The organism is Paenibacillus sp. J22R67, from assembly GCF_059692175.1.
Map to the genome: position 1 here is coordinate 1 of NZ_JCAUAX010000011.1, position 55482 is coordinate 55482.

55 protein-coding genes, 16 tRNA genes, 1 rRNA gene and 2 riboswitches (1 of these 74 only partly in view) are annotated in these 55482 nt (G+C 47.0%); of the genes, 59 read left to right on the forward strand and 13 right to left on the reverse strand.

All coding sequences use genetic code 11. From position 1 onward, the window contains the following. The 17 genes from AC58VC_RS30160 to AC58VC_RS30240 all read left to right on the forward strand — a co-directional run. Window positions 1-159, forward strand: a 23S ribosomal RNA gene (locus AC58VC_RS30160); the annotation flags it as partial. A gap of 78 nt (window positions 160-237) precedes the next feature. Continuing rightward, window positions 238-313, forward strand: a tRNA-Asn gene (locus AC58VC_RS30165). A 3-nt stretch (window positions 314-316) separates the two neighbouring features. Then, window positions 317-408: transfer RNA gene (locus AC58VC_RS30170), tRNA-Ser, on the forward strand. A gap of 15 nt (window positions 409-423) precedes the next feature. Then, a tRNA-Glu gene (locus tag AC58VC_RS30175) sits at window positions 424-498 on the forward strand. Between the two features lie 15 nt (window positions 499-513). Continuing rightward, window positions 514-589: transfer RNA gene (locus tag AC58VC_RS30180), tRNA-Val, on the forward strand. A gap of 53 nt (window positions 590-642) precedes the next feature. Next, window positions 643-719: transfer RNA gene (locus AC58VC_RS30185), tRNA-Met, on the forward strand. Between the two features lie 11 nt (window positions 720-730). Continuing rightward, window positions 731-807, forward strand: a tRNA-Asp gene (locus AC58VC_RS30190). A gap of 20 nt (window positions 808-827) precedes the next feature. Next, window positions 828-903, forward strand: a tRNA-Phe gene (locus AC58VC_RS30195). 17 nt (window positions 904-920) lie between these two features. Continuing rightward, window positions 921-996 (forward strand) — tRNA-Thr (locus tag AC58VC_RS30200). An 11-nt stretch (window positions 997-1007) separates the two neighbouring features. After that, window positions 1008-1089, forward strand: a tRNA-Tyr gene (locus AC58VC_RS30205). A 12-nt stretch (window positions 1090-1101) separates the two neighbouring features. Continuing rightward, a tRNA-Trp gene (locus AC58VC_RS30210) sits at window positions 1102-1175 on the forward strand. A gap of 25 nt (window positions 1176-1200) precedes the next feature. Further along, a tRNA-His gene (locus tag AC58VC_RS30215) sits at window positions 1201-1273 on the forward strand. A gap of 22 nt (window positions 1274-1295) precedes the next feature. After that, a tRNA-Gln gene (locus AC58VC_RS30220) sits at window positions 1296-1367 on the forward strand. Between the two features lie 8 nt (window positions 1368-1375). Next, window positions 1376-1450, forward strand: a tRNA-Gly gene (locus tag AC58VC_RS30225). A 10-nt stretch (window positions 1451-1460) separates the two neighbouring features. Continuing rightward, window positions 1461-1534: transfer RNA gene (locus tag AC58VC_RS30230), tRNA-Cys, on the forward strand. An 11-nt stretch (window positions 1535-1545) separates the two neighbouring features. Further along, window positions 1546-1634 (forward strand) — tRNA-Leu (locus AC58VC_RS30235). A gap of 20 nt (window positions 1635-1654) precedes the next feature. Continuing rightward, a tRNA-Leu gene (locus tag AC58VC_RS30240) sits at window positions 1655-1733 on the forward strand. A gap of 144 nt (window positions 1734-1877) precedes the next feature. On the opposite strand, the gene AC58VC_RS30245 is transcribed toward AC58VC_RS30240, so the two are convergent. Further along, window positions 1878-2027 carry a YjcZ family sporulation protein gene (locus AC58VC_RS30245; RefSeq protein WP_497374342.1) on the reverse strand — a complete coding sequence of 50 codons (150 nt, stop codon included), beginning with the start codon at window positions 2025-2027 and terminating at the stop codon, window positions 1878-1880. Between the two features lie 200 nt (window positions 2028-2227). Between AC58VC_RS30245 and AC58VC_RS30250 the strand changes: the two genes are divergently transcribed. Together AC58VC_RS30250 and AC58VC_RS30255 are read left to right on the forward strand one after the other, a co-directional pair. After that, window positions 2228-2935 carry a class I SAM-dependent methyltransferase gene (locus tag AC58VC_RS30250; RefSeq protein ID WP_497374344.1) on the forward strand — a complete coding sequence of 236 codons (708 nt, stop codon included), beginning with the start codon at window positions 2228-2230 and terminating at the stop codon, window positions 2933-2935. A 74-nt stretch (window positions 2936-3009) separates the two neighbouring features. After that, on the forward strand, window positions 3010-4224 hold the full coding sequence (locus AC58VC_RS30255) for an ROK family protein (RefSeq protein ID WP_497374715.1): 1215 nt from the start codon (window positions 3010-3012) through the stop codon (window positions 4222-4224). Here the strand turns inward: AC58VC_RS30255 and AC58VC_RS30260 are convergent. Continuing rightward, window positions 4214-5008, reverse strand: coding sequence for an alpha/beta fold hydrolase (locus AC58VC_RS30260; protein ID WP_497374346.1), 795 nt, complete (start codon window positions 5006-5008; stop codon window positions 4214-4216). The two genes, AC58VC_RS30255 and AC58VC_RS30260, sit on opposite strands and share 11 nt — an antisense overlap. Window positions 5009-5239: 231 nt before the next feature. On the opposite strand from AC58VC_RS30260, the gene AC58VC_RS30265 reads away from it, so the two are divergent. From AC58VC_RS30265 to AC58VC_RS30320, 12 genes are all read left to right on the forward strand, one after another. Continuing rightward, window positions 5240-5623: a hypothetical protein gene (locus tag AC58VC_RS30265; RefSeq protein WP_497374348.1), complete on the forward strand. Its 384-nt coding sequence runs from the start codon at window positions 5240-5242 to the stop codon at window positions 5621-5623. A 108-nt stretch (window positions 5624-5731) separates the two neighbouring features. Next, on the forward strand, window positions 5732-6970 hold the full coding sequence (locus tag AC58VC_RS30270) for an MDR family MFS transporter (RefSeq protein WP_497374350.1): 1239 nt from the start codon (window positions 5732-5734) through the stop codon (window positions 6968-6970). A gap of 223 nt (window positions 6971-7193) precedes the next feature. Next, window positions 7194-7655 (forward strand): DUF2269 family protein, encoded by a 462-nt coding sequence (locus tag AC58VC_RS30275; protein WP_497374352.1) that lies wholly within the window; start codon window positions 7194-7196, stop codon window positions 7653-7655. Between the two features lie 92 nt (window positions 7656-7747). Continuing rightward, window positions 7748-8470: a response regulator transcription factor gene (locus AC58VC_RS30280; protein ID WP_497374354.1), complete on the forward strand. Its 723-nt coding sequence runs from the start codon at window positions 7748-7750 to the stop codon at window positions 8468-8470. A gap of 14 nt (window positions 8471-8484) precedes the next feature. Next, window positions 8485-9516 (forward strand): HAMP domain-containing sensor histidine kinase, encoded by a 1032-nt coding sequence (locus tag AC58VC_RS30285; RefSeq protein WP_497374356.1) that lies wholly within the window; start codon window positions 8485-8487, stop codon window positions 9514-9516. Between the two features lie 122 nt (window positions 9517-9638). Next, on the forward strand, window positions 9639-9887 hold the full coding sequence (locus tag AC58VC_RS30290) for a stalk domain-containing protein (protein WP_497374358.1): 249 nt from the start codon (window positions 9639-9641) through the stop codon (window positions 9885-9887). Beyond that, window positions 9887-10009 (forward strand): hypothetical protein, encoded by a 123-nt coding sequence (locus AC58VC_RS30295; RefSeq protein WP_497374360.1) that lies wholly within the window; start codon window positions 9887-9889, stop codon window positions 10007-10009. The genes AC58VC_RS30290 and AC58VC_RS30295 overlap by 1 nt, the downstream gene beginning before the upstream one ends. 211 nt (window positions 10010-10220) lie before the next feature. Then, window positions 10221-11546: a molybdopterin-dependent oxidoreductase gene (locus AC58VC_RS30300; RefSeq protein ID WP_497374362.1), complete on the forward strand. Its 1326-nt coding sequence runs from the start codon at window positions 10221-10223 to the stop codon at window positions 11544-11546. Between the two features lie 86 nt (window positions 11547-11632). Next, window positions 11633-12283, forward strand: coding sequence for an MOSC domain-containing protein (locus AC58VC_RS30305; RefSeq protein ID WP_497374717.1), 651 nt, complete (start codon window positions 11633-11635; stop codon window positions 12281-12283). Continuing rightward, window positions 12280-12894, forward strand: coding sequence for a molybdenum cofactor guanylyltransferase (mobA, locus tag AC58VC_RS30310; protein ID WP_497374364.1), 615 nt, complete (start codon window positions 12280-12282; stop codon window positions 12892-12894). Before AC58VC_RS30305 ends, mobA begins: the two co-directional genes overlap by 4 nt. A gap of 88 nt (window positions 12895-12982) precedes the next feature. Beyond that, window positions 12983-13987 carry a GTP 3',8-cyclase MoaA gene (gene moaA, locus AC58VC_RS30315; protein ID WP_497374366.1) on the forward strand — a complete coding sequence of 335 codons (1005 nt, stop codon included), beginning with the start codon at window positions 12983-12985 and terminating at the stop codon, window positions 13985-13987. Between the two features lie 22 nt (window positions 13988-14009). Then, entirely contained in the window at window positions 14010-15278 is a 1269-nt protein-coding gene (locus AC58VC_RS30320) for a molybdopterin molybdotransferase MoeA (RefSeq protein ID WP_497374368.1), read from the forward strand. A 93-nt stretch (window positions 15279-15371) separates the two neighbouring features. Here the strand turns inward: AC58VC_RS30320 and AC58VC_RS30325 are convergent, their stop codons facing one another. Further along, on the reverse strand, window positions 15372-15476 hold the full coding sequence (locus tag AC58VC_RS30325) for a YjcZ family sporulation protein (protein ID WP_497374370.1): 105 nt from the start codon (window positions 15474-15476) through the stop codon (window positions 15372-15374). Window positions 15477-15654: 178 nt separating this feature from the next. Here AC58VC_RS30325 and AC58VC_RS30330 point away from each other — a divergent pair, with 178 nt between their 5' ends. Beyond that, window positions 15655-16845 (forward strand): GNAT family N-acetyltransferase, encoded by a 1191-nt coding sequence (locus AC58VC_RS30330; RefSeq protein ID WP_497374372.1) that lies wholly within the window; start codon window positions 15655-15657, stop codon window positions 16843-16845. A 576-nt stretch (window positions 16846-17421) separates the two neighbouring features. Here AC58VC_RS30330 and AC58VC_RS30335 read toward each other — a convergent pair. Next, a complete protein-coding gene (locus AC58VC_RS30335; RefSeq protein WP_497374719.1) occupies window positions 17422-18219 on the reverse strand; it encodes a stalk domain-containing protein in 798 nt (265 codons plus the stop codon). A gap of 12 nt (window positions 18220-18231) precedes the next feature. Continuing rightward, window positions 18232-18384, reverse strand: a riboswitch (cyclic di-AMP (ydaO/yuaA leader). A gap of 168 nt (window positions 18385-18552) precedes the next feature. Between AC58VC_RS30335 and AC58VC_RS30340 the strand changes: the two genes are divergently transcribed. From AC58VC_RS30340 to lepB, 6 genes are all read left to right on the forward strand, one after another. Beyond that, window positions 18553-18852 carry a LiaF transmembrane domain-containing protein gene (locus AC58VC_RS30340; protein WP_497374374.1) on the forward strand — a complete coding sequence of 100 codons (300 nt, stop codon included), beginning with the start codon at window positions 18553-18555 and terminating at the stop codon, window positions 18850-18852. A 29-nt stretch (window positions 18853-18881) separates the two neighbouring features. Next, the gene (locus AC58VC_RS30345; protein WP_497374376.1) at window positions 18882-19496 is read left to right on the forward strand and encodes a PspA/IM30 family protein; all 615 of its coding nucleotides are present in this window, start codon (window positions 18882-18884) and stop codon (window positions 19494-19496) included. 175 nt (window positions 19497-19671) lie between these two features. Beyond that, on the forward strand, window positions 19672-20334 hold the full coding sequence (liaF, locus tag AC58VC_RS30350; RefSeq protein WP_497374378.1) for a cell wall-active antibiotics response protein LiaF: 663 nt from the start codon (window positions 19672-19674) through the stop codon (window positions 20332-20334). Between the two features lie 25 nt (window positions 20335-20359). After that, a complete protein-coding gene (locus AC58VC_RS30355; RefSeq protein WP_497374380.1) occupies window positions 20360-21421 on the forward strand; it encodes a sensor histidine kinase in 1062 nt (353 codons plus the stop codon). Between the two features lie 69 nt (window positions 21422-21490). Further along, entirely contained in the window at window positions 21491-22138 is a 648-nt protein-coding gene (locus tag AC58VC_RS30360) for a response regulator transcription factor (protein ID WP_145666509.1), read from the forward strand. Between the two features lie 26 nt (window positions 22139-22164). Beyond that, on the forward strand, window positions 22165-22713 hold the full coding sequence (gene lepB / locus AC58VC_RS30365) for a signal peptidase I (protein ID WP_497374382.1): 549 nt from the start codon (window positions 22165-22167) through the stop codon (window positions 22711-22713). 66 nt (window positions 22714-22779) lie between these two features. Here the strand turns inward: lepB and AC58VC_RS30370 are convergent, their stop codons facing one another. Beyond that, window positions 22780-23466, reverse strand: coding sequence for a hypothetical protein (locus AC58VC_RS30370; RefSeq protein ID WP_497374384.1), 687 nt, complete (start codon window positions 23464-23466; stop codon window positions 22780-22782). Between the two features lie 153 nt (window positions 23467-23619). On the opposite strand from AC58VC_RS30370, the gene AC58VC_RS30375 reads away from it, so the two are divergent. Next, entirely contained in the window at window positions 23620-24066 is a 447-nt protein-coding gene (locus AC58VC_RS30375; RefSeq protein WP_497374386.1) for a GNAT family N-acetyltransferase, read from the forward strand. Between the two features lie 41 nt (window positions 24067-24107). On the opposite strand, the gene AC58VC_RS30380 is transcribed toward AC58VC_RS30375, so the two are convergent. Continuing rightward, window positions 24108-24470 (reverse strand): hypothetical protein, encoded by a 363-nt coding sequence (locus AC58VC_RS30380; RefSeq protein ID WP_497374388.1) that lies wholly within the window; start codon window positions 24468-24470, stop codon window positions 24108-24110. Window positions 24471-24660: 190 nt separating this feature from the next. On the opposite strand from AC58VC_RS30380, the gene zwf reads away from it, so the two are divergent. The 5 genes from zwf to AC58VC_RS30405 all read left to right on the forward strand — a co-directional run bounded on the left by zwf (window position 24661) and on the right by AC58VC_RS30405 (window position 31091). Then, window positions 24661-26196 (forward strand): glucose-6-phosphate dehydrogenase, encoded by a 1536-nt coding sequence (gene zwf, locus AC58VC_RS30385; protein WP_497374390.1) that lies wholly within the window; start codon window positions 24661-24663, stop codon window positions 26194-26196. A 103-nt stretch (window positions 26197-26299) separates the two neighbouring features. Then, the gene (locus tag AC58VC_RS30390) at window positions 26300-27370 is read left to right on the forward strand and encodes a metallophosphoesterase family protein (protein WP_497374392.1); all 1071 of its coding nucleotides are present in this window, start codon (window positions 26300-26302) and stop codon (window positions 27368-27370) included. A 68-nt stretch (window positions 27371-27438) separates the two neighbouring features. Beyond that, window positions 27439-29022 carry a peptide chain release factor 3 gene (locus AC58VC_RS30395; protein ID WP_497374394.1) on the forward strand — a complete coding sequence of 528 codons (1584 nt, stop codon included), beginning with the start codon at window positions 27439-27441 and terminating at the stop codon, window positions 29020-29022. A 151-nt stretch (window positions 29023-29173) separates the two neighbouring features. Beyond that, window positions 29174-30334, forward strand: coding sequence for a glycosyltransferase family 4 protein (locus AC58VC_RS30400; protein WP_497374396.1), 1161 nt, complete (start codon window positions 29174-29176; stop codon window positions 30332-30334). Next, window positions 30300-31091, forward strand: coding sequence for a YheC/YheD family protein (locus AC58VC_RS30405; protein ID WP_497374398.1), 792 nt, complete (start codon window positions 30300-30302; stop codon window positions 31089-31091). Before AC58VC_RS30400 ends, AC58VC_RS30405 begins: the two co-directional genes overlap by 35 nt. On the opposite strand, the gene AC58VC_RS30410 is transcribed toward AC58VC_RS30405, so the two are convergent. Then, window positions 31086-32366, reverse strand: coding sequence for a putative bifunctional diguanylate cyclase/phosphodiesterase (locus AC58VC_RS30410; RefSeq protein WP_497374400.1), 1281 nt, complete (start codon window positions 32364-32366; stop codon window positions 31086-31088). The two genes, AC58VC_RS30405 and AC58VC_RS30410, sit on opposite strands and share 6 nt — an antisense overlap. Before the next feature lie 334 nt (window positions 32367-32700). Here AC58VC_RS30410 and AC58VC_RS30415 point away from each other — a divergent pair, with 334 nt between their 5' ends. The 4 genes from AC58VC_RS30415 (at window position 32701) to AC58VC_RS30430 (ending at window position 36750) form a co-directional block, all read left to right on the forward strand. After that, window positions 32701-33732, forward strand: a complete 1032-nt coding sequence (locus AC58VC_RS30415; protein ID WP_497374402.1) for a LacI family DNA-binding transcriptional regulator — start codon at window positions 32701-32703, stop codon at window positions 33730-33732. A gap of 78 nt (window positions 33733-33810) precedes the next feature. Next, window positions 33811-34971, forward strand: coding sequence for a Gfo/Idh/MocA family protein (locus AC58VC_RS30420; RefSeq protein ID WP_497374404.1), 1161 nt, complete (start codon window positions 33811-33813; stop codon window positions 34969-34971). Between the two features lie 33 nt (window positions 34972-35004). After that, window positions 35005-35634 (forward strand): ThuA domain-containing protein, encoded by a 630-nt coding sequence (locus AC58VC_RS30425; RefSeq protein WP_497374406.1) that lies wholly within the window; start codon window positions 35005-35007, stop codon window positions 35632-35634. Between the two features lie 21 nt (window positions 35635-35655). Beyond that, window positions 35656-36750 carry a Gfo/Idh/MocA family protein gene (locus AC58VC_RS30430; RefSeq protein WP_497374408.1) on the forward strand — a complete coding sequence of 365 codons (1095 nt, stop codon included), beginning with the start codon at window positions 35656-35658 and terminating at the stop codon, window positions 36748-36750. Window positions 36751-37140: 390 nt separating this feature from the next. On the opposite strand, the gene sspI is transcribed toward AC58VC_RS30430, so the two are convergent. Continuing rightward, window positions 37141-37344: a small acid-soluble spore protein SspI gene (gene sspI / locus AC58VC_RS30435; RefSeq protein WP_127453137.1), complete on the reverse strand. Its 204-nt coding sequence runs from the start codon at window positions 37342-37344 to the stop codon at window positions 37141-37143. Window positions 37345-37506: 162 nt separating this feature from the next. Here sspI and AC58VC_RS30440 point away from each other — a divergent pair, with 162 nt between their 5' ends. After that, window positions 37507-38166 (forward strand): potassium channel family protein, encoded by a 660-nt coding sequence (locus AC58VC_RS30440; RefSeq protein WP_497374410.1) that lies wholly within the window; start codon window positions 37507-37509, stop codon window positions 38164-38166. 9 nt (window positions 38167-38175) lie between these two features. Further along, window positions 38176-38973: a TrmH family RNA methyltransferase gene (locus AC58VC_RS30445; RefSeq protein WP_497374412.1), complete on the forward strand. Its 798-nt coding sequence runs from the start codon at window positions 38176-38178 to the stop codon at window positions 38971-38973. Between the two features lie 324 nt (window positions 38974-39297). On the opposite strand, the gene AC58VC_RS30450 is transcribed toward AC58VC_RS30445, so the two are convergent. Then, a complete protein-coding gene (locus tag AC58VC_RS30450) occupies window positions 39298-40572 on the reverse strand; it encodes an MFS transporter (protein WP_497374414.1) in 1275 nt (424 codons plus the stop codon). Continuing rightward, window positions 40572-42689: a tetratricopeptide repeat protein gene (locus AC58VC_RS30455; protein WP_497374416.1), complete on the reverse strand. Its 2118-nt coding sequence runs from the start codon at window positions 42687-42689 to the stop codon at window positions 40572-40574. The genes AC58VC_RS30450 and AC58VC_RS30455 overlap by 1 nt, the downstream gene beginning before the upstream one ends. Window positions 42690-43254: 565 nt before the next feature. On the opposite strand from AC58VC_RS30455, the gene AC58VC_RS30460 reads away from it, so the two are divergent. The 7 genes from AC58VC_RS30460 to AC58VC_RS30490 all read left to right on the forward strand — a co-directional run bounded on the left by AC58VC_RS30460 (window position 43255) and on the right by AC58VC_RS30490 (window position 51999). Beyond that, window positions 43255-43611, forward strand: coding sequence for a cupin domain-containing protein (locus tag AC58VC_RS30460; protein WP_497374418.1), 357 nt, complete (start codon window positions 43255-43257; stop codon window positions 43609-43611). Further along, window positions 43608-45716, forward strand: a complete 2109-nt coding sequence (locus AC58VC_RS30465) for an alpha/beta hydrolase family protein (RefSeq protein ID WP_497374424.1) — start codon at window positions 43608-43610, stop codon at window positions 45714-45716. The genes AC58VC_RS30460 and AC58VC_RS30465 overlap by 4 nt, the downstream gene beginning before the upstream one ends. A 67-nt stretch (window positions 45717-45783) precedes the next feature. Next, window positions 45784-45960 carry a 50S ribosomal protein L32 gene (gene rpmF / locus AC58VC_RS30470; protein ID WP_028553571.1) on the forward strand — a complete coding sequence of 59 codons (177 nt, stop codon included), beginning with the start codon at window positions 45784-45786 and terminating at the stop codon, window positions 45958-45960. Window positions 45961-46080: 120 nt separating this feature from the next. After that, the gene (locus tag AC58VC_RS30475; RefSeq protein ID WP_497374427.1) at window positions 46081-48345 is read left to right on the forward strand and encodes a helix-turn-helix domain-containing protein; all 2265 of its coding nucleotides are present in this window, start codon (window positions 46081-46083) and stop codon (window positions 48343-48345) included. A 299-nt stretch (window positions 48346-48644) separates the two neighbouring features. Further along, the gene (locus AC58VC_RS30480) at window positions 48645-49502 is read left to right on the forward strand and encodes an ABC transporter permease (RefSeq protein WP_497374721.1); all 858 of its coding nucleotides are present in this window, start codon (window positions 48645-48647) and stop codon (window positions 49500-49502) included. A gap of 17 nt (window positions 49503-49519) precedes the next feature. Continuing rightward, on the forward strand, window positions 49520-50398 hold the full coding sequence (locus AC58VC_RS30485; protein WP_161408599.1) for a carbohydrate ABC transporter permease: 879 nt from the start codon (window positions 49520-49522) through the stop codon (window positions 50396-50398). 71 nt (window positions 50399-50469) lie between these two features. Continuing rightward, window positions 50470-51999 (forward strand): extracellular solute-binding protein, encoded by a 1530-nt coding sequence (locus AC58VC_RS30490; RefSeq protein WP_497374429.1) that lies wholly within the window; start codon window positions 50470-50472, stop codon window positions 51997-51999. A 75-nt stretch (window positions 52000-52074) separates the two neighbouring features. Here the strand turns inward: AC58VC_RS30490 and AC58VC_RS30495 are convergent, their stop codons facing one another. After that, a complete protein-coding gene (locus AC58VC_RS30495; protein ID WP_161408601.1) occupies window positions 52075-52251 on the reverse strand; it encodes a hypothetical protein in 177 nt (58 codons plus the stop codon). A 197-nt stretch (window positions 52252-52448) separates the two neighbouring features. On the opposite strand from AC58VC_RS30495, the gene AC58VC_RS30500 reads away from it, so the two are divergent. Then, complete coding sequence (locus AC58VC_RS30500; RefSeq protein ID WP_497374431.1) at window positions 52449-53279, forward strand: ATP-dependent DNA ligase; 831 nt, start codon at window positions 52449-52451, stop codon at window positions 53277-53279. A 77-nt stretch (window positions 53280-53356) separates the two neighbouring features. Here AC58VC_RS30500 and AC58VC_RS30505 read toward each other — a convergent pair whose 3' ends face one another. Further along, the gene (locus AC58VC_RS30505) at window positions 53357-53590 is read right to left on the reverse strand and encodes an alpha/beta-type small acid-soluble spore protein (protein ID WP_497374433.1); all 234 of its coding nucleotides are present in this window, start codon (window positions 53588-53590) and stop codon (window positions 53357-53359) included. Window positions 53591-53769: 179 nt separating this feature from the next. Continuing rightward, a riboswitch (cyclic di-AMP (ydaO/yuaA leader) is annotated at window positions 53770-53905 on the forward strand. Window positions 53906-53910: 5 nt separating this feature from the next. Between AC58VC_RS30505 and AC58VC_RS30510 the strand changes: the two genes are divergently transcribed. After that, entirely contained in the window at window positions 53911-54579 is a 669-nt protein-coding gene (locus AC58VC_RS30510; protein ID WP_497374435.1) for a CAP domain-containing protein, read from the forward strand. 58 nt (window positions 54580-54637) lie between these two features. Here AC58VC_RS30510 and AC58VC_RS30515 read toward each other — a convergent pair whose 3' ends face one another. After that, window positions 54638-55482: the 3' portion of a GerAB/ArcD/ProY family transporter gene (locus tag AC58VC_RS30515; protein WP_497374437.1), read on the reverse strand. 232 nt of this gene lie beyond the right edge of the window; the window shows 845 of its 1077 coding nt (coding positions 233-1077); its start codon lies beyond the right edge, outside the window — the gene reads right to left on this strand; its stop codon occupies window positions 54638-54640.

A 55482-nucleotide genomic window follows, 5' to 3' on the forward strand; every position in this document is an offset into this window, starting at 1 on the left:
AGGGGATAAGCGCTGAAAGCATCTAAGCGCGAAGCCCCCCTCAAGATGAGATTTCCCAGTATGTAAGACCCCTTGTAGACGACGAGGTTGATAGGTTCGAGGTGGAAGTGCAGCAATGCATGCAGCTGACGAATACTAATCGGTCGAGGGCTTAACCAATAAACCTATAGTTGTTACTTTACGCAAGTTTCGTATCTAGTTTTCAAGGAATAATCCTTGAATAAGTACTATTTCTATTCCCTGATAGCTCAGTTGGTAGAGCACTCGACTGTTAATCGAGTTGTCACAGGTTCGAGTCCTGTTCGGGGAGCCATATGGAGAGGTGTCCGAGCTGGCCGAAGGAGCACGATTGGAAATCGTGTAGGCGTCACAAGCGTCTCGAGGGTTCGAATCCCTCTCTCTCCGCCACTATCTTTCTAGTAAGGCCCGTTGGTCAAGTGGTTAAGACACCTCCCTTTCACGGAGGTAACAGGGGTTCGAGTCCCCTACGGGTCACCATTAAGTACTTCCCATGGAGGCTTAGCTCAGCTGGGAGAGCATCTGCCTTACAAGCAGAGGGTCGGCGGTTCGATCCCGTCAGCCTCCACCATGAATTCTATTGCAAGGCTTGATTTATTAGAATTCCTGAAATATACTTAATGACGCGGGGTGGAGCAGCCCGGTAGCTCGTCGGGCTCATAACCCGAAGGCCGCAGGTTCAAATCCTGCCCCCGCAACCAATAATGAATGTGGAGCCGTGGTGTAGAGGCCTAACATGCCTGCCTGTCACGCAGGAGACCGCGGGTTCGAATCCCGTCGGCTCCGCCATTATTACCAACATCATGTAAGGCTCGGTAGCTCAGTCGGTAGAGCAGAGGACTGAAAATCCTCGTGTCGGCGGTTCGATTCCGTCCCGAGCCACCATATTTACAACAACATATGCCGTTGTAGCTCAACTGGTAGAGCAACTGACTTGTAATCAGTAGGTTGGGGGTTCAAGTCCTCTCGACGGCACCAGCTTTTATCATGGAGGCTTAGTGAAGTGGCTAAACACGGCAGACTGTAAATCTGCTCTCTCCGAGTTCGGTGGTTCGAATCCATCAGCCTCCATTTACTTTTTCTAGGGGCATAGTTTAAGGGTAGAACAAAGGTCTCCAAAACCTTTGGTGTGGGTTCAATTCCTGCTGCCCCTGCCAAAAAAGTAAGCAACTTAATATTGTGGCGGTCGTGGCGAAGGGGTTAACGCACTGGTTTGTGGATCCAGCATTCGCGGGTTCAAGTCCCGTCGTCCGCCCATTATTACCAAAGCAAGATAATGGGGATTAGCCAAGCGGTAAGGCAACGGACTTTGACTCCGTCATGCCAAGGTTCAAATCCTTGATCCCCAGTTTTATATGCGGAAGTGGCTCAGCGGTAGAGCATCGCCTTGCCAAGGCGAGGGTCGCGGGTTCGATCCCCGTCTTCCGCTCCATTATTACTAAGGCGCCATAGCCAAGTGGTAAGGCAGAGCTCTGCAAAAGCTTTACCCCCAGTTCGAGTCTGGGTGGCGCCTCCACAAATTTATTAGCCGGAGTGGCGGAATCGGCAGACGCACAGGACTTAAAATCCTGCGGTAGGTGACTACCGTACCAGTTCAAGTCTGGTCTTCGGCACCATTGTTTTTACAAGTTCATAGGCCGGCATGGCGGAATGGCAGACGCGCTCGACTCAAAATCGAGTCCGAAAGGGTGGAGGTTCGAGTCCTCTTGCCGGTATACAAAATTAAAACCAATGAAATCATTTGATTTCATTGGTTTTTTTCATTTTAACCATGTAGAAAATAAACAAGCAGAAGGAGCCAAGTTCAATGAACAGGAGTTCCTTCTTTTTTTGTAGTGTTAACGTTCAGGCTTCATAGATTACCAAGCGTAAGTCATTGTTACGATTACGAGTAAAATGAACAATACGAGAATAGCAGCGGCAGAAGTTCCATAACCAACACCCGCACCAGCAGCAACACCCATGGATGTCACCCCCAATCGTAAGTAATGCTCTCGGCAGCCTTCCATGAGAGACTATACATCCTATGGTGATATACCATTGTTTGACTGGGTGATCTGCCCAAGAGAAGCTGAAAAACATGCTTTAGGCGAGAGCCTTTTTTTAGAAAATCGATCCAGAGTTTGAACAAGAGACAGCAGCCCTCCATATGGTAAAAAAGAGATTGAAATGCCATTATGGAGGTGTGAGTGCTATCGAGTACCTAGATATGTTAGCAAAGCTTGGTGTGGGCAATGCGCACCCTGGCGGGTTCGGCGAGACCATAGAGCAATTGAAGAAATACCCGATAGAGAAAGGGAAACGAGTTCTGGAAGTTGGATGCGGGACAGGGAGAACAGCTTGCTTCCTTGCTGAGCAGGGATGTGAAGTGACAGCGATTGATATCCGCCCTGAAATGGTAGCAAAAGCGATGATTCGAGCCGAAAAGCAAAGGGTGCAGGTGAATTTTAGAGAGGGCGACGTGTGCCAGTTACCTTTTGAAAATGAAACTTTTGATGTCGTGATGGTGGAGTCCGTTACGAATTTTGCAGACGCACAGAAGGCGGTATCGGAGTATTACCGGGTGTTGAAGTCCGGCGGGAAGCTCTATGACCGAGAAGTTATTCGTGTTAAAAATATGTCCACTGGCGTCCACAGAGCGCTGTGCAGCTTCTATGGAGTTAGTAAAATTTATAGTATGGAGGAATGGCGAGACCTGCTGGAAGGAAGCAAATTTGAAGTGGATTTCTCCGGCATCCACCCCTTTCCGTTAACCATGTTCGAAGATCAAGTTCAACATCCGGACCCTGTGCATTTATCTGATAAGCAATCATTCATGGATCCACGCATCTGGCAAATTACAGCCAGATACGATGAGCTGGTGAACAAATACCATAGCTACATGGGATACACGCTGATGATAGGCTCGAAGGAATAGATGAAGCTGTGGCAGGAATTAGGCACCCCGATGGCGAAATAAGTGAGAAAGATTATCATTGGGGGCTGTTTCTTTTGAACGCTGATGCTATAACGGAACGCATTCCGAACCGAAAAGCCAAAGAGATTTATGAGTTGATTTGTCGCCAGAGGGCGATATCCAAGACAGAGCTGCTTGAGCAAAGCGGGATGACTGTCTCGACGTTGACGCGGCTTTTGGAAGAACTGACGGGCCAAGGATTCATTCTTGAATCAGGTTTCGGTGCGTCAACAGGTGGGCGTAGGCCGATTCTATATGAGAAGAATTCGGCTTACGCATATATTTTTGGCTTGGAAATCTCAAGGACGTTGTCCAAGCTGGTTTTGGTTGATTTGGGCATGAACAAATTAGATGCCCGGAGCTGGACGATGACGGCAGAGATGACGCCGGAAGTTCTTATCCGCTTCATTGTCAATGAAGCGCGCAGTATGATGGAGCGGCACGGGATCACGAAGTCGATGCTGCTAGGTATTGGTGTCGGCGCCGTAGGTCCAGTGGACAGGCAGTCGGGAACGATATTGGAGCCGGCTTATTTTCAGGCCAAAGGCTGGAGGAATGTTGAAATCTGCAGGCTGCTGACAGAGGAGCTAGGTATACCCTCCATGCTGGATAACGGGGCGAACACAGCGATACTAGCGGAATCCTGGCATCAGCGCACGCAGAGCTTCAAGCATCTGCTATATATCCATGCCGGGGTTGGTTTACGTTCTTCCATGGTTTCGGAAGGGAAGCTCATCTATGGCGCGGTCGACATGGAAGGCTCCGTCGGGCAAATGATCATTCAGACGGACGGCGTGGCGCACCGTAACGCTTCTGGAAACTACGGCGCCTTGGAGTCATACGCATCCTTGTATGCGATTGAAAAGGCGGCACGCTCTGCCTTGAAACAGGGCCGATCCACGGTACTGTCGCATTTTGTGGAGGACCCTGAGCAGTTGACCTACACGCAGGTACTGGAGGCACTCAAAAAAAATGATCCCCTTGTCGTGGAGATCATTACGGAGGCTGCTACCTATTTTGGAATAGGACTAGCCAATTTATTAAATATTTTGCACCCAGAGAAGGTAATCCTCGGGGGACCGCTCATCGCGGGCGGGGAGTTGTTCTTCCAAACCGCTACGCAGGTAGCGATTCGGAAAACATACTACTACCCCGCGTATCAGGTTGTCTTCAGCAAGGGACAGCTTGGTGAAGAAGCCCTTGCCATGGGAGCAGCCGTGATGGTCATGGACCAGCTCGTTAGGCTGTGACGCCTTTGAGGAATTCAAGGAGCAGCGCATTGAAGGCTTCGGGTTTCTCCATCGGCGCCAAATGCGAAGCTCCCGGGATGGCATGAAAGCTGGCGCCAGGAATCGCGTCAGCCATCTTTTTCATGACATCCGGAGGCGCGATCGGATCTTTCTCGCCGGCGATGACAAGCGTTGGCACAGTGATAGAGCCGAGGAGGTCGACGGAGTCGGCTCGGAACGCCATGGCCAGGCTCGCGTGGACCAGTCCTTCGGCAGGCATGGAAGCCATGACCGCACTTATGCTCTCCACGAGCCCTGGCTGATCATTGGCTGTCAGCTCGGTGAGCAGCTTAGGCAGCATCGCATCTCTTGCTGCGCTGGCCCCTTTGTCATAGAGGGCGACCGCCATATTCATGCGATTCTTACGAGCCTCAAGCCCATCTGCTTCCGGACGGGTATTGGCGAGAAGAAGCGCCGTGAATCGTTTTGGAGCTTTGCGCAGAAGTGCAAAAGCCACATATCCACCCATGGAGAAGCCGCCAAGCGCGGCTTTTTGTATGTCCATTTTGTCCATCATCGTCAAAATGTCGTCCGCGTATTGCTCAATAGAAATGTTAGCAACGGGTACATCTGAATGCCCCATACCTCGTAAATCAGGTGTAATCACACGATAATTTTCCGATAAAGCCTCATCTTGCGCTTGCCACATACGATGATCCAATGGAAATCCATGAAGTAAAATGACAGGTGCTCCTTGCCCTTTTTCCGCTATGTACAACTCTGCTCCGTTGATGTGATGTTTCATTCGTTGTCATCCTCCATGACTAGTTTTTACACGCATAAAGTCCTAAATTTCAGCAAAATATTAGTTCAAAGGTCGTAAAAACAAGAGAAATAGCGAAAAAGTTATGTCTTCATACTTTCATTATGGTTAACTCATACTTCTTTAACATTTGATTGTTATTCTCTCAGTATACCCGTTGTTAACCAATAAAAGCGAATAAGAATCATTCATTCATGAAGTGAGGTTATGGCTATGACTAAAAAACCTTGGTCCACACAAGAATTGGACAAGTTAATTCGACTTTCATCAGAATGCCCACCCGTTGTAATTGCCAAAGAATTATCCCGCCCTGTCACATCTGTACGCAAGAAAATGCGTGAAATCGGTGTAAGCTACGTTACCGGGGAGCAATGGAAAAAAAGTCAGATTCAATATCTGATCTCGGATGAAGGAGCTTCTTACACGAACAAGCATAAATTAACACAGGCTCCAAAAGAAAATGATTTTGAATCTCCCGTGCTCGACGAATTCTGGACAACCCTAGTGAAAATGGCCAGAGTAGCGAAGAAGAGGGGGAAGCGCGTAGATGTCCTTTCGTTTATCGATACTTACCGGAAGATTCGTATCGGCGGTTAAGAAAATAGGAGATACATAAAAGGTGAAATCCGTTATAACGAGATTTTACCTTTTTCTTTTGCCCAGATCCCTCTAAACTGAAGATACCAAAGACATCTAGGAGGTCAAATGCATAGAATTCCCCTTTTTTCGATGATTAGCAAGTATGACACAGCGATATGGGTTCGAGTCGTGGGCACGATTCTGACGTCATTAGCTGGGTTTATGATGAGACCTTATCTAGTTTTTTATTTATACGACAAGTTGGATGGTTCCGTGTTCTTATCCATGTTGATCGTTGGCTTACAGCCGTTGTGTGGGATATTCGTAAACTTATACGCAGGCAGCCTGAGTGACAAGTATGGACGAAAGCCAATGATGCTTGCAGCGCTCATTATTCAAGCCTTTGCTATTGGAGGGTACATATTTGCCAGCCACGTATGGGAGTTTGCGCTTATTTCCATTATTAACGGGATCGGACATGCGATGTATGGACCAGCTGCCAATGCTCAGATTTCGGATGTTGTGCCTGAACATAAGCGAGCTGAAGTGTTTGCTTTACTGCATACTGCTTTAAACATGGGATCGGCATTTGGTCCGCTGCTTGGTTTGCTTCTGTTTACCTTGAATCCGTCAATTATCTTTCTAGCTTGTTCGGTCACGCTGGTTGCCTATGCAGGTTTAGTCATATGGAAGGTTCCAGAGACGATGCCTGTTAAAAGTATAGAGGCGCTGGCTGCCGCAAAAGCGAATAAAGTCAAAATTAAATGGTCGGAGCATAAATCACTGTTGTGGATTACATTTTTGGCGATGCCAGTATCTCTTTTATATGCGCAAGTTGAGTCTACATTTCCACTGCATCTACAGCAGAATTTTGAGAATTACAAGTCGGTATTTGCGACGATTATTACCTTTAATGGGTGCGTAGTCATCGCGCTGCAGCTATGGATTGCAAAGAGAACAGAGCACGTGCCTGCTTACATCGTAGTTGCTGTATCCTACATGCTGTTTGCTGTCGTATCTATCGGTTACGGATTCGTTCCTTATCTTGCGATTCTGCTTTTTGTTGAATTTTTATTTACCATTGGTGAAATGTTGAACGGCCCTCATGTTCAAAAAGTGATCTCTGTAATTGCCCCAGAGGAGCATAGAGGTTTGTACTTCTCAGTGTTCGGAATGAATTGGCAATTATCCCGCGCTATCGGACCTATCCTCGGAGGACTGCTGTTCAGCCATTATGGAGGAAAAGTGATGTTTGCTGTGGTTGGCGTCATCCTCATTGCTGCGGGTATTGCTCAAGCTAGATATATTCGAAGCTTAAATCGCAAAGAGGAAGAGCCGGTTATTGAAGGTGTTTTGCAAGCATAATGCTGGGTGATTATTTGATTATGCTCGCAGTGCAGAAGTAATAGTGTGTGCACCACAAAACCGTAAGAAGGTTGTTCCTTCTTACGGTTTTTGACATTTGCGAAGGACGCCTCAAGTTAATGACTTAGGTCACCAAAACGTTATGACCTTGCTCACCTTACATAGAAAAGAGGAAAGTCTACAATGAATTTAAGATGAGATCTAGCCAAAGGAGTGAGTGAAAATGCTATTGTTTTTGCATGTGTTAGGCGCTGTATTGTTTCTTGGTAACATTGTGACGGGAGCCTTTTGGAAAGTGAGGGCGCATTACGGAAAGCAGGATCTGATGGCCATACATCTTACCGTCAAAAACATTATGCTCGCTGACTATGTGTTCACCATACCTGGCATTCTGCTGCTGCTTATCCCAGGTTATCTGATGGCGGCCAACTTGGGCTACTCCCTTATAGCATGGAACTGGGTGAGTGCAGCCTTGCTGTTATTCTCACTATCTGGCCTGTTGTGGCTGTTCATTCTCATTCCCCTGCAAAGAAAAATGATTCGCTATAGTGAGGAATCCGTGAAGACAGGTAGGCAAACAGAAGCTTATAAACGTGTTTCGAAAAAGTGGGATATCTTCGGCTCGATCGGTACGATTCTACCTTTGATTTCGTTAATATTGATGGTATGGAAGCCCGGCATCTAAGGATGCTGGGTTTTATTTTATTGTAAGACATCTGTAAGTTTCCTTTTAAAAGAATGAGGTATAATTATACTAGCTTGAGGAGGTATGTTCGTATGGCGACAATCGTTCTTGTTGTAGATGATGAACCGAATATTATAGATGTTTGCACCGTTTATTTGCAGAGGGAAGGATATCAAGTCATTTCAGCAATGAACGGTGAGGAGGCGATCAGGCAATGGCGTCAGCACAATCCGCAGCTGATCGTGCTGGATCTGATGATGCCAGGTAAAAACGGTTGGCAGGTTTGCGAAGAAATTCGCAATGAACGGGACGTTCCCATCATCATGCTGACGGCACTGGGGGACGAAATGGACCGATTAATGGGGCTCACGATGGGGGCTGACGACTATTTGACGAAGCCTTTTTCCCCGCGAGAGCTCGTATTGCGAGTGAAGGGAATTTTGCGTAGGATACAGCGAACGCAGACGGAGGCTACGGTGAATACGGAAGCAGCACGACCTGCTCATATAATGAGATACCCTGGCCTCGAGATTAATGTGCTGCATCGCAGTGTCCGCGTCATCGACAAAGACATCGAGTTGACCGTGAAGGAATTTGAACTGCTACATTTGTTCGCAGCCCATCCGGATCAAGTTTTTTCGCGGAACCAATTGCTGAGCAAAATTTGGGATATCGATTATTACGGGGATACAACGACAGTAACCGTCCACATCCGCCGATTAAGAGAGAAATTGGAGCCTAATCCTTCTGAGCCGCGCTATATCAAAACCGTGTGGGGTATCGGATATAAATTCGAAGGGAGGGAGCCATCCTGAAGCTTCGATTCTATTTGCTTATTGCAAGCGGAGTTAGTACGGGTATCATCTTGCTTTCGCTTCTTATTTGCTATCATTTTATGCTCCTTAATTGGAAGGACGTTGTGATTCTATCGTCCGTTACTCTAGGCGCTGCTGTCGTATCGATGGGCATACATTATTTAATGACGCGTCCGCTGGAAAAAGCCATTCATGCCATTACTCAGGAAACGACTCGCATCTCAGAAGGACATTTTGAGGGGCAAGTGCCCCACATTGGGCCGGCTGAATTTCAAAGACTGGCGGGTCAGTTCAACCGCATGAGCGGAAACCTGAAAGAAAGCTTCGAAAAATTACGATCAGCCGAGACTTCCCGCAAAGAGCTTGTGGCGAATGTGTCGCATGATCTAAGAACGCCAATGGCTTCTATTCAAGCATTCGTCGAAGCCCTAGAAGACGATGTTATTCAGGATAAAGCGACCTTTGAGCGTTATCTCCGAACCATCCGGTTGGAAACGGGAAGATTAGATGCATTGATCCAGGAGCTGTTCAAGTTATCGCAGCTGGATGCAGGAGGAACCGACTTCGTGCCAGAGCCGTATCATGTCGACCAACTTCTAGTGGATGGTCTGCAAAGCTTAGCTTTTCAGCTGGAAGATAAGCAATTGCAAGTCATCGTCAACTTGCCCGAGTGCTTGCCGCCTATGACTATCATGCCGCAGGAAATGAAGCGGGTTCTTGCTAACATTTTGGGGAATGCCATTCGTCACTCCCCTGTCGGCGGGAGCATTACAATTAAAGTAGAACAACTGCCTGCCCCTTATTTAAAACTGCTTATTCAAGATCAAGGTCCGGGTATTGAGGAAAAGGATGCGGACAAAATATTTGATCGCTTTTATCGCTCAGATCCATCACGGACGCGTGTAAGCGGAGGCGCCGGACTTGGCCTCGCGATTGCCAAGTCTATCGTTCAATTGCATGGAGGGACTATCGGCGTTGACAGCCGAGCAGGTTCGAATGAAGGGAATGGCAGCACGTTCTGGTTTACTATTCCTATTCACTCATAGACGTTTTACTAAATTTGTCAGTCTCTTGTAAGCTTTTTGTAATTTCTTCGTTAGGGCTCCTTAAGTTCTGTCCAATATCTTAGGAAGTGAGAGAACTATGAAACTCTGGGAGGAATTTAGAAATGAGAAAATGGATGAAAAAAGCAATGGCAGTAACAATTACAGTCGGAACACTAGCGTTACCGAGCTTAATTAATGCCGAAGAAATGATGATGCCAAAGTACGGCTATCGTGGTGTTGTAACGATTACTAAAGATGGTAACGAGCTCGCACCCCTTCGTCAAATTGCTGAGTCCATTGGTTTTCAGGTAACATGGAACGATATGACTAGAACAGTAACTTTGATGAAATCTATGGACGTAAGAAAATGATGGAAGATAAAAATAGGCAGGATAAAAATATGCAAGATAAAATGATGACGGATAAGAGTATGGATATGGGGGAGACAATTATGCTTCATATAGATAGTAAAACGATTTCTGTAGGCAACTAGGCAATAAGGAAGAAATGCTAATGGTTACTCCAATGATTGTGAACGACATGACGTATGTCTCTAAAGAATTCATTGATACCTATCTGCTTGAGAAAATGATGATGAAGTAAGGGGATGTGATTTTGTAATTTTAGCGATTTTGTAAGCTTTATTTAAGATTTGTACGTTATGATTAGAGATATAAACTATTGGTTGAATAGGATGTGGGCGTATGGAGTCGAAAAGAGGTTGGTTAAAGCAATCCTTTGGCAAGCGTCTTAATGCCATACATAGCTGGAATGCCTGGATTCTCCTACTGCTAACGATCACGGGCATTGTGCTTAGCATAGGGGCGATTCGAGGAGATTTGGGGATTATACGTGTAACGCTGAAACAGCTTCACATTTATTTGGGTGTCGTCTCGATTCTGCTGATGGTGCTTTATGCGCCAATGATTCGCAAGCACTGGCGGCAGATTCGCGCGCGCCGCAATCAACGCGCGAATCTGGTGTTTGTGCTTGCGCTGCTGGTCGGCTGGGCAGCGTCCGGGGTGGTCCTGTGGCAGTTCCGCCATCTGCCACCCGCTTTGAATAATACGGCACTCCTCATCCATGACCTGCTCACCTGGGTCGGAGTGCCGTATGCCGTGTACCATGCCATCTCGCGCAGCAGATGGCTAAAGCGGCAGCAGCGGCTCGAGCAAGCCGCCGCTGCTGCCGCTGCTAAGCCGCCGGCCACGCAGCCGGCGGCAACAACCCCCGTGGCGGCATCTGACGCCACGGCAGAGCGCTCAGCAGCGCAGGCGGTTATCGCCGCGCTGAAGGAGTCGCCGATCACACGAGCCTCGTTCCTGCGGATTGTCGCAGGACTGGTGCTTGTGATCGCGGTTGGTCCCGCCTTTTATCGCTGGATAAAAGGCGCTTTTGACTCCGGCGGCTCTTCGACCGCCGAGTATGCCGCAGGAGACGGCAACAGTATGCTGCCGCCGCCTGCGCCGCTGCCTGACTCCGCCGCCGTGGTCGGCGGAGGAGCGCAAGGGAATTTCCGTATCTATACGGTGACGGAAATTCCGGCTTTCTCCTCGGAGACATGGCAATTCGCCATTTCCGGTCTGGTTGATAAACCAAGCGTATGGAACTGGGATGAGTTCCTGAAGCTGAAGCGAATCGTACAGGTTAGTAATTTCCACTGTGTGACGGGCTGGTCTATTTACAATTGTACGTGGGAAGGGATACCGCTTAAGCAGCTATTAGCTGCAGCAGGTGTGCAGTCCAAGGCGAAATTTGTGAAATTTTATTCCGGAGACAAGGTGTATACCGATGCACTTTCGTTGGAGCAAGCTGGCGGAGATGACATTATGGTAGCTGTGCTGCTGGATGGCAAGCCGATTCCCCAGAAATTGGGGGGACCAGTACGGCTGATTGTTCCGCAGATGTATGCGTATAAATCCGTCAAATGGCTCCAAGGGATAGAGCTCATTGAGAAAGAGCATATGGGGTATTGGGAAGTTAGAGGCTATGATAATGATGCTTGGGTGGATAGATCTAATAACGCGTAAAGTGATTGAAATGGCAAGAAGCTGAACTGACTTTCCGGGTGGTTTTTGGTATAGTTATGTCAAAGAGACCAGTTTGGAAATGAGGAATAACGTTGAGAATCGTATCGGTTAATGTGGGAAAACCACAAATCATTCAATTTCAAGGCAAAGAGCTGGTCACGGGAATCTATAAATCCCCGGTCAGCTCATCTTTGTATGTTTCCACAACGCAATTGGATGGGGACGGGCAAGCCGATTTGACCGTACACGGCGGTGTTGATAAAGCATTGTGTGTTTACTCCGAGGAGCATTACGCCTATTGGGAGGAATTGCTTGGCCGTAAGCTGGAAGCTGGTGCGTTTGGGGAAAATTTAACGGTCCGTGGTTTTCTAGAGACTGACGTCTGCATAGGTGACATTTATGCCATTGATGATGTCATTGTTCAGGTCTCACAGCCGCGCCAGCCTTGTTTTAAAGTGGGTAAACGTCTGGAGTGGGCCAAAACCCCGCTGCAAATGCAGGAAACTGGATTTACCGGCTTCTATTTCAGGGTTTTGCAAGAAGGATACATTTCCAAAGATTCTCAAGTGAAGCTTATCGCAAAAGATAATGAGGGTGTAACCCTGGCTTATGCGAATCAAATTAAGTATCACGATAAAAGGAGTAAAGAAGGGGCTGAACGACTCGTACAGACCTCAGCTTTATCGGATAGCTGGAAGAAATCCTTCATGAAACGACTGGCGGAACTCGGTTCATGATGACAGGTGTTATTTTGGCCGGCGGCCTTAATCGTCGCATGGGGGGAAGACACAAGGCGCTGCTTCCTGTTCAAGATCAGCCACTGCTTCTTCGGCAGCTTACGGAAATGTCCCGTATTTGCAACCAAATTATTGTCGTATCGAATGAACCTGAGGCATTCCAATCTCTTATAGAATCAAATTCCGCTTCCATGAATATACAGTGGGTGTCAGACTTATATGTACAAAAAGGTCCGCTCAGTGGTATTCACGCAGCTGCGCAAGCCGCATCCCATGAATTCATGTGGATTGTCGGTTGTGATATGCCGTTCATTTCTTCCGAAGCCGCAGATGCTATGGGACGGTTGTGCCATGAGGCGAATGTTGATGCGGTTATTCCGGTCATGCATGGCAAGGTTCATCCGCTACATGGGATTTACTCTAGATTAGTTGGCTCTGAGGCTGAGGTATTATTGAAGCAGGAACAATATCGCTTGATGGGTTTGCTGGATCATATCGATTGGTTGCCAGCGGAGAATGCTTTTTTTGAAAAAATAAACCTGTCGGTACAGTTTGTTACGAATGTGAATACGCCGGATGAGTACAAATCTATGTTAGAAAATTTATCATAAATGTTAGTTTGGCAAATAATTAGTCCTGTAGGAACTTAGGATTTTGCTATAAAATGTGTCATAATGGACTAGAGAGAAGGTGAACCTTATGACGAAGCTGCTGATGGATCGTTTTGGACGGATGCACGATTACTTGCGAATTTCAGTTACGGATCGCTGTAATCTTCGTTGTGTCTATTGTATGCCCGAAGAAGGAATGGAATTTGAACCGGATGATAAGCTATTAACGTTCGAGGAAATCACCGAGGTTGTTCGTGTGCTGGCTGGACTAGGTGTCCGTAAGCTGAGATTAACCGGCGGAGAACCTCTTGTGCGTAAAAACCTGGAACAATTGATTGGCATGCTCTCCCAAATACCCGGGATTGAAGATATCGCTTTGACAACTAATGGGATCTATTTTGCTTCGAGAGCTGAAAAGCTTCGTGCAGCTGGATTAACCCGCGTGAATATTAGTCTTGATTCCTTGAAAGCCGACCGGTTCTCGCTCATCACTCGAGGCGGCGATATTAAACGTGTTCTGGCCAGCATTGAAGAAGCTTATCGTGTGGGAATTACCCCGATCAAGTTGAATGTTGTACTTATGAAGGGCATGAATGATGACGAGATTGAAGACTTTTTACAAATGACGATGGATCGTCCGATTCAAGTTCGTTTCATTGAGTATATGCCGATCGGGCATCAAGATGAGGCTTGGAAAAGCCGTTATTTGCCCTTGACGACCGTACTGGACCGCTGTAAGGAAAAGGGCTGGAATGCTGTAGCATCGGATGCCGTGTATGGGAACGGGCCCGCTCAAAACTTTCGGATAGAAGGAGCACTGGGTTCATTCGGTCTCATTCACCCGATTAGCGACCATTTCTGTGAGACTTGCAATCGGCTGCGGATTACGGCAGACGGCAATGTGAAGCCATGCTTATATTGGTCAGATGAATTCAATGTAAGAACCTATATTGGCGACGATGCGGCAATGGAAGACCTGTTCTTCCGCGCTCTGGATATTAAGCCACAAAATCATGAGATGGCGCAGGCGCTCCTGAATGAAAGTCAGTCACATACACCAACACTTCGCCGGATGTCGCAAATTGGCGGTTAGCCTATAGGAGGAACAGACGTTAGTGAATAGCCATGTGAAGCTAAAATTCGGGCGTAAAGTCATTTCGGTGGAAGAAGCCCGAAGCCTGCTTTTCGAGTTTGTCAAACATACCGAAACGGAAATGGTACCGTTATCCGCCGCATTCAACAGGCGGCTAGCCGGGGATATTTATGCCGACCATCCCGTGCCTCATTTCCGCAGATCTGGTGTGGACGGGTATGCAGTTTGCGCTGCGGATATTGAGCAAGCTACGCCTGAGAATCCTTCCATCCTGCATGTCATTGAGCATATTCCAAGCGGAACGATTCCTAAGCTCAAGATGTATTCGGGTGCTGCAGCCCGTATTATGACGGGAGCGCCGGTTCCGGATGGAGCGGATTGCGTAGTCATGCTGGAAATGACGGATGCACTCCCCTCGCTGGATGTAGGGATAAGTTCGACTCAGGTCTGCATCAAGAAAAATGTTCCTGTGGGCAGCAATATAACCCCTATTGCCGGGGAAATAGCCGAAAATGAGTTATTGCTCCCGCTAGGAACACAAATTGGACCTGGTGAAGCAGCGATATTAGCTACTTTCGGCTATTCCTTTGTGGCGGTATTCCGCAAACCGAGGGTAGCGATCTTCTCAACAGGCTCAGAGTTATTGAATGTTGAGGAAGCGCTGCAGCCTGGGCGAATTCGCAACAGCAACAGCTACATGCTTGCAGCCCAAGTGGAAGCAGCAGGCGGAGAAGCGGTTATCATGCAGGCGCTTTCGGACCATGTAGAAGAGGTGGAAGCTGCGCTGCTGGAGACATTTGCTAAAGTTGACCTTGTCATCACTTCCGGCGGCGTCTCTGTTGGCGACTACGATGTTTTGGTGGATGTGTTTGGCCGGTTTACGGGTAAGCTTCTGTTTAATAAAGTGGCGATGCGTCCGGGCACTCCGACGAGCGCAGCGCTATGGGAGAATAGACTGCTGCTCTCGCTATCCGGTAATCCGGGAGCATCATTTGTAGGCTTTGAGCTGTTTGCGAAACCGCTGATTAAAGCGATGTCAGGCTGTCCATCACCTTGCCCCGAGGCCATTACAGCTTATCTGGATGTGGATTACGACAAAGGTTCGGCCTTTCCTCGTTATGTCAGAGGGACAACGCATGTGGACAATGGCTGTTTGCGAGTTAAGCCTTCTGGCATTGATAAATCCAGCATCATGGTTTCCATTAAAGATGCGGATTGTTTGATTCAACTGCCTGCTGGAGGCTCAGGTTTTGCGAGGGACGAACTTGTTCTAACCTATCCGATCAAATAGAAAAAGGGCCTGCCTATCACTCAGCTTCTGTAAAAGAAGTTGGTGCAGGCAGGCCTTTTTACAAGAAGTAATCAGGTTGGAATGAAGGCGAGATTAGATTGCGAAAGTAGCTAAGATAATAACAAGCAGAACATAAAGGACAAGAACAACACCTACGGATCCGTATCCAGTTCCTCCACAACCAGCTGCATATGACATAGTATCCCCTCCGGTTCTTAATTATTTAAGTGGGTTGAATCACTATACATCAACATCATATGACGTAGAGACATTCGTTGATTGGACGTATGCCCTGATTTCGCATTGGAAAGCGCCTAATTAGGCATAGGTATTGTAAATGATTTTCCAGTATACTTGTACATGAGGTGATACATAAATGAATGAAATTCGAACATTAGAACAACAGGAAGTAGCGGAGAGTCTTGCTTTGTCCCAATTTGCTTTTCAATATGAGCTGAGCGAAGAGGAGCAGGATGAGCGGAGCAGTTGGACAGATCCGAAGGAAATTTGGGGCTTTTTTGTTCAGGGTAAATTAGCTGCGAAGCTGCAAATTAATCAATTTCATACGTGGCTGAATGGCCAGCATTTTGCTATGGGTGGAATTGCGGGTGTAGCGACATGGCCGGAGTACAGGCGTAATGGAATGGTCGCGAAACTGCTCCTTCAAGCGCTTAAGGTCATGAAGGAACAAGGGCAGACTGTCTCTTTTCTATCACCGTTTAAGTTTGAATTTTATCGGAAGTATGGCTGGGAAACGTACATTGACTACCTGAAATATGAAATTCCTGCGGATAAGCTTCCTAAATTTCATGCCTCGGAAGGCAGTTCAATCGTTCGTGTGACGAAAGAATGGGAGCTTTTGAATCCAATTTATGAGCAGTACGCTGTTCAATTTAATGGGATGCTGAAGCGGGACGCTAATTGGTGGAACAATAGATTTTTTAGGAACAAAAAAGGTACAGTAGCCCTCTATATAAATCCGCAGGGTGAACGGACGGGGTACGTTTTTTATCAGGTGAAGGAGTTTACAGCGAGCATTCATGAGATGGTGTTTTTGGATGAAGAAGCGAGACGTGGGCTGTGGAAATTCATAGCGGATCATGATTCAATGATCTCGAAGGTGGAGGTTAAAGCACCAATCGATGATCAGCTCCCTTTCTTGGTGCATGACCCTAAGTTCAAGCAGGAGAAAATAACGTATTTTTCATCGCGGATTGTTGATGTTGAAGCTTTTCTGAAGCAATATCGATTTGAAACACGTAAAGAAGTTGAACCAATCAACTTGCGTATTTCTGACCCGCATGCTGACTGGAACGATGGTATTTTCCAATTGCAATTCACAGATAACGGGAAAAAGGTGCAGGTAACCAGGCTAGCTGAGGGTGAGCAACCAGCAGATGAGCTTCTACTGAGCTGTAGTATTCAAACGTTGACTGCCTTATTTATGAGCTATCAAAAGGCGAGCTTTATGGCCCGAATTGAGCGACTTCAAGGTTCGCAGGAACTTGTTGCGCGGTTGGAAGCGGCTATTCCGCAGAGGACAACATATTTGGCGGATTTCTTTTAGAAGATTCGGTCCCGGTGTTCCGGGGCCGTCTTTTGTTTGGGAGTGGACTATAGTTCACTATTTCGATGAAAAGGATGTTTTTCACATGGAAGGGGAACTAGAGGGCCCTATTTCCCCATTTTGCCTCGAATTTCAGCCGAAAACGAGGAAATAGAGGAACACAGTTCCCCTCGCTGGACCAAAAGCCAGCTTTTCAAAACAAATAGCGGACCGTAGTTCCGCTGAAAGACTTTCAGGCTGCCCCCGTACCGCTGTCGCGCTGCATTCACACGTCCCACCCACCTGAAAGGGAACTGTGAGGCCCTATTTGAGGGGAAAACGCCTCTTAGGCTACTTGAGGGGAACGACAGTTCGCTATTTTGCCGATTTCACCTGAAAAATGCATCAATTTGATGGCAAATAAGAGCCTGTAGTTCCGTTCCGAAAGAGAACTGCTCAATTTTCCGCAAATAGGGGACTCCAGTTCCTTTGAGGCGATTCGATCAAATAGATCTGGAGATCCCGGACTTGCATGGCAGTTTATGTGAGGGTTCTCAGTAGTCGTATGTTCATCAAAATTAAAAAAACCCGTGATATTCACGGGTTTAATTTGTACACTTTAACAGTTTGGAAGCCGAACTTGCGTAAGGATTGTTGGGAGCCTGGGACATAAATATCAACGCGTTTACCTTTGATGGAGCCGCCAGTATCCGTTGCATAAGCATACATGCCGCCTTTTGGCAGGCCGTTGAAATCATAACCTTCAATATAGAGCTTAGATCCAAGTGGAATAACAGATGGATCTACAGCGACGGTTCCAATTCCTAATGGATTCCCCATATAATCCAAAGCTCCATAGCCGCCATTTTCAGATGGATCTGCCGAGTAGGCCGTTGACTCAAATAGCTCATAATCAGGTGCGTGATGATTGCCGTCTTTACTTAGAATCGCTAATTTGCTGCTTGCGTCCCACTGAACGGGAATGTCAGAAGCATTGCTTAGAAAACGAAGTGGCACGTATACACGCCCATTTTGGAATTCGGCATGTGTGTCCATCTCGACACGAGTGCTATCGATTTCGGCCTCTTTTTGACCTGACACTAAGGAAATAGAGTGTTTGTCATTGTTAAGTGTGACTTTGATTGCGTCGCCTTCCTTTTGCCATTGTACATCATAACCCAGTTTCTCTGTTACAAAACGGATCGGTACTTGTGTAGCGTGGTTGTCATCCAAATAAGGCTGAGCATCAGGAAATTGAACCAGGTCATCGTTGACTTGAACTTTCACGTCCATATTAGCGGCAGCTGCATAAGCATGTCCCGAAAATGGGGAAAGAAAGCCTCCTGCCAAAACTGTGGCGGACACAGCAAGGCACGTTAACCCTTTTGTAAACATATTCAATTGGTAATCCTCCTTCAAATGAGCCTCCGAGGTTAGTTGACGGGTTCGGGAAGAAGGTTCTCCCTAGTCTACTCTGCATGCAGAGTAAATATTCACCCCATGTAAATCGTCCCCCGTACCGGCACTTTGTCTGTGCACCGGACTCGGCTTCAAATATTCTATCATTGATAGAATAAGAGAGACAACGCCCAAAATATGGTTACAGGTCTTAGTACGTACTGGACTTAGGTCTAGGTACAAAAACAGTCGGGAGTCCGTTTTGACGTGAATCCATTTCGGCTACGATAGTAGCATGAAGATTACGCAAAGGGCGGTGCAAGAATGAGCATGAATCGATCAAAAAGTTGGGCTTTCATTCTAATAGCTGTTGGCTTCCTCATCTGTATGCATCAAGTGGGTATGCATTTTCATGTCATGGGATTGTTGATTCCTGTGGCGATGGTGGGGCTTGGTTATGTGGGGATAAGTAATGGGAAGAAAATTGGATGGGTTATTTTTGGTATTGGTGCTTTGATATTAATTACGAAATTGTCTGGATTTCTCGCGATTGTGTTTGCGGTTTGGTTAATGTATTACGGTTATCGCATGCTGAAAAAACAAAAGGATTCGACGGAGTTCAAATTATAATCAATAGGAACTTAGGGGGTGTGGGGATAATGAGCGTATTTAATCGAATTGGTAAAATGGCGGATATGGCCTTCCAGGAAGCGGCAAGCAAGCTTGATCTGCATGAACGGGGAGGTGGCCATTCCGGCCACTCCGGGCACTCTGGAGGATCGAGCGGCATCGCCGAGCTGGAAGAGCGCTACGAGGAGGCGCTGCAGCGCACGATTGAGCTGCGCAAGCAAAGCGTCGACGCGGAGGAGATGGCGCAGCTGCGCGCCGAGCAGGCCGAGCTAGCCATGCGCGCTGGCGACGAAGAGCTGGCGCGTCTGGCGCTGAAAGAGAAGCTGCGCTTGGAAGCTGCCTGCGCGGAGTACCGCGCGAAGTACGCGAGCAGCCAGGACGTCTGCCTGGCGCTCGCAGACGAGCTAGCGGCGCTGCGTGCCGGACGCGCAGCAGGAGCCGGACAGCCGCGCAGCGGGCTGTCCAAGGAAGAAGCTCGGGAGGCATTGCGCGAGCTGGAAGCGACCGGCCGCGAGCTCGGCCGGGAAGCGCTGCAGGGCTTGCGCGTGGCGGGGCGCGTGTCGCGAGAGACGCTGAAGGAGGCTGGCAGCAACCTCCAGCAGGAGCTGCGCAAGCTTCAGCAGGATTGGCGCGACAAGAAATAAGCCACGCATAATTGTACTGCGCCGCGCACAGCGTGCGGCGCAGCCGAGTTCTGGCCTCCATTCCTTAGGCTAGATCCTTGCTGGGCAAGGATTTGCTTCTTGGAGGCTGTCCATTCTTATGGTATGCTAGGAATCTATATGCACGTATTAATCGGCAGCCAGAGGAGGTGCAGCGATGGGCGAAGAAACCAAAAACAACCGCAACCGGAATACAGCACTAGTGCTGATTGGCGCCGGTCTTTTTTTGCTTCTGGATCATACGATAGGCTTTTTCCCCATTCTTGCGATTATCCTCGTCTTGCTGGGCATTCATCGGGTCCATTCCCGCAAAGAGCGCAAAGGCTTTGTGCTCATCGGCGTGGGAGCTGTGATTCTGTTTGGTGATCATATTACGATTGTTTTCGCTATCGTCTTGATTTCATTAGGATTCTTTTTCATCCGTTCAAAGCAAATGCACAAAGATGACACCTATATTCAGAAGCAAAAGCTGATGGATAGCGTTCGTTTGGGGCGTGAGCCTTGGATCATGCGCAATAGCTCAACGTGGTACATTATTGGGGAGACCTATATTGATCTCTCGCTTGCCATTCTAGAGCAAAAGGAAACAACGCTTATCCTGCAAGGTGTGATAGGCGATGTTGATATAAAGGTACCAGATGATATTGGCGTATCAGTGGGGGCTTCTGTCACCTTTGGCCAAATTCAGGTCGCAAGTGAGCGCGAGTCTGGCGTAATGAACAAATTGCAGTGGCAATCGTCCAATTATGAGAGCTGTGATCACCGCGTGAAACTTGTGCTTTCTTATATCGTAGGAGATATTAAAATCAAAGTGATGTAACAATCTAGAGGAGGTTCAGCGCATATTGGACGGCTATAAACGAAGATTAACGAATATGATATGGCGCAGTATGGCTGAATCGATCATTTTTAGTTTTTTTGTATTTGGCGCTATCATTTATTTTATGAACTCACGGAATTTAATTACCCCATTCACAAGCTGGCAAGAAGGCGTGCAATTCGTTTTCATGGCCATCGTTATTATCGGCGGCATTGGTGCTGGATACGGTTATTGGAACAGTTCACGGATTACACGCCGGCTTGAGCCGCTTATGGAAACAATGATTTTGCTGGAAAAAGGGACCTTCACCCGTGAGGGCTTCCAGAACGGCGAAGACGAAATTGGGCGTCTTGGCGAGCAGCTGGGCCGCATTATGAAGCGTTGGGAAGAGCAGGTTACATCACTGCAGCGATTATCTAACAATAATGCCGAGCTTGCAGAGAAAGCGAAACTGTCGGCTGTGATTGAAGAGCGACAACGGCTAGCACGGGAGCTGCACGACGCAGTAAGTCAGCAATTATTCGCAATCTCCATGACCGCAACAGCAGTTGGCCGGACATTGGACAAGGATTTCGAGAAAGCCAAACGTCAGATTCATCTGATCGAAGAGATGGCTTCTGTGGCGCAATCGGAGATGAGGGCGCTGCTGCTGCATTTGAGGCCTATCCATTTGGAAGGAAAACGATTGTCCGAAGGACTTGTCGAGCTTCTCAAAGAGCTGGCGGCCAAGGTGCCGATGGCGATTACGTGGGATATGGACGAAGAGATTCGTTTAAATAAAGGTATTGAGGATCACTTGTTCCGAATTGTACAGGAAGCACTCTCGAACGCACTCCGTCATTCCAAAGCGAATAAGCTCGAGGTTAAGCTGCTGCACCGTGCTGACGGCGTTCGTCTGGCAATCCGTGATGATGGTGTAGGGTTTGAACTGGATGCGAAGAAGCTTACTTCTTATGGCATCGTGTCTATGAAGGAGCGGGTTAACGAAATTGGCGGTTCCGTTGATATTATTACAGCCCCTGATCGTGGTACGCGTATTGAGATTCGTGTTCCAATCCTAGCTGCTGAAATTGTGGAAAGTGTATAGTGATTTGTTTGGTTTTTAATTGTTAGTTTGGAAATAGAATGACAGTTCTGCTGACGAGAGGAGAAGCAAATGGACGATACATTGATTAAGGTCTTGCTTGTCGATGATCATGAAATGGTGAGGATCGGGCTTGCCGCTGTTCTGGGAACGGAGGATGGCATTGAAGTGGTCGGAGAAGCCAGCAACGGGCACGATGGCATTCGGTTGGCTCAGGAATATCGACCGGATGTCGTGCTGATGGATTTGGTCATGGAAGGCATGGATGGGATCGAAACGACCCGGAAGCTGCTGCAACTGTACCCGGATTGTAAAGTCATTGTGTTGACTAGCTTCTTGGATGATGAGAAAATGTATCCAGTGATTGAAGCTGGGGCCTTCAGTTATTTGCTCAAAACGTCTCGCGCTTCTGAAATTGCCTCAGCGATTCGAGCCGCGGCCAAAGGGCAATCCATTCTAGAGTCTCAGGTTGCCTCTAAGATTATGAACCGTTTCAGACAGCCCAAGGCGGCAGCGGAACCGCATGAAGAGCTGACTGATCGGGAAATGGAAGTCCTGCGGCTGATAGCCAAAGGGAAGTCGAACCAGGAGCTGGCGGATGATTTGTTTATCGGTGTGAAAACAGTGAAATTTCACGTCACGAACGTACTCGCCAAGCTTGGTGTGGAAGATCGGACACAAGCTGCAATCTATGCCTTTAAGCACGGCTTGGCTGAGTAGCAACAAGGGACAAGGGAGCGATAAGGATGAATTTTCTCAAGCAATTGTGGAGCTGGTTTGGTTCCATTGCCATTTCTTTTGTTTTAGTCGTATTTCTTGGTGTTTTTGTATTCCAATCGACGAAAGTAATGGGACATTCTATGGACCCAACGCTGCATGATAGTCAACGTGTATATGTATCAAAGCTATCTCATACGTTCAATTACGAACCCAATTATGAGGACATTGTCATTATTGATTCTAGAGTTGATTTGAAGCGGACGTTCAAGAACGATCTGCTTGACAGCCCTTTGCTTAGCCTATTTACAAAAGGCGATGATAAACACGTGTGGATCAAACGTGTAATTGGGAAACCCGGCGATCGTTTAGAGATGAAAGACGATAAATTGTATCGAAACGGCCAACTGCTCGAAGAGCCGTACTTGAATGAGGCGATGAGAGCAAACGGAAACAAACAGTGGACGGTTCCTGACGATCACGTATTCGTGATGGGGGATAACCGAAATAATAGTATGGACAGCCGAGTCATTGGATTCGTTCCTGTCGATCATGTGTTAGGTAAAAAGCTATTCTAATAGAAGCGACCCTCTGGGTGAGCATGCAGGTGCATGAGCTCATTCCAGAGGGTCGTTTTTATTAAGTCACATCTGTGTATCTAGCAGCAGCCCTCTCATCGGAACGGGCAAGTAAGCTTGGAGCTTTGAGCGGTATTGCCCGTAAGGCTTTAGGTCAGATTGGGACATTTGAAACAGTGCTTCGGATGGTACCTGCTGCAGCTGTCCAAGGCTGTTCGCCAAGGTAGCAGCGAAGCTGGTGAGATTGCCGAGACTTTTACGAAAGGAGCCAGAAAGGCTGTTGACCTGATCTTGAAGCTTATCTTCTTGGAGTTCGAGGCGGCCATCATCGAGCTTGTTGATGCCGATTTCTTTGAGCGAATACGGCTTAGCGGCTTGCTCTAGCCCACCAAGAAGTGAGCGATTCATGTACGCAGGTGACTCCCGCAAGGAGGTCTGAAGTTCATTATATGTATCTACGAATTCACGGATAGGCTCTAGGATGGTTTCACGATTGTTGTCGCCCGGTCTTGCTTTGACCAAGGATTGTGCGGATTGTTTGGCGTTCTGGGCAGTTTGAACGAATCCAGCTACGTTTTTGGCCGCAGATTTTGCGATTGTTTGATACGGGGAGCCATCATACGGTAAATTAAGGGGCACGCCAATCGTCGTAGATTTACCGCCTGCGATGCCGCGGATACCGCTAACTCGATAGTAATCCTTGTGGGTCTGGTAGCTATTTACTGCTGTTATCGGAGGATAGGCATAGATCATTTCAATCACCCCTTTTCACTTAAATCTAGTATAGCATTCGTAGGTATTGGGGTAAATTGGTACTTGCCAGAATGAATATGAGTAAGGAGCTGAGTCACTTCCGCCAGAAACAACATAAGATAGCATTATTGCTTCTTGTGGAGGCGATGCAGTGTGATTCGCAAACGGTTAGCTGCTAATGACGATCGGGCTATTCATCGTTTGGTTGTTGAACAGTTAGCACCTTTTTCCAGACAATACCAATCAGGTATGACGATCAGCTTTTCGGAAATTCGTAAGCGGCTGAACCACAACAAAACGTTTGTGGCAGCGAAAGGTTATAAACAGCCATATGGCTTCATTTCGGTTATCCGCAAATCGAACGTGCTGTTCGTCGATATGCTAGCCGTCGATCCTCGTGAGCAGGGCAAGGGACTAGGAAAAGAGCTTATGAAGATGGCTGAGGAGTACGGGAAAAGTGAGCGCTGTCGCACAGCAGAGCTTTTCGTAGATGATAGCAATCCCAATGCTATTGGCTTTTATTCAAGCAAAGGGTATGAAATTCAAGAGTATCTCCCTGAGCTAAGCTGCTACAGAATGAAAAAGAAGCTGGTTCGGTAAAACAAGGGCTGCTGATGAGCAAGTCATCGGCAGCCTTTTCTTCATTCGCTGAACATAACAGCAACCCGGTCGAGTGGAATATCGATGGCACCTGGACTAGGAGCTGGTCCGCCAAAAAGCGGTGTTCCGAAGAAGTTTAATCGCTCCAGTACCGGCTCTGAGCTGGATGGTTCTGTGTTTTCTTTCTTTGTTTGGACAGGTTTCGCTTTGGAAAAGGCTTTGCCTTTCTTCTTGGGTGTCGCTCCACTAAGCGTCGGTCGAGCTTCTTCATTAAGAATGAGAGTATTTTTCTCTAGACGGCTTAAAACTCCGAAGATTTGGGAACCATCATTAAGATAAAGCAGAACTGACTTTCCGCACAGGGTTTTGCAAGCTTTTTCAGTAATTGGATCAATGGGCTGCATGAGAGTCTTGGCACCTCCGTTTTTGTATGTACTTCAGCCTATTCGGAAGGCCTCGTTTCGGTATAGACGAATGTCTAGTTCGTTATAAGAAATTGTTATAGTGAAAGTTCTCAGAAAAGTTGAATAGCTTGACAATTTTAGGTATGCTAAGCATATTAACTAATCCTAATAGAGAAAGAATGATGCATATATGAGTGGAGCTGTATTTTATATTTTCGGGGCAACTGGCGATTTGGCGAAAAGAAAGCTGTTTCCAGCTTTTTATAGCTTGTATCGTGAAGGGAAATTAGGAGAAAATTTTGCAGTTGTTGGGCTTGCCCGCAGACCGCGGACGAGTGAACAATTCCGTGATGACGTGAAACATTCGATCGAAGAATTTGCCCGTTACAAAATTACGGACGATGAGCAATGGTCTCGCTTCGCAAGTCGCTTCGAGTACATGTCGCTCGATATTAACAATGTGGCCGGCTTCCATGAGTTAAACGTGTTATCCACAAGACTGGATGAACAATATCAAACAGGTGGCAACCGCTTGTTCTACCTGGCTTTGGCACCAGAGCTTTTCGGCAACGTGTCTTACAATTTAAGCGAAGGCGGCTTGCTCAAAACCAAAGGTTGGCACCGTCTTGTCATTGAGAAACCATTCGGCTACGATCTGCCTTCGGCTGAGCGTTTGAACGGTCAACTCCGTCAAGTGTTTGAGGAGAAGGATATTTACCGTATTGACCACTACCTAGGTAAAGAAATGGTGCAAAATATTGAGTTTGTGCGTTTCGCGAACGCCTTCTTCGAGCCGCTATGGAACAATAAATACATAGCAAATATTCAAATTACATTAAGCGAAACGGTCGGTGTAGAAGAGCGTGGCGGATATTATGACCACTCCGGTGCTTTGCGCGATATGGGCCAGAACCATATGCTGCAGATGCTGATGATGATGGCGATGGAGCCGCCAAGCCGCTTGCATCCGGAAGATATTCGCGATGAGAAGGTTAAGGTTCTGCGTTCTTTGCGTCTATTCGAAAATGGCGATGATGTCCGTGCGAATGTCGTTCGTGGACAATATTCGAATGGTTCAAGCAAAGGCAAAACGTTACCAGCTTACCGTGAAGAAGACTCCGTGAACCCGCAATCGACAACGGAAACGTATTTCGCTGCGCGTGTACATGTCGATAATTTCCGCTGGGCTGGTGTGCCGTTCTACATTCGGACGGGGAAAAGGCTGCCGGTCAAAACAACGGAGGTTGTTGTTGAATTCAAGAACATTCCGAACAATGTTTACTTGGCTAAAAAGCATGAGATGGACCCGAATCTGCTTGTATTCCGCGTAAATCCGATGGAAGGCATTTACTTGAAAATGAATGCGAAGCAGCCTGGATCTGAAGGTGTAATCGTTCCGGTTGCTATGGATTTCTGCCAAAGCTGTCAAATCGGCATTAACACGCCGGAAGCCTACGAGCGTTTGCTGTATGATGCAGCTCGTGGAGATTCTACGTACTTCACCCGTTGGGATGAAGTAGCGCTTGCTTGGTCTTATGTGGACCGCATCGCTGCGGCATGGAATGAGAAAACGGATGATCTGAAAGAGTATCCGGCTGGATCTTGGGGACCTGAAGAGGCGACTAAGCTGCTTTCAGACGACGGTTTCAAGTGGTGGCCGATCAATGGTCAAAATGAAGGCGAAGTCGATTGGGAAACCATTCAAAAAACGACGGTTTTAACTTAAGTACGGAGCATAACATCCAATAGGCGACTGACGCCTATTGGATTTTTTGTGGTATAATAGATCTTACGGAGTAAATCCTTACTATTATACTTGGGGTGCGTTTATGTCACGAAGAGCTTTTATAAGATGGCTGCTTGCAATCGGGGCTGCATTGGTTGGATTAAGTGCTTTTTTTAGTCAAATGTTTAAGAAAAAGTTTATGGCGGAAGAACTGCCAGCCGTTTCATCTGCTTCACCCGAGCCCGCTCAAGCTGTGGCGCAGCCTTCGGCCGAACCGTTGCCGACAGGTCCGCTAATGTCCTATTTTATATTAAGCGATCTTCATATCACCGCAGGCGACCCATTAACTGTGAAGAAATTGAGGCAAGCGCTCGATGACATTACACATTTCGACGGTCCAGTTGACGCCATCATGTTAACAGGCGATTTAACCGATACAGGAACGGAACGAGATTATAAGGAGCTGCGTACCATTGTAAGTGAGTATAAACTTCCTCCTGTTCATGCGAACATGGGAAACCACGACTATTACACGATTTGGATCAATAAGGCGAATAACTGGGATCAAGCGGCCGTTCCGAACGGCAAAAGCGATGAAGTCAGCCGGGAGTCATTCAAAAAGTTTTTTGGCTACAAGTCGCTTTATAATGATTTTACGACCAAAGGTCACTCCATTCTGCTGCTTTCACAAGAAGCCTATGTGCAAGAGAAACCGGAAGTCGGTGAAGGCGCGTGGTATTCCGATGAGCAGTTGGCATGGTTCAAGGAGCGAGTTAAAGCCCTGTATCAACCAGGCAGACCGCTGTTCGTTATGACACATCAACCGCTGCCACCGAAGGGTACAGATGGGGGATCTCACCAATTAATCCGCGCTAACCAATTCCGCGAAACGCTGAAGCCCTATAAGAATGTATTTGTCTTCTGTGGACACCGCCATCAAGATTTCCAGAATGGGACTCCGCATTATGTGGAGGAAACATTCCATTATTTCCACAATGCATCGGTAGGCAGAACGCTGAACCGTGCTTATCAACAGGAAGCCAAGAATAAAGCTCAGGGTATCTATGTCCAAGTGTTTGCCGATAAGGTCGTCGTACGTGGCAGAGAGTTCAGCAACCGTACGTTCCTTGACGAAGCGAATTGGAGCATCGATTTGCAGAAAGCCCAAGCTTAATCAATAAGCAGCACCTAGCAGTAACCATGCAGTATCCATGTAAAAGAAGAAGGGAATTAACCTAACAAATGACTACGCAACTCACTAAGCTTCTCGAAACGGAAGTCGCTAAGCGACGCACGTTCGCGATTATTTCTCACCCGGATGCGGGAAAAACAACACTGACCGAAAAACTGCTGTTATTCGGAGGCGCGATTCGTTTAGCCGGAACGGTCAAAGGGCGCAAAGCCAGCAAGCACGCAACGTCTGACTGGATGGAAATTGAAAAGCAGCGTGGAATTTCCGTTACGTCCAGTGTAATGCAATTCGACTATGAAGGGCACCGGGTTAACATTCTGGATACACCTGGTCACCAAGACTTCAGTGAGGACACGTACCGGACACTTACCGCAGCGGATAGCGCGGTGATGTTGATTGACGTGGCCAAAGGGGTCGAGACACAGACCAAGAAGTTATTCCAGGTTTGCCGGATGCGGGGCATTCCGATCTTTACATTTATTAACAAATTGGACCGCGAAGGACGCGATCCATTCGAGCTTCTCGAAGAGTTGGAGGAAGTACTCGGCATTCGGTCCTATCCGATGAACTGGCCAATCGGGTCAGGCAAACAGTTCTGCGGCGTGTATGATCGTGGGAAGTCGCAGCTGGAACTATACAACGGTGAAGATCATAAAGAAATTGAAGTCCGCAAGGTAGAAGGGGTGGATGATCCTCTGGTTCGCCAAATTGCTGGTGAATTCTTGCATCAGCAGCTACGCAATGACATTGAACTGCTGGACGTAGCGGGTGATCCGTTCGATATGGAGAAGGTGATGAAGGGCGAGCTTACACCTGTTTTCTTCGGAAGTGCCGTGAACAATTTCGGTGTGCAGACGTTCCTGGAGAACTTCCTGCAGCTAGCGCCAAAACCTGAGCCGCGCAACAGCACGGCAGGTGTAATCGAGCCTACGAAAGAAAAGTTCTCGGGTTACGTATTCAAAATTCAAGCGAATATGAATCCTGCTCACCGCGACCGCGTTGCTTTCCTTCGCATTGTGTCCGGTAAATTCGAGCGCGGCATGTCGGTTAAGCATGTTCGTATGGGCAAAGATATCAAGCTGGCTCAACCCCAGCAGTTTCTGGCGCAAGACCGCGATATCGTGGAACAGGCATTCCCTGGCGACATCATTGGTTTGTTCGATCCAGGTATTTTCCGTATTGGAGATTCGCTGAGCGAAGGGGAAGCCATCGTGTTCGACGAACTTCCAACGTTCTCACCGGAGCTTTTCAGCAAGGTTTCGATCAAAAACGCGCTGAAGCAAAAACAGTTTCTCAAAGGCATCGATCAATTGACGGAAGAAGGCATGATTCAAGTCTTCACGACAATCGGTTTCGAAGATATGATTCTAGGCGTCGTCGGTCAATTGCAGTTCGAGGTGCTTGAACACCGGATGAGATCCGAATATGGTGTAGATATTCTATTGCAGCGTCAGAACTATCAGTTCGCTCGCTGGATTGTCGACGAGAAGATCGATCCGAGCAAATTCCGTATTAATTCCCAGCTTGTAAAGGATAAGAAAGGGAATTACGTCGGGTTGTTCGAGAGTGAATATGCCTTAAGATCTTCCATAGAGAAGAACCCGAATGCGAAGTTTTTAACGAGTGCTCCATAAGACTTTTAATAACATGAAGAGGCTGTGCATCAGAGTAAAATCTGGTGTGCGGTCTCTTCTTTTTTAGTTGCCGATGGACCGTTTGCTTCATACAATAAGTACGGGTTACGAATACAGGGCGCGCAGGCCTTAAGGATGTGAAAGAGAGACCGTGCATCTACTGATCATTGCTCCTGAACAAATTCCAGTGCCGCCGCTAAAAGGTGGATCCGTTGAAATATGCATTTATGCCATTGCCCGGCAGCTTGCCAAACAGCATCACGTGACCATCATTTCGAGGCAACATCGTGCTTATAGAAACACAACCCGAAGGGGCTCACTCAAGATTGTAAGAGTTCGGGCGGAGAGTTCGAAGCAATACTTGAAGGAAGTTATGAAGGCCATGAAAGGTGAGAAATTCGACTGGGTTCAGGTAGACAACAGACCCGTATTCGCAGCAGCCATCAAGCGCCAGTTTCCCCATAGTCCTGTCTCTCTTTTCCTACATTCGTTAACGTTTGTGAAACCGCCTTATATTTCGAATTCGAAGTGCTCGGCACAGCTAAGTAAAGTGGATTGGGTTGTAGCGAACAGTTCTTCGCTGCAGCAGGAGTTAATCCGGTTATTTCCCAAGCGCCGCGCAAAGCTGCATCACATTTACCTTGGGACAGATATTCATCGATTCAAGCCCAGAACAGCAGCAATGAGACAACGGTTGAGGAGAAAATACGGGGTAGGCCGCGGTTTCCACATCCTTTATGCCGGCAGACTGATTAAACGCAAAGGTATTACGCAATTAATTAAAGCTGTGTATTTGGCTAGAAAAAAGGTAGCTGGCCTAAAGCTTTTGATAGCTGGCGGGGAGCAAAGGAAAGGGTATAGAGCGTCCTTGCATAGAAAGGCCCGCAGGCTTGCAGTGCCAACAAAGTTTCTGGGAAATATTCCGCATCGCAATATCCACGAGGTGTATGGCCTTGCCAATTGCTTCGTGTGCCCTTCGCAAGGGCATGAGGCTTTTGGATTAGTGAACGTGGAAGCGATGGCTTCCGGAATCCCGGTAATCGCTTCGGCCAACGGGGGCATTAAAGAAATCATACAGCACGGGCATAATGGGGTATTGATCCGAAACTTCAGAAACCCTAGAGCCTTCGCACGGGAGATTGCGGCCATAGCTACGCGGAAAAAGTGGGCAGGCGGCATAGCGAAGCAAGCGCGGGTTGATGCCGTTAAGCAGTTCAGCTGGCAGGCCACAGCGCAATCACTGGCCGATTTCTATAAACTGAAGCTGGAGGAAAGACATGAGAAAAGTGGTAAAGAAACGGACGAAAATTAGATACCCCAGATACGTCATGAGTAAGATTGGCAAAACCAAGGCGGTAGAGGCCACGGCAGCTCTCAAGGAATATGTGCCGACGACGAAGTGGATGACAGCAGAGACACTGAAACAAATGCTGAATCAGCATAAAATGGTCTATATTAAGCCCAATGTAGGCATGTTTGGGAATGGTGTAATCCGCGTGGAAATATCGGACGGCGAGGGAGCAATCATGCCGTACTCGTATCAACTTGGAGTCAATTTGAAACGATTTAAAACATTTGAAGACATGTATGCCTCCATCACGAAGAAAATTGGAAAGGCACGGTACCTGGTACAGAAAGGGATTCACCTGCTGAAATATAAAGGGAACCGCTTTGACCTGCGAATTATGGTGCAGCAAACACCTTTGCACGATTGGGAAACGACCGGCGTAATCGGTAGAGTGGCGCATCCGAGTAAAATCGTGACGAATTTTCATAATGGGGGAACTTTGAAACCGGTGGATACTTTGCTGCTTAGCTACTTACCTGCCGGTGAGCGGGATGATTATGTGAAGAAACTGCATGTGCTTGGGAAGCGTGTGGCGAAAGCGATTAATACGAAGTACCGGGGAGTTAAGGAAATCGGAGTTGATGTCGCTCTGGACAAAGATCTGCATCCATGGATTCTAGAGGTCAATACGAGTCCAGATCCTTACATTTTCCGCAGGCTGCGGGATAAGCGTGTATTCGCTAAAATACGGAGGTACGCCAAAGCATACGGCCGGTTATGAAATCATAACCGGTCTGTTGTCGTATTTATGAAAGCTTTGCTCGATTTCGTGAACGGAAACAGGCGGACTTAAGAGATAGCCTTGGATGGTTGTGCAGGTGGTTTCTCGCAATATTTCAAGCTGGCTCAATTCTTCTACACCTTCAGCTACCACTTGCACATTGAGGGCGTGACCGAGGTGAATAATGGCATTGGTTATTGCTAAATCGTCTTTATTGCTCTGTATATTTTTTACGAAGGAACGGTCGATTTTCAAGCAGTGGATAGGAAAATGTTTCAGATAATTCAGTGAGGAGTAGCCGATTCCGAAATCATCGATGGAGATGGAGATTCCTTTCTTACAGAGCTTCTCTAACACAGCAATGGTATTTTCCATGTTTTGCATAATAGAGCTTTCGGTGATTTCAAATTCCAGATAGGCGGGATTAATGCCGGTCTGTTCAATAATGTGAATGGCCTTATCTGAGAAGTATTCGTCCTGGAATTGGCACGGCGAGACGTTGACGGCAACCTGATAGTCTAAAATACCGGCTTCGAGCCATCTCACCTTCTGGAGGCAAGCCTCGCGGAGCACCCATTCGCCAAGGGGTAGAATCAAACCACTCTCTTCTGCAAGCGGAATGAAATCGTTAGGCGGAATCATGCCAAGCTTAGGATGATTCCATCGCACTAAAGCTTCCAGACAAATAATCTTGCCGGTAGAGAGCTCAAGGCGCGGTTGATAATACAAGATGAGCTGATTTTCTAAAATAGCCTTGCGCAGCTCGGTTTCCATTTCCACAGAGCTGGCATGTTGTGGTGAAAGCATGGAATGGTAGATGACAAGCTTATTTTTGCCCGTATGTTTGGCGGTTTGAAGTGCTTGGTCAGCTTGCTTCAAAGCTTGTTCCACGGTTGCTGACGTTAGCTCCACTGCACTCATACCCATACTTACGTTAATATAACATTCATGTTCATGAATCATAAATGACTGATCAAAAAGCTGCTGTACCTGCTGAATACTTTGGGACAACTGTTCCTGATGTCGTGCATATATAACCAGGGCAAATTCATCATCCCCGGATCGAACGGCGAGACTGCAGTTAGGTATAGCGTGCAGCCGACGAGCGACTTCAGCTAACAGATGATCACCGGAAGCGTAGCCGAGTGAGAAATTGATATGTCGAAACCGGTCAATATCCAAGATAAGAATGGTTTGAATTGGTGCGTTGCGCATAGCTCTGCTATGACGTTTGACAGCTTTTTGAATCAATATTAAAAGGTGACTTCGAGTCACTTTTTTCGTACTCCGCCGAGTACTGATTGTACTTGATGAGGCCAAGTGAAGAAGTCGCTGGGCTACGTTCATTGTGATCACTCATTCCCACATCATAGTTGTCCATGTAACCTTAATCATAAAACGAAAGGCCAGGAATAGGCAATATAATAAATTAGATCATTTTACAGAAATTAGTCTTTTTTTGCTGGTTTTATTTGCTGGAAATTGGTGTTGATGTCGAAATGTGAGGCGCATATTTTTTAATCATAAAGTATTGACAAAAATAGCTCTTGAATGAGAAAATGTACGCGTGTACATAAAGAATTTCAGGAATGAAAATGGAGGCTTCTACATGGTGACTAGAAAAGAGGTTGCTGAATTAGCAGGCGTTTCCGAAGCGACCGTTTCCCGTGTATTTAATGGGCTCGGCCCCATGAAGCCTACAACCAAGGCGCGTGTTCTGGAAGCGGCTAGCCAGCTGAATTATCATCCGAATGCGATTGCGCAAAGTTTTGCACGAAGACGCAGCGGAAATCTCGGCGTGGTGCTTCCTTATATGCCTAAGGTGCATCTGTTCTCAGCGTATTATTTTGCAGAAATCTTAAGCGGGATCGGCGAGCAAGTAAGGGAGCAAGGGTACGATATGCTTCTATCGCTACTCAAGCCAGATGAAGACTTGGACTACGCCAGGCTCTACCGATCGCAGAAAGTGGATGCTTGTGTCATCCTCGGTGCAAGAGATACGCCGCAGCAGCGAGAATCGCTCCTACAGCTACAGGAGCAGGGGTACCCCTTCTGCTTGGTTAATCAGCATTTTGAGGGTTTAGCTTTTCACGAAGTGGATGCTGATCATGTCGATGGCAGCTATCGGGCTGTTCGCCATTTGCAGGAGGAGGGCTATCGGAAGATTGCCTTCTTGAATGGTTCACCGGAGTACTCCAATTCCGGGGACAGGCTTCAAGGCTATTTGAGAGCGATGCATGATGCGGGGCTTCAGACTCCACACGAGCTGCTGCTCGAGGGCAATTACAGCCGGAAAAGCGGCTATGAAGCAGCCGAGAGGATTTGGGCGCAGCGGGAGCAGGTGGAAGCTGTTTTTGCCGCAAATGATCGCATGGCCATCGGCCTGATGCAAGGACTACGGGAAAAAGGTTGGGTGGCAGGTCGCGACTTTGTTGTTGTTGGGTGCGATGACTCCGATGCTGCCAAACTCAGCGATCCACCGCTCAGCAGTATTAATGTGCCCTTTTATGAAATGGGAAAAGAAGCAGCACGAGGCGTTCTGGCACGCGTCATGCAGGGGGAAAGCGCAGACCCTCCAAATGTTAAGTTGCCAACTCAACTAATTATTCGACAATCATCTAAGAGCAGTTCACTTATATAAGCGGAAAGTTATGAGTTAGGGAAGATAGGGAGACAGGGATTAAGAAACGATTATCCACTTAAGGAGGCTTTCTATTACATGAAATCATTCAATATTGGTATGGTCGGCTATAAATTTATGGGTAAGGCTCACAGCCATGCTTATAAAGATTTACATATGTTTTTCCCGCAGACGGCGGTGCCGAAAATGAAGCTCATCTGCGGACGCGATGAGCACGGTGTCAAAACCGCAGCCGAGCAGTTCGGCTGGGATGGTTACGTCACCGACTGGCGCGAGCTGGTCACGCATCCTGAGATCGACATCGTCGATATCAATGCACCCAGCGACGCGCACAAGGAAATCGCTCTTGCAGCGGCCAAGGCCGGCAAGCACCTGTTCTGCGAGAAGCCGCTGGCGCTGAGCCTTGCGGATGCAAGGGAGATGCTGGAGGCGGCTGAAACAGCTGGGGTGAAGCACATGGTAGGCTTCAACTATCGGTTTGCTCCTGCGGTGCAGCTCGCGAAGAAGCTCGTCGAGAGCGGTCGACTCGGCCAGATTTATCACTTCCGCGCTTGGTTCCTGCAGGACTGGATCGTAGATCCGACGTTCCCACTGGTGTGGCGTTTGCAGAAAGAGATTGCCGGCTCTGGGTCTCACGGCGACTTAGGCGCGCATCTGATCGATCTAGCGCATTTCCTGGTCGGTGATATGACAGAAGTCATTGGCATGAGCGAGACGTTCGTGAAGGAGCGTCCACTACCGAGCTCCATGACAGGGCTAAGCGCCAAAGGCAGCAAGGATGCGCCGCACGGACCTGTAACCGTCGATGACGCGACGCTGTTTATGGCTCGGTTCGCGAATGGGGCGCTGGGCAGCTTCGAGGCAACACGATTTGCACCTGGTCACCGGTGTACGAATTCTTTTGAAATTAATGGCAGTAAAGGCAGTGTGAAGTTTGATTTCGAGCGCTTGAACGAGCTGCAGGTCTATTTTACAAGTGATGAAGAGGATGTTCAGGGCTTCCGCCGTGTTCTGGCAACGGATCCGTCCCACGCTTATATGGATGCTTGGTGGCCGGCCGGACATACCATCGGGTATGAGCATACGTTCGTGCACGAGGTTGTTGAGCTTATGAACGCGCTTACAGAAGATCGTCAGCCGGTTCCGAATTTTGTGGATGGCGTGAAGTGTCAAGAGGTGCTAGAAGCCGTGGATCAATCCATTGAGCAGCGTCGTTGGGTGAAAATTAGCGAGGTTTAAGCTTAAACATAAGCGGAGAGGAGCTTGTACAAGATGAGTAAACAAGCATTAATTGTTTGGGGTGGCTGGGATGGTCATCAACCTGAGGAAGTGGCAGGCATTTTTGCAGGGTTATTGCGCGAGGAAGGTTATGGCGTGGAAGTATCTGATACGCTGGACAGCTTTAAAGATGCGGAGCGCTTGAAAGGCATTGATCTTATTGTACCTGTATGGACGATGGGGAAAATTGAAAAAGAGCAGTTGACGCCTTTACTTGCCGCGGTCAAAGAAGGTGGAACTGGGATTGCCGGCTGTCACGGCGGTATGGGAGATTCCTTCCGGAATGAAGTCGAATATCAGTACATGGTCGGCGGTCAATGGGTCGCTCATCCTGGCAATGACGGCGTTACCTACACGGTGCAGATCAAAGATCGCCAGCACGCTTTGACGGAGGGGATGGATGATTTCGTCGTCGTCTCTGAAAAGTATTACATGCATGTTGATCCTGCTATTCAGGTTCATGCAGTGACGGATTTCGGTGATGTGGAGATGCCGGTCGTTTGGACCAAAACCTATGGTGAAGGCAAGGTGTATTATAACTCGCTAGGTCATCAAGCGAACATCGTACGGATGCCGGAAACACTTGAGCTTATGCGCCGCGGCTTGCTGTGGGCGACACGATAACGAATAGAGGAGAGCGAAAAGATGAGTAAGATGAAGGTTGGTATTATCGGTTGCGGGAATATTAGTGCTGCTTATATGAAAAATATTCCTAACTTCGAGCATTTGGAGCTGCTTGCTTGCGCGGATATCGATTTGGGGAGAGCGAAGGCGCGGGCGGAGGAGTTTGGTATTCCTCATGCGTACACGGTTCAGGAGCTTTTGAATGATGCGAATATTGATATTGTCATCAATCTGACGATTCCTGCTGCACATGCTGAAGTCTGTATTCAGGTGTTGGAAGCGGGCAAGCACGTCTATGTGGAGAAGCCGCTTGCGGTTACGCGCGAAGAGGGCTTACGCATTCTGGAGGTGGCTCGCCGTAAGGAATTGTTGGTCGGCAGCGCGCCGGATACCTTCCTCGGTGGAGGTATTCAAACATGCGTGAAACTGATCAATGACGGCTGGATCGGCACACCGATTGCCGCAACAGCATTCATGATGGGCAAAGGTCACGAGCATTGGCATCCGGACCCAGAGTTTTACTATGCCAAAGGCGGCGGTCCTATGTTCGATATGGGTCCTTATTATCTTACAGCTTTAGTAGCTTTGCTGGGACCTATTCGCCGTGTAACGGGCTCAACAGGAATTAGCTTCCCAGAGCGTACGATTAAAAGTGAGAAGAAACGCGGGCAGAAGATCACGGTTGAAACGCCAACGCATATTGCGGGCGTGCTTGATTTCCATAGCGGTGCAATTGCTACGCTGGTCACTAGCTTTGATATTATGGGCGGCACACAGCTGCCGAACATTGAAATCTATGGCAGTCATGGTTCTTTGCGTGTACCGGATCCGAACACATTTGGCGGTCAGGTGATGATCCGTAAAAATGGTTCCGACTGGGAGCCAATTCCATTATCCCATGGCTACAAGGAAAACAGCCGCGGTTTGGGTGTTGCGGCAATGGCGCAAGCTCTAATTAGCGGTGAGAGTGAAGCGCATCGTGCCAATGGCGAGTTGGCCTACCACGTGCTTGAAGCTATGCATGGCTTCCACGACGCAGCGAGTGAAGGCAAGCACTATGTGATGCAGAGCAGCTGTGAAAGGCCGGCTCCTCTGTCGCCGGATACCGTGCTATAGTTAAGGTAATCATCCTCCTCTTGAAATAGAGGGGGATTTTTTTGTTTGCTGTTTGGAGTGTAAGGAAAGTAGAGCATGTGCAGCCATGGAAGTGTTCGGAAAGTGTGAAAAGTACAGTAAAATTGCGATTCTTAGCTTAAAAAAACGAAAGGGATGTATTTTGTACATCTAATATTTGAGGTATGGGTGGATTTAGGTGATTTTAAGTGAAATTGATGTACATTTTACATGATTATTGGCTTGAACGTTGATATAGCGACGGAAACATGTAGTTTTTACATCAAATCGCAGATGTGGCTATGAAGGGGGAGTGGCGATTTCTTACGAATATACAGCTAAGGGATTGCACGGAGCAGCCCCCTAGCTGATGGTGGGGAATTGAGGTCAAGGTCAAGGGAGATGCCCTTTTAGAGTTTCAACGAGTTCATTTTGGATATTTGCTTCACTATGCTGCCATATAATTTCGAAAAGCACGCCTAGCCCGGGCAATACCCGTTCTTCCCCCCCAATGGAATCTTCAATAATTTCTTGAAGTTCGTCATTGGATTTATTTTGGACTCTCTGGACGATGGCCTGTCTTAAAGTTATATTCATTCGTTCGTGGACCTCGCTTCCATTTCGTTATCGATACTAATATGCGCAAGTTGATGGCGGTTCATCCTCCAGATTCGGCTCTTTCCGTACATGGTGAGTTTACAGATCGCAAGTATGATATAATTTAAAATAACATTGGGAATTTGGAGGAAACGCCAGCCTATGAGAAAACAATTTGCCATTATAGGAATGGGAAGATTCGGGTCCAGCATTGCCAGAACGTTGTCACAGTTAGGTTTTGAAGTCATGGCCATTGATTTTCGGGAAGAAACTGTGCAGGAAATCTCATCGATCGTAACGCATGCTGTACAGGCCGATTCAACAGATGAAGAAGCGCTTCGAGCGCTTGGCATTCGCAATTTTGACGTTGTCGTAGTAGCCATTGGTGAGGATATTCAAGCGAGTATTTTGACCACATTAATTCTCAAAGAAATGGGTATACCTACGGTAGTTGTGAAAGCTGTAAATGACTTGCATGGCAAGGTGCTTAAGAAAATCGGCGCTGATAAAGTCGTTTTTCCCGAGAGGGATATGGGACAGCGCGTGGCGCACCACTTGATTTCGTCCAATATTGTTGATTACATAGAGCTATCTTCGGACTATAGCATCGTGGAGATTCAAGCCTCTCGAAATATGATTGGCAAAAATTTAATCGAGCTTGATATTAGGGCCAAATACGGCTGCAATGTCATCGCGATTAAGCACAATGACAAGCTGATTATTCCGCCAAGCGCGGAGGAAATACTCCGTTCTGATGATATTTTAGTCATCGTTGGTAAAAATTCGAACCTTCAAACTTTTGAAGTGACTTTTGCAGAGTAGGTAGAAGAAATGACGCATACGGAAATTATGTCTGTTCAAAATGCCCGCGTGAAAGAGTGGGCACAGCTTTTGGAACGCAAAGGTAGAGATAAACAAGGGAAATATATCATCGAAGGCCATCATCTTGTGGAGGAAGCGCTGCGAGCGGGAGCCTCAGTCGAAATCGTTATCTTTAGTCTGGAAAAAGGCTTGCCTGATGGCCTTGCTGGACTGGCACTGCCAGGCGCGGTGGAATGGGTCGGCGTCAGCCAAGCCGTTCTGGAGAAATGCACGGACACGCAGACGCCGCAGGGCGTGCTGGCCATTGTTGCTCGGCCGCAGCTGGGCATGGACGAGCTGCTCGCTGGCGAGCATGACCTTGTGGTGGTCTTGGACGGCGTCCAAGACCCGGGCAACCTCGGCACCATCATCCGGAGTGCGGATGCGGTTGGTGCCAAAGCGGTTGTGCTCGGCCGCGGCACGGTCGATCTGTACAATCCCAAGACGATCCGCTCGACGATGGGATCGATGTATCATCTGCCGATTGTGGAGGCAGATCTGGGGCTTTTGCTGCCGCGAGCGCGTGAGCGCGGCGTGCGGCTGGTGACCACGAGCCTGCAGGCGCAGAGCTCGTGTTACGACACGGACCTGCGGCAGCCGACGTGGTTGATTCTCGGCAACGAGGGCCGGGGCGTGTCGCCGGAGGTTGCTGCGCTGTCGGATGTGCAGGTCATCATCCCGATGCAGGGCAAGGCGGAGTCGCTGAATGTGGCGATGGCGGCTACGGTGCTGCTGTTTGAGGCTTCGCGGCAGCGGTTGATGGGTTAGCTGGTAAGTGTGTGATGTGAACGTTAAGTTAGTTTTTACTGTCTGGAATGTAAATTGTCTTGGGTGTATTAGGTAAGTTTCGATGTGGCGCAAAGGATTGATGTATAAGGGATTATTAATGATACACAGTTGGTTTTTCCTTCAGTCTCTTTTGTCGAAAAAGCATTGGAGTGTATCCTACGTAAGTCTTGAAGTAACAAACAAAGTCTTGAAGTGCAACGTTCACTTAACTGGGTGAACGTTTTTTCTTGTGAAAATTCCTTAATATGAGATGCAAAGAACCCCAGTACCCTCGTTTCCAAGGAGGTACGGGGGGTGTCTTCTTCAGAGAAGGCTTTTAGTATTCGTGTCATACTTTGAATGCCGACTCTGCCGTTTTTTGAATTCGTGGATTGCAATAATGATAAAAGAAATCAGACCGAACCCTCCGCAGGCCTGCATAAAGTGGGAAAAGGGTTCTGGTTGAATTGTATGAAAGAAAATAGAAAACAAGCCTGCGTTTACTGCTACCCCAAGGAATGTAAAGGTCATAAACAATCCGGATGCGCGGCCTGCCTGTTCTGGACGGTGTGAAGTGAGCAGAAACGAATGAGCTACTACGCCAAAAACCTGACCGAACAAGAGCATCAAAGAGCTAGCGGCAACGGAGAAAGACAAGGATGGGAACCAACTCATAGTAAACAAAGAGATAGCAATCAGCAGGCTGGAGGCGCCAAGAAGTTGAAAGTCCAGAAATTTCTTGCGCAGCCGTCCGATGAGGATTGTTCCCGCGAAGGCACTGATTCCATTCACAAGGTAGAAAAGGCTGAGCCCTGTCTGATCCATATGGTATATACTCCTGGCTACTACTACCGGGAAGAGGTTAATGACACCAGCACCTAGATTGAGGAAGAATACAGAAACAAGCAGAACCCACTTTACCTTTACAGTACTTAAGTAAGTAGGAGAGCTCTCGGGTTCTTTCCGTGCTTCTTCCGTAAATGACGGAACTTGAAGTCGCATCCAGAAGGCCAATATACCAAATGATAGGACAAAACTAAAGATATCAATCATAACGATGATTCGAAACGAGAGCATAATTAACAGCAATGAACCGAATATTGTTCCAAGAATATGGGTTGCCCAAGTTATATTAGTAAGCAGGGCCATTGCGGCTGCCACTTGTTCAGTCTTTAACCGTCTGCGAAACATACTCGATTGAGTCGCTGTGAATAATGGGTTCAATAAGCTTAAACCAACGATAATGCCTAAGGCAATAATCACTTGGGTTTTATCGCCCATGTTTGCCCATATCATTAATGGAACTAATAGCAGTGAGCAAATAATATCCAAGTAAATCAGAAGGGGGACGCTTTTGAATCGGTCCGACAAGGGTGCAAGCCATTTGCCTCCGACCATAATAGGCACATATACGCACAAGATGGTCCAGCCCAACAATGATCCGGCCCCACCTTGCTTGTCGAAGATATCGTATATAGCGCCTGCGCGGAACATCCAGTTTCCCAGCTGACTTAACCCATATGCTAAATAGAGAGGCCAAAAAGATCTGAGCACCTCTATTGTGCTGGAGGATGGTTCCGAAGCGTTGGTTGTGGTCATCAGGATACGAGCTCGCGTTCAATTTCCAAAAGTAAATGATCCATGGCTTCCGAAGAGCCGAACTTTTCTTTGGCCGTGATGAGCTTTTCCAGTGCTTCTACCATCTGACCTTGCTTACGATGAAGCATACTCAAATTCATGTAAATATCAGGGTCTTGTTGGAGCTCCAGAGAGCATTCTAGATCTATCCTACATTCCTCGTATCTCTCTTCGTTGAAATGCAAAATGGCTCTGTTATTATAAGCTTCACTTAACTTAGGATTTAAAAGAATGGCATAGTCTAAATCTTGTGCCGCCTCTTGCAGTTGATCGAGCTCCTGAAAAACAAGTGCACGGTTATTATAGGCTTGTGCTTCCTTAGGCTGGTGGTAAATGGTGTTATTGAGCATTTCCAGAGATTCAGCAAAACGTCTCTCGTGATAGTATATGACACCGAGACCTAGAGAGGCGATAGCCGCATCCGGTTTTAGGACGAGCGCGCGTTGATAGTCTGCCTCTGCCTCCGAGATTAGCCCTAACTTTTCATATAGATCTGCACGATTGATATGAGCCTCATAATAGGGCGGGCATAACTCGATGGCTTTGTAGTAATACTCCATGGCCTCTTCCAATTTTCCTGCTTTTTTTAGCAGGTTAGCTAGATCATTATAGTATTCTCCGTAGTTCGGATCGAGAGCAATAGCATGCTTATATGTTTCATAGGCTTTGTCAAAATCACCAACCAATTCATATACTTGTCCCGTGTTGTAAACTAAGATGGATTGGTGAAGCGCATATTTTTCATTTCCATAAATTTCTTCCATACGCTCTAATCCTTTTGTACATAGCTCAATGGCTTCTTCAAAGCGGCCTTGGCGAGCACGGATATAAGCAAGCGCATTCTCAGCAAAAACCATAATGTAATCATATTTAGGATGGTTAAGGAACAAGTTCTCAATTTTCTCCAAGTTTAAAAGAGCATAATACTCGGCTCGGGGTAGATCAACAGGAATTTGATAGCGTCCATAAGTCATGCTCTGAGAGTACAGAATCATTGGGACCGCGTGGCTCTCCGGAAATTGTTGATAAAACAACTCCAAATACGGAATTGACAAACTCGACAATCCGAGTGAGTACAAAATGAACGACATTCGGATGAACACTGAATTATGGGGTTGCTCACCATCCGGAAGAACGCGAAGATGATTAGAAGTATAGTAAGGAGAAAATATTTCAAACCAAGTATCATAAAGGCCAATTTCTTGTAATTGGATGGAGATGGGAGTCAGAGCCCCTAGTTGTTCCGCTTGAGTAAGCAAAGACATGGCATGAATCGGGTGAAGCAAATTCCCCCAAGAGCCTTCGTCACGGAGTTTCTCGATCTTCTCCCTATGTAGTCTTGCCCGTGTTTCGGGATGGAATGTCGCATAATTACGCAAGGCCACAGGATCGTCGGAAGCACAATGTCCTTCAATGAATGCTTTCAGCAGAGTATAGCGCAATTTTTCTCCTTTCAGCTGTAAACAAAAATCAAGATATGTATGAAAGGGCAAGTATGGATTCACTTCCATGCCTATCTTCATTCCTTCCAGAAGGGCATAAAGCTTCGCCGTGTTCCCGCCGGATGCTTCATAAAGGAGATCCATTTTTTTTGACGATATACTGATGCTTTGAGGCAATTGAGCCATCCAAAGTCCGAACTCATCTCGGTCCATGCGGTGAAAGGGAAGAACCACTGCGGCTTCTGCAATATCAGGGTCAAGGGGTTGTTCGCAAAGAAGTACAATCCACATTGACTTTGCAAGTTGATTTCGGCGGTGAAAGATGCGCAAGAACGTCTTGACCGTTTTGGAAAGCTCACTTGCATGATGAATGACAATTTTAAACTGACGCCCTGTTATAGAAACAGTATCTAATAAGCATTCATAAACTCCATGGAGTAGCTTTTCCTGATAATCATGATGGTAGAAGCGGGTGCGCTCGTCTGGAGACGCTAAATTGGTCAAATCCTTTTCATATATAAAATAATTGGAAGGTAGGTAGGGGAAGAGCCGCTTAAGGGTCTGCTCATGCTTATGTATATATTCGGCATGCGTTGCGTGCATTTCTTCCAAAAGGGTATGAATAAGAACTTCCAAACCGGCAAAATATCCATAGGAGGAAGATCTGCCGTCAGAGTGGATGAGAGTATCTTGTGTGAACTTTTCTTCCATCCAACCCATTAGAGTATCCTTCTTTCCTACCCCGGATTCTCCATAGATACATAGATAGGACTTGTTCTGCTCCTCTAGTGACTCCCACGCAGAGTCCAGTATGCCATATAACGAAGCACGAGTTCGTGGTAAGTTGTTGATCATCATTTATCCCTCCAAATTGAATGGAAATAGTAAATTCAATTAGTGTTAATGGAAAAAAGAGACCTAAAGTTCTGCCTTTAGGTCTCTTCTCATAGTAAGTATTAGTTCGCGATGTAAGGAGTAGTCGTGCGGATTGTAGTAGACTTCTTGGAAGTTTTTTTAATCATATTATAACACCTCTCTTCCATTTGTATTTGCAGCCAGATATAATGGAGTTCATAAGATATTTCCTTATTTATCCAATTATCTACTAAAACTACTATAACGTCATTTGAATTAATTTACAATATTTTTCTTTTATGGTTGTTAGTTAATTTTACATAACCATTACTTTGGAGGTCATAAAATGAATGTAGGTCAATCGATTCAAAAAGGAAAGTTAACATCACTATACGAAAATTTAGTATCAAACTACCATAATTCCATTATTGGAACGGTCAATGAAAGTTGTCTAAGACTAGCCGTATTTACGGGGACTTATCCTTGGCATTCCCACCCCGATTCAGATGAAATGTTCCTTGTGCTGGAGGGGGAGCTGATCATCGATCTAAGTGACGAGAAATCCATTGTTTTGTCCCCGAATGAGTATGTAACCATCCCTGCAGGCGTTTTGCATCGAACACGTTCTGAGGTACGGACTGTGAATCTCTGTTTCGAGCATACGGATGCGAATACGGTGTTTGTTGAGGAATCGAACGAGTGAGAAGACGGAGGATGGCGTTTAGCGACCTTACGGACATTGCAGATTATAAAGAAACCGCAGTTACAACAGATGGAAGACACTCAGCTTTCCTTTCCACGATGTGGAACTTGGAAGAGGATGAATTTGAACATATATTGTATATGTGCTCTTTAGATGAAAAAGAGGGAATAAACCTGATTTGGAAGGCGAACGTCGGGGTAGGGTCAAGAGGCCTTCAGTTTTCTCCGAGTGGAGAGGAACTTGCGTTACTTCAGAGAACAGATGACACGGATTACATAGCTGTCTACTCTATTGAAGATGGATCCATAAGGCAAAATCCTCAGATATTCCATAATGCTTCATCGCTTCTGTGGGATAAGGCAGGAAAAGGTTTTTATCTCGTCTGTGATGCCACACCTCCGGTAGATTCACCTCAGTACAGCGATTATTGGCATATCACTAAGATTCCTCAGCGATGGGCATGGTGGCGTAAGAAGAGAATGATTGTGTATGTGCAGGCAAGTTTATCTCAAGGTGATTTGCAGGATCTTGTCTGGCTCGCTGGCCCCGGCTATGAATTTGATCATTGCTTTCTCTCGCCTCACGAAAATACCCTTTACTTTGTAGATCAAGTGAACATTATCGGTACCTTACCACAACTGCGATTAAGGAATATTCATTTGGATACAAGAATGGAAAGGGAACCCATACCGCTACCTCATAGTTTTATGAACACTCCAGTTTCATCTTCTACTGGCCGCTATCTGGCCTATGTTGCTTCTAGATCGATGGAAACGGAATCTTCGCGACTAAGTATTCGCTCTTTTCGTCATGAAACGATGAACCCTGCAGGTTTTCAACTCAACGTATACGATACGCGGTTGTATGTGCTAGATCTGATAGATGGGGTTCTTTGTGAATACGGTTCACAGGACGAGATAAGCGCGGGAACTCCAGTAGGTATGCCTGCCGCTAAGCAAGAAGTTTATTGGATAAATGAGGAATATATTGCATTCATTGCAACAAAGGGGCATCAAACTGAATTAGCGCGAGTACAAAGAGATGAATTGTTCAAGCTGCAAACAGAAGTTCTGGGGAGCGGAACTTCCCGTTGCCATAGTATAACTTCAGACGGGAAAGTTGTTTGTGTACATTCGGAGAATGGGATGCCTTTCGTTCCTGCTCACTTTCGTATTGATCGGACGGACTTGGTGCTTTGTCCCGATTCCCTAAAAGGTTCGGGATCCTCGGAGATTGTGTGGGCTCCTGCTAAGCGGATAGCTCAGGTACCTGCTCCAGGAGCATGGCTTTATGAGCCTGATGGCATGGATGAGGCAATGCTAGAGTCAGTACCGTTAATTGTTTACTTGTATGGAGGAGCTGCTCAGCTTTGTATGGCTTACGAAGATACGCATCAGCTTCTTGCTGGTAACGGTTATGCTGTACTGGTCATTAACTCTACAGGCACAGCAGGCTATGGGAGGACGCGTTCAGATCTACATTTGGACGATTGGGGGGCGTCCGCGATTCCTGAAGTGTTGGAAACCGTAGAGTGCATACTTAAGCGGTATAAAACTCTTAATCCAAGCAGAGTTGCCGTTTACGGTGGAAGTTTTGGGGGTTTTTTGGCTATGCGGTGCTTGACTGATTCCAAGTTATTCCATACTGCATGTTCAATGGCAGGGATAAGCAATCTTGCCTCTTACTGGGGAGCCGGCGTTTATGGTTACCAGTACGGGCTTAGTTCCCTGCGTGACAACACTAGACCATGGAGTGATCCGGAACGCTTCGTCCGATCATCACCTCTCTTTCTTGCGGATAAGGTGAATTGTCCGCTGCTGCTCATGCATGGTGAGCTTGATGGGATTGTGCCTGTAGCGGAGTCTGAGCAAATGTTCACAGCGCTTACCTCAATGGGTAAAGAGGTGTCACTCCTTCTCTTCCACGGGGAGGATCATGGGATCAGAGGTCGCCCAAAAGTGAAATTGCAAGTTAGGCGGATGCTCCTGGCATGGTTTGACAAACATTTGCGAGGGGATGAACATGCTTGGAAGGCGTATACGTCTGGTGACGTGGACGAGGCCATTATGTATGCTAGAGATGCATTTATTCAAACTCAGCATTGACAATATTGATCAAGAAAGCTATTATATTCTTTGTTGATTTATGTAACTGAAAAGAGGTGTTTTGAAAATGGCTGTTCCTCAACGGAGAACGTCCAAAACACGTCGCGATAAGCGCCGTACTCACTTTAAACTGGAAGTACCAGGAATGGTGAAGTGTGAACAATGTGCAGAATTGAAAAAAGCACATCATGTTTGCAAAAACTGCGGTTCATATAAAGGTAGAGAGATCGTTAAAGCTCAATAATAATATGAATTGCATCAGAAATGACACTTCTAAATAATTAGAGTGTCATTTTTGTATTTATTCTTGTATTTATTCTTGTATTTATTTTTGTATTTTTTACTAAGCCGGATGGAGGAACTTATGCCTTCGCGATACTCATCATTTCTAATTAAGCTGCTGATTACGACTTCACTGATTAGCGCGGTACCTTTGTTATGTCTCGGTGTATACGCTTTCTTTCAATCGACTTCTACGGTTCAGGCGAAGGTTAACGAAGCGAATGTGTTTATTTTGCAGCAATCGCAAAGCCGGGTTGAGCAGATCCTGAAGGTCATTGATCAGGTTTCCGGACGGTTCGCGGAGACGCCTTTTGTCATCAATTCCGTGGGGAAACGCATGGAGATTGAAGATTTTCAAGATATCGAGCTGCTGGTCAAAGGGCTTCTTGGCGTTCAAACCTATGAATTAGGTGTGAAAGCAGCGGAGCTGCACAGTTTGCAGAACAACTGGTATATCAAAGACGGCGGCTTTTACTTTGGCACGGACACCGCGCAAGCATCGAACGCGCTTACTTACGTCTATACATCTCGGTGGCTGCCTGACCAGGATGCTTCTTTTGCAGGAATCAAACTTGTGAAAACGATTCCACCGCTGGCTGCGGAACCCAAAGGCTATTTATTCGTGCGCATGTCAAACACGGAGCTCTCCAAGCTGCTAACCGGAGGCTTTTCAACTAGGGAAACGATGGTTTTGGATGACAAAATGAAAATTATCATTCACAGTGATCCTGCGAGGATTGGCCAAAGTGTTCTTGCCGAGCCGTGGGCCAAGGAGTTGCAGCAATCAGGAAATACACAGGGATATGTCAATAGTACTTTGTCAGGGAAGCCATACAGTGTGATTTATAATCAGTCCCGCTATAATAACTGGACATATGTGTCAGTGATCCCGCTGGAGGAGGCGCGGAAGGAATCCGCTGCTATCGGATGGGCAACGCTAACGGCATGTATTGTGCTGCTGCTTTTTGCCGCGCTGCTGTCCTACTGGGCTTCCAAGCGGATGTATTTCCCGGTACGCAGTCTCATGGAATTCACGATGCGCCACAGCAAACCGCAAAATGGCGGCTCTGCCGTGAAAGACGAGCTGCAATGGATCGGCACGCAGGTAGCCTCGCTCCATCAATCCAAGGAGCAGCTAGAAGGTCAAATGAAGATTCAGGCTGGCCAACTCGTGGACTACTTCATGCTGAAGCTATTTCAAGGTGAGTTGTACCGCGGTGAGATGGAGGAGAAGGCGGAGCGGTACCAGCTGCCTGTCTGGAAGAACTATGCCGTCCTGGTCCTGCAGATCGATACGCTGGATCAAACGCGTTATCGCTCCAGTGAGCAGGATCTGCTGCTCTTTGCGATTAATAATATGGCTGCAGAGCTGATTGCGATGCCGCAGCGTATTCATGCGATGCCTATTGGCAATTATCAGGTGATTTTGGTCGGCAGTGATACGGACAACCACATGGAGCTGCTCAGCGAATGGAGTGCTCTGGCTATGTCGGTGCAAAGCGCCGTAGACGAATATTTGGGACTAAAGGTAAGTATCGGCATCAGCAGGCCCTATGACCAATTATTTGCGACCTCAGGGGCATTTCTTGAAGCCAAAGAAGCGCTGCAATACCGGATTCGTCTTGGCGAAAAAGCGATCCTGCATCTCGATGATTTGAAGCCAAAACAAGCTTCACGGCATTATTATCCGCACCACTTGGTTTCCGAGTTAATACAGGCCATTGCCTTGCTCGATAAAGACAAAGCCGAGGAACTCCTGCATCAGTTTATTCAGGACGTGCTGCGCGTAGAGACGGATTCGAACATTTACCGAATGTCTTTTGCCATGCTGCTGACGGATCTCATCCGAGTCTTGTATGACATGGGGGATACAGGGGAGCTCCTATTCCCGGATCAACGGAATGCGTATGAGCATATGTTTCGATGGAAGACACCACAGGAAATCGAAGTTTGGTTTAAGGATCAAATGATTCAACCGATGATGGAGCTTACGCTCAAGCGGCATGAGTCGTCCGGCAAAAGCATTTCCCGCTCGGTGATGGATCTCATCCATGCCCATTATGACAGTGATATGACGCTGGAGCAGTGTGCGTTGCGGTTGAACTACAGCACTCACTATATCCGCCGGATGTTCCGGAAGGAAGCGGGGATGAGCTTTAGTGAATATTTGGCAGGATATCGCCATGATATGGCCAAGAGCTGGCTGAGCAGCACGGAGATGAAGATCACAGACATTGCGGAACGCTTGCAGTATACGAACGCGCAGAATTTCATCCGCCAATTCCGCAAACTAGAAGGAATGACGCCCGGCCAGTATCGGGAGCAACGCAGGGATGCAATTGGCTGACAATTTTGATTACCAACCACCCAAGTAGGGTGGTTTTTTTGCGTACAAATGATTATCCGCAGGGCCGCTAATGATTATAAATGCTTGCTGTAGCAGCTATTAAGCCGATCATCCGCAGGTGGAGCGCTGTTGATTATTGCAGGCAATTTACGGCTTCGATACGCTAACGTTGTCAAACAAACGAGGAGGACGAGTCAAACGTGGAACTGACTTCCAGACCGGTAAAAGCGGATACGGCTGCGAGGAGCAAAGCCCGCACGAGGATCAACCGTTTGCTGAAAAACAAATGGCTGTATGCGATGGCGCTTCCTGGCATGCTCTACTTTATTATCTTTCGTTATTTCCCCATGTGGGGGCTGTTAATTTCATTTCAGGACTACCAGCCAGCTTTAGGGATGCTGCACAGCAAATGGGTAGGTTTCAAACATTTTGAGAGGTTCTTTTTTGACGCATCATTCGCGATGCTGTTCAAGAATACGATCATTCTTGCTGTGTATAATCTGGTCTTCTTCTTCCCGCTGCCCATCATTCTGGCCTTGTTATTAAATGAAGTGCGCAGGGAAGTTTTCAAACGCAGCATTCAAACCATTGTCTACATTCCTCACTTCGTATCATGGGTGGTTGTGGTTGGGATCTCCTACATCTTCTTCACGACGGAAGGGGGCATCGTCAACGACTTGTTCGTCTCTCTGGGCCTGCCCAAAATGGAGTTTCTCATCTCAAGCGAGTGGTTTCGAACCATGATTGTTTCCCAAGTGGTATGGAAGGAAACAGGCTGGGGAACGATTATTTTCCTAGCAGCGCTGGCTGGGGTGGACCCGCAGTTGTATGAAGCTGCAAGAATCGATGGTGCGAACCGTTTTCGCCAATTGTGGCATATTACGCTTCCTGCCATCCGCAGCGTCATTGTTATTTTGTTCATCCTTCGGCTGGGGTCGTTCCTCGATACCGGCTTTGAACAAATCTTCTTAATGCTGAACGCTATGAACCGCGAGGTAGGCGAAGTTTTTGATACGTACGTTTACAACGTCGGGATTCAGCAAGGTCAGTTCAGTTACAGTACGGCAGTCGGATTGTTTAAGTCGATCATTGGGCTGGTGCTGGTGGTTGGGGCCAATCGGTTGGCCAAAAAATTCGGCGAAAACGGCCTGTATTAAGAAGGGAGCGGTGTTCAATGATCAACAAAAGCATAGGCAGCCGCATATTTGACGGCTTCAATTACACATTTCTGGCGTTGTTTGCTCTAGTCACGCTGCTGCCGTTTATCTACATTATTTCGGTTTCATTTGCCGAGCCAGAAGAGGTACTCAAACGGGGATTCATTTTGTTCCCTACTTCCTTCTCGTTAGAAGGGTACCGCTATATTTTTTCAACACAAACGATCGTAAACAGCTTATTCGTGACGATCGGCATTACGGTGGTCGGTACATTTATTAATCTTTTGTTCACCTCACTGCTCGCCTATCCGCTTTCAAGGCAGGATTTTGAAGGAAGAAAGCTGTTTATGATGCTGATCGTATTCACGATGCTGTTTCACGGCGGGATTCTGCCAACGTTTCTTGTTGTTAAGGCGCTTGGCATGCTGAACAGCTACTGGTCTCTGCTGATTCCTAACGCGATTAGTGCGTTTAATCTCATCGTTGTCGTGAGCTTTTTCCGGCAGCTGCCCGAAGGGCTTGAGGAAGCCGCCAAAATCGACGGCTGCAGCGACGTGGGCCTGCTTTTCCGGATTGTTTTGCCGTTATCAGCACCAGTACTGGCTACTTTTGCTTTATTTTATGCGGTAGGCCATTGGAACACCTTTTTCAACGCGATCATGTACATTAACGATTCAAAAATGTGGCCGATTCAAGTATGGCTAAGGCAAATCGTCATTTTATCCCAAGGCGGGATTGGTGATTCGACCCAGTTTGATCAGAATTATATTGCACCTCCGTCACAAATCATTAAGATGGCCGTCATTGTCATTTCAACGGTGCCGATTTTGCTCGTTTATCCGTTCCTGCAGAAGCATTTTGCCAAAGGAGTCATGATCGGTTCTGTAAAAGGTTGAACAGGCTTCCGAAAACTATTGTGATTGGGAAGCATTCATATAAAATAAGACTATGGGGAGGCATTGCCACAATGAGAAAACATACGGGAATGAGAAAAAGCGGTTTGGCTGCAATGGGAATGATGGTTGGCGCTGCTGCGCTGCTGGCCGGTTGTGGAAACGAAGCGAGTCCAACTGCAGGAGGGAATGCGGGTACAAGCAGTGCGCCTGCAAGCAACGAGCCTTTGAAACTAAGCGTCATGACACTCATGTATGCGGAGCCGCCCAAAGCGGACAGTGACGTACAAAAGCAGATTGAAGCTTATACGAACACGAAATTGGACATCTCCTGGGTCCCCAACTCTTCTTACAAAGAGAAGGTCAATGTCACGATTGCTTCCGGTGAGCTTCCCAAGGCGCTGCTTGTGCAGAACAACAAGGATTCGAATATTTTGAGCGCTGTGCGTGCTGGCGTGTTTTGGGAAGTGGGTCCTTACCTCAAGGACTATCCGAATCTGTCTAAAATGAACCCAGCAGTGTTTGATAATATTAAAGTGGATGGTAAAATTTACGGCTTATATCGTGCGCGCGACTTGTCGACTTACGGGGTTATTTTCCGCAGCGACTGGTTGAAAAACGTAGGCTTAAGCGAACCGAAAACACTCGATGACTTATATAATGTTTTTAAAGCGTTTACACTGAACGATCCGGATAAGAACGGCAAAGCGGATACCGTGGGACTGACTGAGGAGAAAACGATGGACGGCTTTGGCGTAGTAGCTTCCATTATGGGTGCGCCGAATTCCTGGGAAGTGAAGGATGGCAAATTAAGTCCTGATTTTCTAGCGCCTGAGTATTTTGAAGCGATGAAATTTTATAAAAAACTGTACGACGAGAAGCTCATTAAACAGGACTTCCCTGTCCTGAACAATCAACAGAAGAAAGACGATATCAACCAAGGTAAGGCTGGCGCGGTTATCTCGAATATGATCGACGGAGCTGGTTATCAGGCATCGCTTTCCAAAACGTTCCCTGGATCGGATGTAGACGTCGTCTCTCGGATCAAAGGGCCTAAAGGCGAGAGATTGCCGGGCGGCGTAGGCTATAACAGTGTGTTTATGTTTCCGAAATCAAGTGTGAAAACCGAAGCGGAATTAAAGCAAATTCTAGGCTTCTATGATAAAATGTCCGATCAGAAGATGCTGGATTTGCTGGGCTGGGGCGTTGAAGGCAAGCATTACAAGATAGAAGACGGCAAGCCGGTATTTATTGATCAAAAGCTGCAGGATACCGAAGTAGGCTCCAGTTATCTACAGCTTCAAATAGCCAAGTATACGGCAAAAACGACGGGGAAAGAAACGCCGCTCATGGAGAAGTACGGCAAAATGATCAAAGAAAACGAGGCAATCGCGGTTAACAACCCGACGAACCCACTCGTTTCCGAGACGCAAACGACCAAAGGCAGCGAGCTGAAGCCGATTATTGACGATGCCCGGACGAAATATATCCTGGGTAAAATTGATGAGGCAGGCTGGAAGCAAGCCATTGAGCAGTGGAGAAAAGCTGGCGGCGATAAAGTGATTGAGGAGTTCAGTGCGCAATACGCGAAGAGCGGAAAGTAAGGTAGGAAAATAGTAGAGGCGGCCATGAAGGTAGAGGATTCTACTTTCATGGCCGCCCCTTATGCGTAGGGCCGTTCAATTCCATCCTTTAGCAACAATGGGTTTCTTCTTGGTTTTTTTGAATAATCTATAAAATAAGCCGAGTTCCTTTTTCCGTTTGAGAGTGAGTTTAATACCTTCAATCAGCAGCATTGATCTAAGCTCGTCGCGACGATTCAAAGTATGCAATCTTTTGATAAATAGCTTGTCCATGCGAACATCCCTCCCATTCATCTAGCTCCATTATAAACGGGATCGGCGGATTTGATTGTCGCATTGTAGAGATGGTTTGCACTTGTTTTGTCGAAAATGGAGCGAACAGGCCTCGATTTCCTTCAAGTCCCTATAGGCAGATGAATAACTGTACAGTATTATCTAACGTAGGGTGATTTCATATGTTCATTTCTCCTATGCTTTTGCAAGACGCCAAAGATAATAGGCCTTATAACAGTAAACATCATGTGGTAGAAGTTAAGTTGGACGGTTTCAGGTGTATTCTTTCAAATATGGACAAACTATATGTATACACGAAAGACAATCAATTAGTGACTCATAAATTTCCTGAATTGTTCGAGTGTCCGATTCCCGAGGGAACGATACTTGATGGTGAATTGGTCATTTTGGATGATCAAGGTAAACCGGATTTTGAAGCGATGTCTGCTAGATTTTTAAATCCGACAGATTTATCGCCCGTTGTATTTTGTGCATTTGACATTTTAAAATACAAGGGAATTGATGTCACCGCATTGCCCCTGCTTAAACGTAAGGAGCTGTTAGACCAAGCTTTCGTCGAGAACAACAGGTACAAGAAGGTGAAGGTTTACGAAGGTAAAGCGGTGGATTATTTTGAGGAAATCCGGCAGGATGGGCTTGAGGGCATCATTTTGAAGTCTAAAAAAGAGAATTTCAAGTACGAATGTAACAAACGTTCCAGGCAGTGGCAAAAAGTGATTAACTGGACTTATGCAGATGTATACATTACTGGTTACAGGAAAAATAACTTTGCTTTATTGGCTTCAATTGATTCAGCGAACGGGCTGAAGATTCCTGTTGGCGTGATTGAGACGGGGGTAACACCTTTGCATCAGAAGGCACTGGATGGTGTGAAGCATCGCTTAGTCTACAAAGAAGACAATCATTTCGCTTATATGGAACCGCGGCTGATGGCCAAAATTAAGACGAAAAGCTGGACGAAAAACGGAAGGCTTCGTTCTCCGGTTTTTATGGAATTTGTGATTTGAAAAAACAAAAAAGACTGGATCACCAAGGAGGAAGTGGTGGTGCAGTCTTTTTCTCTGTACATAAGGTTGTTACATGCTTACATGCGTCTAAAATTCCCGTTATTGCTGCCGCTTAGCTGTTGCTCTGCGATTTGAATCAATCTTCTCGTAATGTGCCCGCCGATTGCACCGGTATCGCGAGTAGCCATGTTGCCATAATACCCGTCCTGAGGAATCTGAATACCTAGTTCCTGAGCGACCTCATATTTCATTTGCTCAAGAGCTGATTTTGCTTGTTGCACAAGTAAGTTATTGCTTCTACTGCTAGCCATCTGGATTCACTCCTTTATTTGGTATGTGAGTATTTTGTGGAAGTTTTGGTTTTTTATTCATGTAACTGGAAAATATTTTTGAAGTGGTTTGGATACGCTTTCATAAAGCAATGGAAAATTTTGAGTCATGTTTTCAAGAAAACCCCGTGTTACAATCGGAAAGATCGATTATGGATCAAAAACTTAGAAGGCCGAAGCTTCTTAGGAAGCACGGGGGACCCATTCTTTGGGGTGAAGCCGCTATCTTAGCGGCCGGGTGATTACTCTTTGACCCGAATCCGACAGCTAACCTCGCAGGCCGCAAAAAGGAGAGATTTCTTATGTTGAAACGTTACAAAAAGCTAGTCGTTACCGGCGCTATTGGACTGAGTGTCCTTATAAGCTCTAGCGCGGCCATGGCTGCATCCGCCACGCACACAGTGTCAGGCAACGATACCATGTGGTTGATTTCCCAGAAGTATGGCGTGAGTCTCACTTCGCTCATTAAAGCGAACCCTCAGGTTGCCAACCCCAATGTGATCTGGTCCGGGATGAAGTTGAACATTCCTGGCAGCACGGGTACAAGTGGCGGTTCTCAGACACCAGCCCCTGCTACACCAGCTGTACCTTCGCCAGCGCAATCGGCTTATGCCAGCCAAGTCGTTACGTTAGTTAACCAGGAGCGGGTAAAAGCTGGGCTACAAGCGCTAACTAGCGATAGCGCGCTTACAGCTATGGCGTTGGACAAAGCCAAAGATATGTATAACAACGGCTATTTTGATCATACGTCGCCGACCTATGGGTCACCTTTTGATATGATGAGCACTTATGGCATTCGTTATTCCTACGCAGGTGAGAACATTGCCAAAGGACAGCCTACACCTGATGCCGTCATGGAAGCATGGATGAACAGCACGGGTCACCGTCAAAATATTTTGAGCCCCAACTTCACCAAGATCGGTGTTGCCTATTATAATGGAGAATGGGTGCAGGAATTTATCAGCAACTAATCAGCAACTAAGTCAGAAAAACCCTTGAGATTTCCCAGCCGGGAAATTCCCAAGGGTTTTATTTATATTTCCATTTAGCAACTCCCCACATCAAAAGTGGCAGACAGATCGCATGGATAGGTAAGAAAAAAGGGATCGCGATTTTTTGCGGAAAAAGCACAGAACTATCGATAAAGTCCCGCGGTATCAAAGTAAGAAGCGCGGTAACCGGTGCTACGAACCACATCATTCGTCGCCATTTTTTCAGGCCAAAGCTTTGGGCTGTGCCATATGTGCAGATAAAAAAGTAGAGGGATACTTTAGTGAACACACTAACAATCCAAATAGCGATAACAAAGGAATCGAGATTTTGAAAAAAGTCATAGTAGGAAATATAACGAATCAAATTAAAGTATGGATAAGTTTGGCCCGAAGCGGTGAGGTGTCCAAAAACAGAAACGATTAAGAAAGTCGAAATACTTGTTAACAAACCTGCTGCAGCCACCCCAAGTATAGCCGGTTTCACCCCCGTTTGGGGTTTTGAAAGAAATCCCATGATAACGAGCAGAAGGATGCAGTCCCCAAGAAACGTTGAAGTCGGCAGCGCTCCCTTCAAGATTGTCATCGCGCCGGTATCCACATAGATGGGAAGGATATTGTTAATGTGGATATTTTTTAGACTGAGCAGAAGAGGAATTGCAATCCCAAACAGGGTTAAAGGCCCAAGAATTTCGCAGCATCTGGCAATGACCTCTATACCTGAGAAGGTTACATAGATCGCAACAAGGAGCATGCCAAGAATCGGGACAAGGATCGGAGTTCTAGGCAGAATCGTCGCGACGATGAACTCTGAATATTGCCTTAGGATGATCGCAAGCACGCTATACCAGAAGATCAAATATACCACAATGACCACATAGCCGA

What these genes read in the sequence shown, in the direction of transcription:
- AC58VC_RS30415 (WP_497374402.1), top strand. Translation starts at nt 32,701, where the DNA reads ATGGTGACTAGAAAAGAGGTTGCTGAATTAGCAGGCGTTTCCGAAGCG.
- AC58VC_RS30390 (WP_497374392.1), top strand. Translation starts at nt 26,300, where the DNA reads ATGTCACGAAGAGCTTTTATAAGATGGCTGCTTGCAATCGGGGCTGCA.
- AC58VC_RS30395 (WP_497374394.1), top strand. Translation starts at nt 27,439, where the DNA reads ATGACTACGCAACTCACTAAGCTTCTCGAAACGGAAGTCGCTAAGCGA.
- AC58VC_RS30280 (WP_497374354.1), top strand. Translation starts at nt 7,748, where the DNA reads ATGGCGACAATCGTTCTTGTTGTAGATGATGAACCGAATATTATAGAT.
- AC58VC_RS30420 (WP_497374404.1), top strand. Translation starts at nt 33,811, where the DNA reads ATGAAATCATTCAATATTGGTATGGTCGGCTATAAATTTATGGGTAAG.
- liaF (WP_497374378.1), top strand. Translation starts at nt 19,672, where the DNA reads ATGGGCGAAGAAACCAAAAACAACCGCAACCGGAATACAGCACTAGTG.
- AC58VC_RS30430 (WP_497374408.1), top strand. Translation starts at nt 35,656, where the DNA reads ATGAGTAAGATGAAGGTTGGTATTATCGGTTGCGGGAATATTAGTGCT.
- AC58VC_RS30370 (WP_497374384.1), bottom strand. Translation starts at nt 23,466, where the DNA reads ATGATCTATGCCTATCCTCCGATAACAGCAGTAAATAGCTACCAGACC.
- AC58VC_RS30405 (WP_497374398.1), top strand. Translation starts at nt 30,300, where the DNA reads ATGAGAAAAGTGGTAAAGAAACGGACGAAAATTAGATACCCCAGATAC.
- AC58VC_RS30460 (WP_497374418.1), top strand. Translation starts at nt 43,255, where the DNA reads ATGAATGTAGGTCAATCGATTCAAAAAGGAAAGTTAACATCACTATAC.
- AC58VC_RS30270 (WP_497374350.1), top strand. Translation starts at nt 5,732, where the DNA reads ATGCATAGAATTCCCCTTTTTTCGATGATTAGCAAGTATGACACAGCG.
- AC58VC_RS30275 (WP_497374352.1), top strand. Translation starts at nt 7,194, where the DNA reads ATGCTATTGTTTTTGCATGTGTTAGGCGCTGTATTGTTTCTTGGTAAC.
- AC58VC_RS30260 (WP_497374346.1), bottom strand. Translation starts at nt 5,008, where the DNA reads ATGAAACATCACATCAACGGAGCAGAGTTGTACATAGCGGAAAAAGGG.
- AC58VC_RS30445 (WP_497374412.1), top strand. Translation starts at nt 38,176, where the DNA reads ATGACGCATACGGAAATTATGTCTGTTCAAAATGCCCGCGTGAAAGAG.
- AC58VC_RS30495 (WP_161408601.1), bottom strand. Translation starts at nt 52,251, where the DNA reads ATGGACAAGCTATTTATCAAAAGATTGCATACTTTGAATCGTCGCGAC.
- mobA (WP_497374364.1), top strand. Translation starts at nt 12,280, where the DNA reads ATGATGACAGGTGTTATTTTGGCCGGCGGCCTTAATCGTCGCATGGGG.
- AC58VC_RS30245 (WP_497374342.1), bottom strand. Translation starts at nt 2,027, where the DNA reads ATGGAAGGCTGCCGAGAGCATTACTTACGATTGGGGGTGACATCCATG.
- AC58VC_RS30380 (WP_497374388.1), bottom strand. Translation starts at nt 24,470, where the DNA reads ATGCAGCCCATTGATCCAATTACTGAAAAAGCTTGCAAAACCCTGTGC.
- AC58VC_RS30250 (WP_497374344.1), top strand. Translation starts at nt 2,228, where the DNA reads ATGTTAGCAAAGCTTGGTGTGGGCAATGCGCACCCTGGCGGGTTCGGC.
- AC58VC_RS30490 (WP_497374429.1), top strand. Translation starts at nt 50,470, where the DNA reads ATGAGAAAACATACGGGAATGAGAAAAAGCGGTTTGGCTGCAATGGGA.
- zwf (WP_497374390.1), top strand. Translation starts at nt 24,661, where the DNA reads ATGAGTGGAGCTGTATTTTATATTTTCGGGGCAACTGGCGATTTGGCG.
- AC58VC_RS30330 (WP_497374372.1), top strand. Translation starts at nt 15,655, where the DNA reads ATGAATGAAATTCGAACATTAGAACAACAGGAAGTAGCGGAGAGTCTT.
- AC58VC_RS30510 (WP_497374435.1), top strand. Translation starts at nt 53,911, where the DNA reads ATGTTGAAACGTTACAAAAAGCTAGTCGTTACCGGCGCTATTGGACTG.
- lepB (WP_497374382.1), top strand. Translation starts at nt 22,165, where the DNA reads ATGAATTTTCTCAAGCAATTGTGGAGCTGGTTTGGTTCCATTGCCATT.
- rpmF (WP_028553571.1), top strand. Translation starts at nt 45,784, where the DNA reads ATGGCTGTTCCTCAACGGAGAACGTCCAAAACACGTCGCGATAAGCGC.
- AC58VC_RS30450 (WP_497374414.1), bottom strand. Translation starts at nt 40,572, where the DNA reads ATGACCACAACCAACGCTTCGGAACCATCCTCCAGCACAATAGAGGTG.
- AC58VC_RS30475 (WP_497374427.1), top strand. Translation starts at nt 46,081, where the DNA reads ATGCCTTCGCGATACTCATCATTTCTAATTAAGCTGCTGATTACGACT.
- AC58VC_RS30335 (WP_497374719.1), bottom strand. Translation starts at nt 18,219, where the DNA reads ATGTTTACAAAAGGGTTAACGTGCCTTGCTGTGTCCGCCACAGTTTTG.
- sspI (WP_127453137.1), bottom strand. Translation starts at nt 37,344, where the DNA reads ATGAATATAACTTTAAGACAGGCCATCGTCCAGAGAGTCCAAAATAAA.
- AC58VC_RS30300 (WP_497374362.1), top strand. Translation starts at nt 10,221, where the DNA reads ATGGAGTCGAAAAGAGGTTGGTTAAAGCAATCCTTTGGCAAGCGTCTT.
- AC58VC_RS30295 (WP_497374360.1), top strand. Translation starts at nt 9,887, where the DNA reads ATGGAAGATAAAAATAGGCAGGATAAAAATATGCAAGATAAAATGATG.
- AC58VC_RS30265 (WP_497374348.1), top strand. Translation starts at nt 5,240, where the DNA reads ATGACTAAAAAACCTTGGTCCACACAAGAATTGGACAAGTTAATTCGA.
- AC58VC_RS30290 (WP_497374358.1), top strand. Translation starts at nt 9,639, where the DNA reads ATGAGAAAATGGATGAAAAAAGCAATGGCAGTAACAATTACAGTCGGA.
- moaA (WP_497374366.1), top strand. Translation starts at nt 12,983, where the DNA reads ATGACGAAGCTGCTGATGGATCGTTTTGGACGGATGCACGATTACTTG.
- AC58VC_RS30500 (WP_497374431.1), top strand. Translation starts at nt 52,449, where the DNA reads ATGCTTTTGCAAGACGCCAAAGATAATAGGCCTTATAACAGTAAACAT.
- AC58VC_RS30360 (WP_145666509.1), top strand. Translation starts at nt 21,491, where the DNA reads ATGGACGATACATTGATTAAGGTCTTGCTTGTCGATGATCATGAAATG.
- AC58VC_RS30440 (WP_497374410.1), top strand. Translation starts at nt 37,507, where the DNA reads ATGAGAAAACAATTTGCCATTATAGGAATGGGAAGATTCGGGTCCAGC.
- AC58VC_RS30340 (WP_497374374.1), top strand. Translation starts at nt 18,553, where the DNA reads ATGAATCGATCAAAAAGTTGGGCTTTCATTCTAATAGCTGTTGGCTTC.
- AC58VC_RS30425 (WP_497374406.1), top strand. Translation starts at nt 35,005, where the DNA reads ATGAGTAAACAAGCATTAATTGTTTGGGGTGGCTGGGATGGTCATCAA.
- AC58VC_RS30345 (WP_497374376.1), top strand. Translation starts at nt 18,882, where the DNA reads ATGAGCGTATTTAATCGAATTGGTAAAATGGCGGATATGGCCTTCCAG.
- AC58VC_RS30505 (WP_497374433.1), bottom strand. Translation starts at nt 53,590, where the DNA reads ATGGCTAGCAGTAGAAGCAATAACTTACTTGTGCAACAAGCAAAATCA.
- AC58VC_RS30485 (WP_161408599.1), top strand. Translation starts at nt 49,520, where the DNA reads ATGATCAACAAAAGCATAGGCAGCCGCATATTTGACGGCTTCAATTAC.
- AC58VC_RS30480 (WP_497374721.1), top strand. Translation starts at nt 48,645, where the DNA reads ATGGCGCTTCCTGGCATGCTCTACTTTATTATCTTTCGTTATTTCCCC.
- AC58VC_RS30325 (WP_497374370.1), bottom strand. Translation starts at nt 15,476, where the DNA reads ATGTCATATGCAGCTGGTTGTGGAGGAACTGGATACGGATCCGTAGGT.